The 41110-nt window shown below is 68.9% G+C and carries 36 protein-coding genes and 8 pseudogenes; 25 read left to right on the plus strand and 19 right to left on the minus strand.

Features of this window, described 5'->3' with window-relative positions; genetic code table 11:
* From AB0D14_RS39590 to AB0D14_RS39610, 5 genes and pseudogenes are all read left to right on the plus strand, one after another.
* Positions 1 to 503: pseudogene (locus AB0D14_RS39590) on the plus strand (IS5 family transposase); the annotation flags it as partial.
* 1 nt (position 504) lies between these two features.
* Entirely contained in the window at positions 505 to 630 is a 126-nt protein-coding gene (locus AB0D14_RS39595; protein ID WP_362788717.1) for a hypothetical protein, read from the plus strand.
* Between the two features lie 336 nt (positions 631 to 966).
* A pseudogene (locus tag AB0D14_RS39600) lies at positions 967 to 1122 on the plus strand (IS5/IS1182 family transposase); the annotation flags it as partial.
* A gap of 377 nt (positions 1123 to 1499) precedes the next feature.
* Positions 1500 to 2183: a DsbA family oxidoreductase gene (locus AB0D14_RS39605; protein WP_362788720.1), complete on the plus strand. Its 684-nt coding sequence runs from the start codon at positions 1500 to 1502 to the stop codon at positions 2181 to 2183.
* A complete protein-coding gene (locus AB0D14_RS39610; RefSeq protein ID WP_362788723.1) occupies positions 2180 to 2350 on the plus strand; it encodes a hypothetical protein in 171 nt (56 codons plus the stop codon). The genes AB0D14_RS39605 and AB0D14_RS39610 overlap by 4 nt, the downstream gene beginning before the upstream one ends.
* Before the next feature lie 14 nt (positions 2351 to 2364).
* On the opposite strand, the gene AB0D14_RS39615 is transcribed toward AB0D14_RS39610, so the two are convergent.
* Positions 2365 to 2718, minus strand: coding sequence for a helix-turn-helix domain-containing protein (locus AB0D14_RS39615; RefSeq protein ID WP_362788726.1), 354 nt, complete (start codon positions 2716 to 2718; stop codon positions 2365 to 2367).
* Positions 2719 to 2938: 220 nt separating this feature from the next.
* Between AB0D14_RS39615 and AB0D14_RS39620 the strand changes: the two genes are divergently transcribed.
* From AB0D14_RS39620 to AB0D14_RS39630, 3 genes and pseudogenes are all read left to right on the plus strand, one after another.
* Positions 2939 to 3574, plus strand: a complete 636-nt coding sequence (locus tag AB0D14_RS39620) for an NAD(P)H-dependent oxidoreductase (RefSeq protein WP_362788729.1) — start codon at positions 2939 to 2941, stop codon at positions 3572 to 3574.
* A gap of 64 nt (positions 3575 to 3638) precedes the next feature.
* A pseudogene (locus AB0D14_RS39625) lies at positions 3639 to 4184 on the plus strand (ISL3 family transposase); the annotation flags it as partial.
* Positions 4183 to 4344, plus strand: a pseudogene (locus AB0D14_RS39630) (transposase); the annotation flags it as partial. The pseudogenes AB0D14_RS39625 and AB0D14_RS39630, both read left to right, overlap by 2 nt.
* Positions 4345 to 4620: 276 nt before the next feature.
* On the opposite strand, the gene AB0D14_RS39635 reads toward AB0D14_RS39630, so the two are convergent.
* On the minus strand, positions 4621 to 5310 hold the full coding sequence (locus AB0D14_RS39635) for an AraC family transcriptional regulator (RefSeq protein ID WP_362788731.1): 690 nt from the start codon (positions 5308 to 5310) through the stop codon (positions 4621 to 4623).
* 94 nt (positions 5311 to 5404) lie between these two features.
* Entirely contained in the window at positions 5405 to 6532 is a 1128-nt protein-coding gene (locus tag AB0D14_RS39640; protein ID WP_362788734.1) for an ISAs1 family transposase, read from the minus strand.
* 377 nt (positions 6533 to 6909) lie between these two features.
* Between AB0D14_RS39640 and AB0D14_RS39645 the strand changes: the two genes are divergently transcribed.
* On the plus strand, positions 6910 to 7074 hold the full coding sequence (locus tag AB0D14_RS39645) for a hypothetical protein (protein WP_362788737.1): 165 nt from the start codon (positions 6910 to 6912) through the stop codon (positions 7072 to 7074).
* A gap of 358 nt (positions 7075 to 7432) precedes the next feature.
* On the opposite strand, the gene AB0D14_RS39650 is transcribed toward AB0D14_RS39645, so the two are convergent.
* Together AB0D14_RS39650 and AB0D14_RS39655 are read right to left on the minus strand one after the other, a co-directional pair.
* Positions 7433 to 8107 (minus strand): beta-glucanase, encoded by a 675-nt coding sequence (locus AB0D14_RS39650; RefSeq protein WP_362788740.1) that lies wholly within the window; start codon positions 8105 to 8107, stop codon positions 7433 to 7435.
* Between the two features lie 341 nt (positions 8108 to 8448).
* Complete coding sequence (locus AB0D14_RS39655; protein WP_362788743.1) at positions 8449 to 10719, minus strand: M4 family metallopeptidase; 2271 nt, start codon at positions 10717 to 10719, stop codon at positions 8449 to 8451.
* Between the two features lie 921 nt (positions 10720 to 11640).
* Between AB0D14_RS39655 and AB0D14_RS39660 the strand changes: the two genes are divergently transcribed.
* A complete protein-coding gene (locus AB0D14_RS39660) occupies positions 11641 to 12222 on the plus strand; it encodes a GNAT family N-acetyltransferase (RefSeq protein WP_362788746.1) in 582 nt (193 codons plus the stop codon).
* A gap of 305 nt (positions 12223 to 12527) precedes the next feature.
* Positions 12528 to 13118 carry a hypothetical protein gene (locus tag AB0D14_RS39665; protein ID WP_362788795.1) on the plus strand — a complete coding sequence of 197 codons (591 nt, stop codon included), beginning with the start codon at positions 12528 to 12530 and terminating at the stop codon, positions 13116 to 13118.
* 522 nt (positions 13119 to 13640) lie between these two features.
* Here AB0D14_RS39665 and AB0D14_RS39670 read toward each other — a convergent pair.
* A complete protein-coding gene (locus tag AB0D14_RS39670) occupies positions 13641 to 14390 on the minus strand; it encodes an SDR family oxidoreductase (RefSeq protein WP_362788750.1) in 750 nt (249 codons plus the stop codon).
* A 240-nt stretch (positions 14391 to 14630) separates the two neighbouring features.
* Here AB0D14_RS39670 and AB0D14_RS39675 point away from each other — a divergent pair, with 240 nt between their 5' ends.
* Positions 14631 to 15521, plus strand: a complete 891-nt coding sequence (locus tag AB0D14_RS39675) for a LysR family transcriptional regulator (protein WP_362788753.1) — start codon at positions 14631 to 14633, stop codon at positions 15519 to 15521.
* 164 nt (positions 15522 to 15685) lie between these two features.
* On the opposite strand, the gene AB0D14_RS39680 is transcribed toward AB0D14_RS39675, so the two are convergent.
* The gene (locus AB0D14_RS39680) at positions 15686 to 16219 is read right to left on the minus strand and encodes a WHG domain-containing protein (protein ID WP_362788798.1); all 534 of its coding nucleotides are present in this window, start codon (positions 16217 to 16219) and stop codon (positions 15686 to 15688) included.
* Between the two features lie 22 nt (positions 16220 to 16241).
* Positions 16242 to 17078, minus strand: coding sequence for an alpha/beta hydrolase (locus AB0D14_RS39685; RefSeq protein WP_362788756.1), 837 nt, complete (start codon positions 17076 to 17078; stop codon positions 16242 to 16244).
* Between the two features lie 306 nt (positions 17079 to 17384).
* Here AB0D14_RS39685 and AB0D14_RS39690 point away from each other — a divergent pair, with 306 nt between their 5' ends.
* The 5 genes from AB0D14_RS39690 to AB0D14_RS39710 all read left to right on the plus strand — a co-directional run bounded on the left by AB0D14_RS39690 (position 17385) and on the right by AB0D14_RS39710 (position 26336).
* The gene (locus AB0D14_RS39690; RefSeq protein WP_362788758.1) at positions 17385 to 18887 is read left to right on the plus strand and encodes a hypothetical protein; all 1503 of its coding nucleotides are present in this window, start codon (positions 17385 to 17387) and stop codon (positions 18885 to 18887) included.
* Positions 18888 to 19072: 185 nt separating this feature from the next.
* Positions 19073 to 20383, plus strand: a complete 1311-nt coding sequence (locus AB0D14_RS39695) for a MoxR family ATPase (RefSeq protein WP_362788761.1) — start codon at positions 19073 to 19075, stop codon at positions 20381 to 20383.
* A gap of 164 nt (positions 20384 to 20547) precedes the next feature.
* A complete protein-coding gene (locus AB0D14_RS39700) occupies positions 20548 to 21753 on the plus strand; it encodes a VWA-like domain-containing protein (protein ID WP_362788801.1) in 1206 nt (401 codons plus the stop codon).
* A gap of 427 nt (positions 21754 to 22180) precedes the next feature.
* On the plus strand, positions 22181 to 23362 hold the full coding sequence (locus tag AB0D14_RS39705) for a serine hydrolase domain-containing protein (protein ID WP_362788763.1): 1182 nt from the start codon (positions 22181 to 22183) through the stop codon (positions 23360 to 23362).
* A gap of 238 nt (positions 23363 to 23600) precedes the next feature.
* The gene (locus AB0D14_RS39710) at positions 23601 to 26336 is read left to right on the plus strand and encodes a LuxR family transcriptional regulator (RefSeq protein WP_362788766.1); all 2736 of its coding nucleotides are present in this window, start codon (positions 23601 to 23603) and stop codon (positions 26334 to 26336) included.
* A 155-nt stretch (positions 26337 to 26491) separates the two neighbouring features.
* Here the strand turns inward: AB0D14_RS39710 and AB0D14_RS39715 are convergent, their stop codons facing one another.
* Genes AB0D14_RS39715 through AB0D14_RS39725 form a run of 3 tightly spaced genes read right to left on the minus strand, consistent with a single transcriptional unit; the run spans position 26492 to position 28774 of the window.
* Positions 26492 to 27463: an alpha/beta hydrolase gene (locus tag AB0D14_RS39715; RefSeq protein ID WP_362788769.1), complete on the minus strand. Its 972-nt coding sequence runs from the start codon at positions 27461 to 27463 to the stop codon at positions 26492 to 26494.
* Complete coding sequence (locus tag AB0D14_RS39720; RefSeq protein WP_362788771.1) at positions 27463 to 27696, minus strand: acyl carrier protein; 234 nt, start codon at positions 27694 to 27696, stop codon at positions 27463 to 27465. The genes AB0D14_RS39715 and AB0D14_RS39720 overlap by 1 nt, the downstream gene beginning before the upstream one ends.
* A 37-nt stretch (positions 27697 to 27733) precedes the next feature.
* Positions 27734 to 28774 carry a beta-ketoacyl-ACP synthase III gene (locus AB0D14_RS39725; protein WP_362788774.1) on the minus strand — a complete coding sequence of 347 codons (1041 nt, stop codon included), beginning with the start codon at positions 28772 to 28774 and terminating at the stop codon, positions 27734 to 27736.
* Between the two features lie 425 nt (positions 28775 to 29199).
* On the opposite strand from AB0D14_RS39725, the gene AB0D14_RS39730 reads away from it, so the two are divergent.
* A complete protein-coding gene (locus AB0D14_RS39730) occupies positions 29200 to 30189 on the plus strand; it encodes a hypothetical protein (protein WP_362788803.1) in 990 nt (329 codons plus the stop codon).
* Between the two features lie 18 nt (positions 30190 to 30207).
* Here AB0D14_RS39730 and AB0D14_RS39735 read toward each other — a convergent pair whose 3' ends face one another.
* Positions 30208 to 31026, minus strand: a complete 819-nt coding sequence (locus AB0D14_RS39735; RefSeq protein ID WP_362788776.1) for a TetR/AcrR family transcriptional regulator — start codon at positions 31024 to 31026, stop codon at positions 30208 to 30210.
* Between the two features lie 200 nt (positions 31027 to 31226).
* Between AB0D14_RS39735 and AB0D14_RS39740 the strand changes: the two are divergent.
* Positions 31227 to 31421, plus strand: a pseudogene (locus tag AB0D14_RS39740) (DUF4158 domain-containing protein); the annotation flags it as partial.
* A gap of 241 nt (positions 31422 to 31662) precedes the next feature.
* On the opposite strand, the gene AB0D14_RS39745 reads toward AB0D14_RS39740, so the two are convergent.
* Positions 31663 to 32067 (minus strand): type II toxin-antitoxin system PemK/MazF family toxin, encoded by a 405-nt coding sequence (locus tag AB0D14_RS39745; protein ID WP_362788778.1) that lies wholly within the window; start codon positions 32065 to 32067, stop codon positions 31663 to 31665.
* A 108-nt stretch (positions 32068 to 32175) separates the two neighbouring features.
* Between AB0D14_RS39745 and AB0D14_RS39750 the strand changes: the two are divergent.
* Positions 32176 to 32349, plus strand: a pseudogene (locus AB0D14_RS39750) (IS701 family transposase); the annotation flags it as partial.
* A gap of 349 nt (positions 32350 to 32698) precedes the next feature.
* On the opposite strand, the gene AB0D14_RS39755 reads toward AB0D14_RS39750, so the two are convergent.
* Positions 32699 to 33595 carry an RNA polymerase sigma-70 factor gene (locus AB0D14_RS39755; protein ID WP_362788779.1) on the minus strand — a complete coding sequence of 299 codons (897 nt, stop codon included), beginning with the start codon at positions 33593 to 33595 and terminating at the stop codon, positions 32699 to 32701.
* A 92-nt stretch (positions 33596 to 33687) separates the two neighbouring features.
* A complete protein-coding gene (locus AB0D14_RS39760; RefSeq protein ID WP_362788781.1) occupies positions 33688 to 34686 on the minus strand; it encodes an FAD-dependent oxidoreductase in 999 nt (332 codons plus the stop codon).
* Between the two features lie 132 nt (positions 34687 to 34818).
* Here AB0D14_RS39760 and AB0D14_RS39765 point away from each other — a divergent pair.
* Both AB0D14_RS39765 and AB0D14_RS39770 read left to right on the plus strand, forming a co-directional pair.
* A pseudogene (locus AB0D14_RS39765) lies at positions 34819 to 35184 on the plus strand (SDR family NAD(P)-dependent oxidoreductase); the annotation flags it as partial.
* Between the two features lie 399 nt (positions 35185 to 35583).
* Entirely contained in the window at positions 35584 to 36378 is a 795-nt protein-coding gene (locus tag AB0D14_RS39770) for a recombinase family protein (protein ID WP_362788783.1), read from the plus strand.
* 289 nt (positions 36379 to 36667) lie between these two features.
* Here the strand turns inward: AB0D14_RS39770 and AB0D14_RS39775 are convergent, their stop codons facing one another.
* Positions 36668 to 36838, minus strand: a complete 171-nt coding sequence (locus tag AB0D14_RS39775) for a hydrophobic protein (protein WP_362788785.1) — start codon at positions 36836 to 36838, stop codon at positions 36668 to 36670.
* A gap of 150 nt (positions 36839 to 36988) precedes the next feature.
* Here AB0D14_RS39775 and AB0D14_RS39780 point away from each other — a divergent pair.
* Both AB0D14_RS39780 and AB0D14_RS39785 read left to right on the plus strand, forming a co-directional pair.
* A pseudogene (locus tag AB0D14_RS39780) lies at positions 36989 to 37174 on the plus strand (transposase family protein); the annotation flags it as partial.
* Positions 37175 to 37531: 357 nt separating this feature from the next.
* Positions 37532 to 38437, plus strand: coding sequence for a formylglycine-generating enzyme family protein (locus tag AB0D14_RS39785; RefSeq protein WP_362788806.1), 906 nt, complete (start codon positions 37532 to 37534; stop codon positions 38435 to 38437).
* A 157-nt stretch (positions 38438 to 38594) separates the two neighbouring features.
* Here AB0D14_RS39785 and AB0D14_RS39790 read toward each other — a convergent pair whose 3' ends face one another.
* From AB0D14_RS39790 to AB0D14_RS39800, 3 genes are all read right to left on the minus strand, one after another.
* The gene (locus tag AB0D14_RS39790; protein WP_362788787.1) at positions 38595 to 39212 is read right to left on the minus strand and encodes an NAD(P)-binding domain-containing protein; all 618 of its coding nucleotides are present in this window, start codon (positions 39210 to 39212) and stop codon (positions 38595 to 38597) included.
* A 113-nt stretch (positions 39213 to 39325) separates the two neighbouring features.
* Positions 39326 to 39622, minus strand: a complete 297-nt coding sequence (locus AB0D14_RS39795; protein WP_362788789.1) for a hypothetical protein — start codon at positions 39620 to 39622, stop codon at positions 39326 to 39328.
* A gap of 185 nt (positions 39623 to 39807) precedes the next feature.
* A complete protein-coding gene (locus tag AB0D14_RS39800) occupies positions 39808 to 40542 on the minus strand; it encodes an SDR family oxidoreductase (protein WP_362788791.1) in 735 nt (244 codons plus the stop codon).
* Between the two features lie 217 nt (positions 40543 to 40759).
* Between AB0D14_RS39800 and AB0D14_RS39805 the strand changes: the two genes are divergently transcribed.
* Positions 40760 to 41110 (plus strand): LysR family transcriptional regulator (locus tag AB0D14_RS39805; RefSeq protein WP_362788793.1); only part of this gene is annotated, 351 nt, incomplete at its 3' end.

Genomic DNA, 41110 nt, shown 5'->3' on the forward strand with positions numbered 1-41110 from the left:
TCCCGCTGTGCGATCGACTCGGTGAACATGCGGGCCCTGAAAAGGGGGATCTGACAGGTCCGAATCCTGTCGACAGGGGCAAGTACGGTTCGAAGGTTCACCTGATCACGGAACGGTCGGGTCTGCCCATATCCGTCGGTATCTCCGGGGCCAATCTGCACGACAGCCAGGCCCTCATCCCTCTCGTGAAGGGCATACCACCGATCCGCTCCCGTCGCGGACGACGACGGCGCAAGCCCGCCAAGCTCCACGCCGACAAGGGCTATGACTATGCCCACCTGCGGCGATGGTTACGCGAACGGGGCATCACGCACCGCATCGCCCGCAAGGGAGTCGAGTCCTCGCAACGGCTGGGCCGCCACCGCTGGACCGTCGAGCGCACCATGGCCTGGATCGCCGACTGCCGCCGCCTCCACCGACGCTACGAACGCAAAGCCGACCACTTCCTCGCCTTCACCAGCATCGCCTGCACCCTCATCTGCTGCCGCAGACTAACCAAATGAGATGACTTCTAAGCATGGCGGCCCGCACGGTGAACGCAGTCCCATGCCGGACGGGCACAGTGTGATAGCCGCACACCCGGCCGACGGGTACGACGCGGCCGACCGCATCCGCTCCTGGCGGATCTGACGGCCGGCCCCGGCGCCGGAGGAGGGGGAACGGTCGTGGCGGACCAGGGCGACCCTCAGGAGGTCGCGCGGCTGCGCTACCGGCTCTACGTCGACGCGCTGCGGGCCCGGATGCCCCAGGCGCAGTTCGACCTCCTCATGGAGGCCATCCGGCTGCGGGCCGCGCACGGCGGCGGTACAGCCCGGCTGAGCTTCGACACCGAGGAGGAGAGGGGGTTGTTCACTCCCGAGGTGCAGCAGGAGCTGCTCAACCTAATGGGCCTGCTCGGGGCGATGCAGCCCGGGCACGAGAACCGCGCCGACCACGTCGTCGCGCAGCTCGGTGACGGCGAGCACGCGGGAGCGCAACACCGTCGAACGCGCGATCAACAGGCTGAAGGCCTGGCGCGGTATCGCCACCCGATACGACAAAACGCCGGAAAGTTACCTCGCTGGCCTCCACCTGCGTGCCTCGATGACCTGGATCAAAGACCTCACCCGGACCACCCATTGATCACGACCCAATACGCACCCTAGTCGCCCAGACCGAGGGCCTGTTCCATCTCGCGGTAGTCGGTCTCGATGCACCAGCGGCTCGTCGCGGGCCTGGGCACACCAGGGACCGGCTGACGCCCCGGCAGTGTGCGAGTGGACCGGCTCCGGCAACCCACCACGAAGGCCAGCTACACCAGGTCGGACAGGGCCTTGGAGTCGGAGGCAAGCGGCCCAGCGGCCGTGGGCGCGAGGCTGCATTGCGACTTTTCGGGCTCTTCGCAGATGAGGGTGTAGTGCCTGGCGGGCGATGCTGACGCACTTCAAAGTGCCTTTTGTAAGCCCTCTCTTACGCACTCATAATGGTGTTACGCACTACCAGTGAGGTGAGGAAGGAAGATGGTTAAGCAGGTAACGCAACCCGAGGGGCCGCAGGTCGTCATCGAGGTGTGGTCTGACCTTGGCTGCCCGTGGTGCTATGTCGGAAAGCACCGGCTTCAGGCCGCGATCGCGCAGCGTCCGGACGCGGAGCGGTTCGAGATCGTCATGCGGTCGTTCGAGCTGGACCCGGGCGCGCCACAGGAGCCGGAGAAAAACGAGACGAGCTTCATCCGTGCGCACGGCGGCACCGCCGCCGAGGTCCTCCAGGCCGAGCGCCAGATGCAGGCGATCGCACGCAAGGAGGGGCTCGAGTTCTCTCTGGACCGTTTGAATGCCAACACATTCGATCTACATCGCGTGGTGCAGTACGCCAACGACCAGGGCCGCGGGTTCGAGTTCTTCTCCAGCGTCCAGGACGGCTTTTTCGCCGGCACCCTCAACCCCTATGCCCCGGACACCCTCGCAGGCGTCGCGGAAACGGTCGGGCTAGACGGGCAGCGAGTCCGCGAGATCCTCGCGAGCACCGAGTACTCCGACCGCGTGTGCGCCGACCGAGACGAGGGCCTGGAGCTGGGCGCAGTCGGCGTCCCGTTCATCGTCCTCGATCGGCGGGTGGCCGCCCCGGGCGCCCAAAAGGTCCTTGTCTACGACCAACTGCTGGAGCAGGTGGCCGGGCCCGTGCCGAGGGTGCGTGTGTCATGAGGGAAGCGAAGGGCGACCACCACCAGGTCGTGGCGGCCCCCGCCAGCGGATGGTGCGAGCCCGATACCGGGGTGTGCCACATCGACACCGTCGACGAGACCGTGAGCGCTGAGACGAACGACGAGGGGGCCGTCACCTCCGATGCGCCCGACGCCACGGAGCGATGAGCACCACCGACGGCTCAGCCTGCCGACGCGCTGGCCGATGTCTTGCCTCGCCCGACTCCGGTCAGTTCCCTGGCGGCCCGGTTGCTGGCGATCTCACTGTGGTGGGCGGCGGCCCAACCAGCCATCGCCGTCACCGCACCCAACAGGGACCGCCCCAGATCCGTCAGTTCGTACTCCACTCGCGGCGGGACCTCGGGGTACGCGGTCCGCGTAATCAGTCCATCTCGCTCGAGGTGCTTGAGGGTCTGGGTCAGCATCCGCTGCGAGATTCCCGCGATGCTCGCCTGCAAGTCGGAGTAGCGCAGCGAGCCGGTGCTCAGGGTGCTGATGACCAACACTGTCCACTTGTCACCGATGCGATCGAGCACCTCACGGATGAAAGCGCTGTCCTCTGGCCACGCCTGGCACGGACCACTGATCCGTCGCGTTGACGCCATCCCACTCGCCTCGCCTCTCATCTGGTGTGCAACCGCACTACCAGTATGTAACACCCAGTCGGCGAACCACACACCCCTTCACGACAACGACTCGCTCTGGTCGATAACTGGAACGCGCTCTCACGCCACTACTGAAAGGGAACACCCAGCCATGTCGTACCTGCTTCACATTGATTCCTCCGCGCTCGGCGAGGCCTCGGTCTCCCGCCAGGTCGCACAGTCCTTCCTGGAAGGCTGGGACGGCAAGGTTGTCCACCGCGACCTCGCCGCGGCACCCGTGCCCCATCTCACTGCTGCCGGCATCACCGCCCGCGTCACCGATCCCGCCCGTCACACCGACGAGCAGGCTGCCGCAGCCGCATTGCAGGACGAACTCATCGAGGAGTTCCTCGGCGCCAGGGCCTACCTGTTCACGGTACCGATGTACAACCTGTCGATGCCTTCGGTGTTCAAGGCCTGGCTCGACCAGATCATGGTCTTCGGTCGCACATTCAAGCCGTCCCCGGCTGCCGGACGTCCGGCGGTGCTGATCTCCTCCCGAGGTGGCAGCTACGGTCCCGGCGCGCCCAACCACGGCCTCGACTACGTCGTGCCCACCACTGAGGCGGTGCTCGGACATGAGAGTCAGCTGGGTCTCGATGTCGCCACCGTGGTCCCCGAGATGACCATGGCCCCCCACGCACCGTCCCTGGCGGAGTTTCTCCCGGTGCACGAGGCATCCATGGCCGACGCCCACGACCGTTCTCGTGAGCTCGCCGCGACGATCGCCACCGCGACCGCCGCCTGATATCCCCAACGGTCGCAGGCCACAACACCCGCGACGGCGATGAGCAGCCCTACGCCGTGACGGGATGCTCGACTGGAAGGTCGCAACCGATCCAGAACTTCACGACTTGTCTGACACCTTTACCGGTCCCGACCTGACCACGTTCGCTCGGCTCGACGCGCTCGGGCTGGAGGTCACCGGCCAGCGTCTGGAGTCCGACCGAGCAGTTCTGGCCTGCCGCGTTGGCGAGCCGGATCAATGGTGCCGCCGTTGCGGCTGCGAGGGCACACCACCAGACACCGTGACACGGCAGCTGGCTCATGAGCCCCTCGGCTGGCGGCCGACACTCCTGCTGATCACGATCCGCCGGTACCGCTGCACAGGATGCGGACACGTCTGGCGCCAAGACACCAGCCGCGCAGCCGAGCCTCGAGCGAAGCTCTCGCGGCGCGGCCTGCGGTGGGCGCTCGAAGGCATCGCGGTGCAGCAGATGACTGTCTCGCGTGTCGCCGAAGGGCCCGGGGTCGGATGGAACACCGCCAACGACGCTGTCCTGACCGAAGCCAAGCGCACCCTGATCGATGACGCCAACCGGTTCGGCGGTGTCACCGCGATCGGCGTCGACGAGCATGGCCTTCGCGGGGGAGTGTCTGATCAACGGCGGATCTGTTGATCAGACACTCCCGGCGGACGCGGTCGCGCTGTACGAGTCGCGGCCTGGAGCGACGATCAGGTCGGTCGCCGCTGATCTGGGAGTCAACCCGGAGACACTGCGGAACTGGGTCCGGGCGGCCGGAGCAAGCCGACCCCGGGGACGCCGGGCGGAGACGCCGACCGAACCGCCCACCGCGCTGGGGGGATACGGCGGGCAGTTCATCTACGTAATTCCCAGCGCGGACATCGTGCTCGTAACCAGCGAGAACACCAGCAGCGACAGCGTCAACAGCGCCGGCAAGGAGATCAACTCAAGGGCGTTCATTCGCGACTACCTGCTGCCCTCCATGACCGGACCCTGACCTCAGTGCCCCCGCTCGTGGGCACCGTCTTGTCCGGCTGAACAGGCAGGGTCAGGTACGTCGTGCGGACAGGGCCCGGTGTTGGCTGGGACGGACATCGTATTCGCGGGTGAAAGCCGCGCTCAGCGCAAAGGCGCCGGAGTATCCGACCTGCTGGGCGATGGAGTCGATGGTGTCGTCGGTGCGCTGCAGCAGGTCGGAGGCCAGGCACAGGCGCCATCCGGTGAGGCAGGAGATGAGTGGCTCGCCCAGCAGGTCGGAGAACCTGCGGGCGAACGTCGCCCGCGACACCTGTGCCTCACAGGCCAGTGTCCCGACGGTCCAGGGCCGAGCCGGTTCGTCGTGAATCGCCCTGAGAGCAGTGCCTACGACCGGATCGCGCGTGGCGCGGTACCACCGAGGCGCGGACGCTTCCGGGAGGGCGAACCAGTCGCGCAGAGTTTCGATCAGGACGAGGTCCAGAAGCCGGTCGAGCACTGCCTGTTGGCCAGGTTCGTCGCGTTCGATCTCTGATTCCAGGAGCCACAGCAGTGCCGACCGTTGCTGCCCGCGGGGGACCACAAGGACGCGCGGCAGGGAACTCAAGAGACGGTCGGCGATCCGGCCTGTTGCGGTGAAGGAGCCGGTGAGCAGTGCGTGCTCGGCTTCCAGGTGCGTGCCGCAGGTCCGGACACCCAGGTGGATGCTTTCCTCGGCGAGGACGTTGCCCGCCTCGTCGGTGCAGGTGCCTGTTTCGGTCACGATGTACAAGGGTGCGGTCTGCCTGTCAGGGTCGCTGGCAGGGCTGATTCAAAGTCCTAGCGATCACGTGGCGTTGCTGGTCAGGGTAGTCCGATCAAGTCCAGCGGACGGGTGAAGGGCGTGTAGGAGACCTCGCGCAGGCCGGCGGCGATGCTGTGGTGCCCGGCGGTGCGCAGGGTGCTGATCGCGAAGCCGGGCAGCGTGGCCATGTTCTCCGGTCCGTGCCCTGTGCGGATCTTCGAGGCGTCCTCGCCGAACGTGGTGTCTCTGACACGGCCTCGATGCCCCAGTGCGCGCGGGCGAGTTGGCCGATGGCCTGGGGAGATGCCTCACGCGCCGGCAGGTCGGTGATGGCGTAGACGGTCTCGCGGGTGATCTTGCCGGTCTTGAGGTCGGTGCGGTGCCGGTGGATCTTCGCGGCCTGCGCCACGTGCGGGAAGTCCAGCCCGAGACCGGTGACGGTGAGCGTGCGCACCGAGCGGGTCTCACGCCGCCCGTGCCCCGCCTCCCGGTCGTAGCGGCGTGCGGTCACCTCCTTCCACGGCAGCGAGCGCATCACACCGTGCAGCGTCGGCTGGTTCCGCTTAACCACGAGCACGTAGTGCGCCTTCTTCGCCTCCACCAGCCACCTGGCGTGCTCGCGGTGGGTGTGCAGGGCGTCGGCGGTCACCACAACACCGGCCAGGTCGAACGGGGCCAGCAGCTTCGGGAAGCCGGTGACCTCGGTGGTCTTGTCCGGCACCCGCAACTGGCTGACGGTGCGTCCGCCTTCCAGGACGGCGGAGAGCAGGTGGGCGGCGGGCCCGGTGTCCGTGCGCGAGCCGCGGGCTGCTTTGCCGTCCACGGCCAGGTGCCGGGTGCCTGCCGGGTCGCGTCCGAGCAGGTCGGCAAGCCCGCCGGGACATACCAGTGTCAGCAGGCGGCGGATGGTCGAACTCGACGGTGCGCGGCGCACGCCCAGCGGGCCGGCGGCGCGCACGCCGAGGCGGGCGAGTGCGTCCAGAGGTGCGTGGCGGGCCCACTGGCCCACGGCCAGATAGGAGCGAGCCCCGGCCAGCACCGCGCAGCAGGCGGTGAGCAGGACCGATACCAGCGAATGGCGCCGTCCCCGCCGATCTCGCGGATCGCGAAGAACGGCCAGCCGTTCGGCGATACCGCTTACGCCCCGCTGGGCGGCAGTGGGCGACTTGGTCAGACAGACAGTGGCAGACTGGCGGCACATCGAAGCTCCGGACGGGCAGGGCGACTTGGCAAGGTCACCCCGTCAACCGGAGCTTCGTTGTGTTCGTGACGCTCTTCCGCCGGATCGTCACACGACGGCGACCTGCACGTTTCCACGATCCCCAGGACTTTGAATCAGCCCTGACGCGCCACCGGATCGGCGGCCGCCGCACACTGCCCAGGAGTTGAGGGAACGGGAGTGCTGCCATTACGCACCGGGCAGGCGTGCTGCGACAACCCGTCGCAGTGGCCGGCACCGTGAACGCGTTGAACGCTTGCGCTCTTGTGAATCCGCCTCGCGCAGCCCTGGTAGGAGGTGACGTTCACTCAGCTCGCGTTCGACGCGGAAGACCAGCCCGTTCCAGGGCGCAGAGACCGGTGAGGCCATACAGCCGTCTCACCGACGAGGACAAACGCGCCCTGACCCCGCTCTTCTGGACCCACATCCGGCCCTGCGGCGCGATCCGGCTCAACACGGGCCACCGCCTACAGCTGTCCACCCCTGCACTGAGCACCCCGGACCCGGAGCCGACCGCCGCGTAGGATCTGGCTCCGCAACCCCCACGTCTCCCGTCTCCTTCAGGGCCTGGCCACCGGCAGTACCCGGCTCGCCCATGACGGGCTGAACCAGGAAACTCCCTGGCGAACCGTCACTCACCTGCGTGACCTGTTGATGGACAGCGGTGTCCTCCCACGAGTCGACCGGCAGCTCATGCTCTACCAGCGGTGGCTGACCGAACGGCTCGCCACCATTGAGGAACCAGAACACCGTCAGCTTCTCCGGCACTTCGCCACCTGGCACCAAATGCGGCGCCTGCGGGCAAAAGCAGAGAAGGCACCGCTGGGACGCTCCCGTAGTTGCGGACCGTGTTCGGGTTGCCGAGCGAGTCGAGGCTGCACCTCAGCCCGCCGGGGCGTCACCGCCGGACGGACGGCGCACGAGCAGGTGCTCCACGACGTACGACATCTCCTCGGTCTGCGGGTCAGGAGGCGGGTGGTAGCGCCCGGCGCACACCGAGAGGTTGACGATGAGGTAGGCGCACCAGTCCTCACCTACGCCGCGCTCGTCGGCAAAGGTCCGTGCGCCGTTCACCCACCAGACCACGGAGCGGGCGCCGAACTCCACACGCAGTTCGACGTGCTCGCCGGGACGGACGGCTTCGTCACGGTGATAGAGATGCCCGCCGCGCACATGGTTGGAGAGCTCCAGCAGGTCCGGATTCTCGGGGTGGTACTCGAACACGTCGATCTCCTGGCCGCCGTCCCGCCAGGTCCAGATGGCCGGCCAGGCCCCCAACTCGGTGGGCAGGCGCACCCGTGTCTCCAGAACGTCCCCCGTGCGCACGACGAAGCCGTCCTCGCTCCCCTCGGTGGTCAGCAGGCCCGCGCTCCACAGGCCGTCCGGCCGACGGGTGGCGCGGAAGGTTCCGTCACGGGAGTAGGCCGGGTCGGACACCAGGTGGTCGAGTTTGTCGTCGGACGGATTGACCGGGCCGCCCGCGGGATAGGCCGACGACCGGCCGACCACCCACTGACTCGTCGAGCTGAACCCGGCTGTGAAGACGACGTCGGACATGGGCCAACTCCTTGACGGTGCACGGCGGTGCACGGCGATGCACGGCGATGCACGAGGGTGGACTGCGGCGGCCTGCGGTGGCCTGCGGTGGACGACGACGGTGAAGGACAGAGGTGTTTTCGCGCTCCGTAACTCCCCAACCAGTAACCGCTCATGCCTCAGCCGGTCCTACAGCCACGCAAACAACCCGCCTGGATGAATCCGCCATCAGGTCGCAAGGATGCCGACTTCGCCCGCCGTCCGGCCCGGGATGTCGGGCCGGCCCGAGCCGGGCCCCGCACGCACCGCCCGCCCGGACCATGACACGGTCCGGGCGGGCGGTCAGGCAGACAGGCGACGCGTCAGGGAGTGATGCGCCACTGCTGGATGTAGCCCACATCGATCGACGCCACGTCCCGCACCCTCAGCTTCCAGGTGCCGTCGACGGGCTGCGCCGAGGCGTCGACGGTGAAGGTCTGGTTGACGTTGTCGGCCGAGCCCCCGCTGCGGTTCAGCAGCGCGTACACGGTCCCGTCGGGGCCCACCAGATCGACCGTCAGATCGCCGCGGTACGTGTGGACGATGTCGACGTACACCTCTGTTGTCGCCGAGGCGTTGCCCGGGCGGCCCGTGATGGTGATGGGCGACTCGACCGCGGCACCGTTGTCGGGGATGTCGACACGGGTGGCGTTGCCGTAGATGTTCGCCACCCGCCACTCGAAGGTGTCCGACACGGTCGAGCCCGTGCTGTCGGTGACCGTCACGGTCACCTCGCTGGTGCCGGTGGTGGTCGGGACTCCGGATATCAGCCCGCTGTCGCTCACGGTCAGTCCGTCGGGCAGGCCGGTGGCCTTGTAGGTCAGGGTCGCGTCCGTGTTGGTGGTGTACGCGTTGATCTGCAGGGACACGTCCTGACCGACGCCGGAGGTCTGGTCGTCGATCGGGGCGACGTTGGCTCCGATCGCGATGCGGTCGCCGACATTGATGCCCGCCCAGGCCGCGGCGACGGCGAGGTAGGTGTCGCTGTAGGCCCCGAAGAGGTCACTCGCGGCCTTCAGACTCGCGACCCTGGCGCCCGCGTAGTTGGTCGACGAGGTCATGTACGTCGTCAGCGCGCGGTACCAGATGAGGGCCGCGTTCTCGACGCCGATGCCCGCCACGGGCACGTTGTCGTAGGTCGGGCTGTCGTAGGACACTCCGTTGACGGTCTTCGCTCCGCTGCCCTCCGACAGCAGGTAGAAGAAGTGGTTCGCCGGCCCTGAGGAGTAGTGGACGTCGATGCTCCCCAGGGTGGCGTCCCAGTAGTCGCGGGAGCGGCTGTCCTTGGAGGGCTTGTCCATGTAGCGCAGCGGGGTGCCGTCGCCGTTGATGTCGATCTTCTCGCCGACCAGGTAGTCGGGAACGTCCGCCTCCAGGCCGGCGTTGAACTCCACCGCGGCGGCGAAGATGTCCGAGGTCGCCTCGTTGAGGCCGCCCGACTCCCCCGAGTACGTCAGGTTGGCGGTGGCGCTGGTGACGCCGTGGCTCATCTCATGGGCCGCCACGTCCAGCGCCGTCAGCGGCTTGGCGTTGCCCGAACCGTCCCCGTACGTCATGCAGAAGCAGGCGTCCTGCCAGAAGGCGTTGACGTAGCTGTTGCCGTAGTGAGCGCGGCTGTAGGCGGCCACGCCGTCGTTGCGGATGCCGTTGCGACCGTGAACATTCTTGTAGTAGTCCCAGGTGGCCGCCGCGCCGAAGGCGACGTCCACTCCGGCGGTCTGCCGGTTGCCCGGAGTGCCGTCGCCCCAGACATCGTTGTCATCTGTGAAGAGTGTGCCCGTGCCGGAGGTTCCCTGGTTCAGGTCGTACGTACGCTGCCCGGCACGCTCGCCGTCGACGAGTTCGTACGCCGAACCGGTCGCCGTGCTGCCCAGCGGAACCGTGCCGTTGTACTGGCCCGTGCCCGTTCCGGTGTGCACGCCCTCGTACTTGCGGGCGACCTTCCCGGTGGCGGCGTCGGTGACGACGTGCAGTTCGCTGGGTGTGCCGTCCTCCTGGAATCCTTCGACGACGGACTCCCAGGCCAGGACCGGTTTGGTCCCGGCGGCCCAGACGACGAGACGAGGCTTGCCTTCGACCTCGGACCGCTCCACATCGGACGCATCGCCGATCGCCAGCGCCTTGTCGGCGGCACGGGCCGCGGAGATCCTGGGCGTGGTGGTCGGGACCGTGATGGTGGTGCGGGCGGACTTGGTGGTGGTGCTCCGGCCGTTCTTCCGATGCAGCACGAAATCGCCGCCGAGGACCGGAAGCCCCGCGAAGGTTCGCTCGTACCGGGTGTGTGTCGTGCCGTCGGCGTCCCGGACGACGTCTTTGACGAGGAGCTTCTCCCGTGCGCCGAGGCCGAGTTCCTCAGCGGTGTCACCGGACTTGGCGGTGGCGCTCTTGATGAGCGAGGTGCGCGCGCCGGGCGACAGGGTGGGCTGGGCGGCGCCGGCCCGCGGCGTGGCGACGATCTTCGAAGGGCCTGGGTCGGCGGGTGCGGCGGATGCGGGTCCGCCTTGGACGCCGAGGGCGAGCAGCGAACTCGCGGTTGTGAGGGCCAGGGCTGCGGCGCGTCTGCGCCGACGTGCGGTGCGATGGAACCCGGACAATGTCTTCTCCTCCTGCGACGGCCGGCCCTGGGTGAGGGCCGGCGGTGAACGGGCCGACGGGGTACGGCCGGACCGCAACGGGGGTGGAGCGGGAAGAAGCGCAGCACGAGGCGGCACACACGAAGGCGCCGGAGAACTCGGCGGCGCGTGAGACGGGAGAATGTGGGGGATGTGTGAGTGGGGGGTGTGGGGGTGCGAATACACGGTGAACGTTCGACAGCAGAGTGACATCGGACGCACAGGATTGTCATGGATCTGCCAATACAACGGCTTGAATTGACCGTTGTTTGCTGCAGGTTCCTCACCGTCGGCACATGTTTTCGGCCGCTGTCACGCAACCGCCAACACGGTCTCCGCGAAAACCCACGCCAATAGTTTTGAGGCCTGGGCTGGCCGGGTGTCCGAGGGCGCCGGGCAAGCCGGTGAGCGGGTGTGTGCGGGCTGGAGTGAACGGCTGAGGCCGGAAGCGCGGCCGACGGCCATGTACTGCTCGGCGGCATGTCGTTCCAGGCAGTGGCGTCGGAGCCGTCGTCTGTACAAGCGGATGGCCGCGGAGTTGAGCGGCGCGGGTCAGGCCAAGTGCCCCGAGTGCGGGGCGACTTGGGCGGCAGGGGCGGACCGGCGTTCGAACGCCGCCTACTGCTCGCGGCGCTGCGTCACCAGGGCCTGGCGGGCCCGGAAGGAAACGTTCGGCGAACGGTCACAGTGACCGCATCGCGAACGCATCTGAATCGCACCTTCGATCAGATTTCGGCCGCTTTCTGCCATTTGTCGTGATCTAAGGATCGTCGGTCCGATGCCCCGCCTCACAACACCTTCCCCCGTCTCATCTGACCTTGTTGGGTTCGCGGGTTGGAGACAATGTCACTTGAGACAGCTGTCCTGTCTCGGAAGGGGCGGCGGCCTTGAATAATGCCGATCATGCCTTCCTTGGTCGCTCCAGCGATACCTGTCGGTGCCTTTGCCGCTTCCGATCAGCCGACTCTGCCGATCGGGAGCGGTGCGCTATTGCGTCCTTGGCGGATCGCCGATGCCGAGGCCGTGACGGAGGCGTTCCAGGACCCAGAGATCCAACGTTGGCACGTACGCACGGCTGACTCCGTGGAGGAGGCACGGGAGTGGATCGAGGGCTGGCAAAGCGGTTGGCGTAGTGAGACCGGCGGCCACTGGGCCGTGGCCGGAGCCGAAGACGACAGACTTCTGGGCAGGGTGTCGCTGAAGTCGTTGCATTTGGAGGACGGCAAGGCCGAGGTGGCCTACTGGACGATGCCGGCTGCTCGCGGTAGTGGCGTCTGTACCCGTGCGGTGACGACGCTGACGCACTGGGCCCTGGAGAAGGGCGGGTTCCACCGCCTCGAACTTGAGCACTCCACTGCCAATCAGGCTTCATGCCGCGTGGCGATCAAGGCCGGCTTCGAGGAAGAGGGCGTCCGCCGTGGGGCGGCGTTGCATGCTGACGGCTGGCACGACATGCATCTTCACGCCCATGTCCGGCATGGCTGACCGTCAGGGGGTGCATCTCAGACTGTGTTGTCACTTCAGACTGTGTTGTCGCTGATTCTCACTCGTCTCACGTGGTTTCCCTCTCTGGGATGGTTTGAGGCCGAATCAGTGGTGGGCGGTGCTCGCTCGGGGCTTTGCTCGGGATCGGTGGGATCGGTGTCCGGGATCGTGCCGGAGGGTTGGCGGTGGATGTCGGGAAACTGGGGCAGGCGGCGTTCGAGGTTGGGTACGTCGATGAGGACCGCGTTCGCCGTCGGGAGCCGTTGTCGGCCTGCTGGACGCTGAGATTCGATCGGTTGTCGCCGGTGCGTACGGTCAAGTCGTACCAAGGGCAACGGTCCGTGACTCACGACTACTGGGCGGCCACGACGGCGGGGCAGCTGTCCTGCGAGTCCCACCTGGAACGCCACCACGCGATGCTGATGGACTTCGATCCGCAGGTCGCGGCTCTGTCTCGTCAGCCGTTCCGGCTGTTCTGGCCCGGTCGGCGAGGCCGCCGCGGACACGTCCCGGACTTCTTCGCCCGGCTCGATGACGGCGGCGACCTGGTGGTGAACGTCCGCCCGGATCAAGCCGGACGACGCGGAGGCGTTCGCAGTCACCGCGCGGGCCTGCGAATTCGCTGGATGGGCCTTCCGCCGGGTGGGAGCGATCAATCCGGTGCTGCTGGCGAACGTCAAGTCGCTGGCGGGCTACCGGCACCCGCGCAACCACCGGGAACCCAGCCTCGCTGTTCGCCCAGTTCCTCCCCGGTCATACCGGACGTTCGACGGAATACCGCGGCCGCAAGGTCGAGGACGAGCCGTTGTTCTCCCTGCATCAGCTCCAGGAACTTCTGGAGCAATGGATCAGTGCGAAGTGTCAAAACAGGGCCCAGACTGTCTTCGCCCTGCTGACCGAGGACGAGCGGCATGACCCGGCATCTGCCGCCGCCCGGCTCCGGAGGCTCCCACGCACTCTTGCTCCGCTCCACCCTGAAAGCTGGGGCTCCTACATCAACCGGCTCGCGGCAGCGAACCGGATCTTCCACCTTGAACTCCACGCGCACATCAACGACACCAACCGCATCCACCCCGTGCAGTCAGCCAGGCTCCGCAGCACCGCATTCCTGACCTCCGGCTTGCATACTAATAGTTCAGAGAATCGGAATCGCTCATCACCTGGGCCGCTGTCACCCTTATAACCAGGAAAATCACCCGCCGAAGCTCCCGTAGGAGCGGACAGTTAACCTCCCCCGGGGTTCAACGCGAGTGACCGTCAGCAGTTCCCGAGCGGCCGGGTTTTCAGCCATCGAACGGCGCCAAGCCAACTGCCGTACCCGGAGTTCTCGAACTCACCGATCCTACGAATGAGCGGAGTAATCCCGAGCCAGAACCGTAGGACAAGCTCATGCCCAGTTCTGCTCCGGCCGAAGCGGGCTATACCTGAGCCATACCGCCGTCGATGCAGAGTTCTGCACCTGTCATGAAACTGCTCTCGTCCGAGGCGAGAAAAAGCGCACCATTGGCGATCTCCTCGGGAAGCCCGAGGCGGCCCATCGGGACAAGGGCACTCATGTGGGCTCGGAGGGCTACTGGATCTTGACCGAAGTACTCGGCCTGTCCGTCGATGATGAGCGTGTCGATCGGCCCCGGACTCAGCACGTTGACCCGAAGACCCCGGTCGCCGAACTCTGCCGCCCAGGTGCGCGCGTAGGAGCGCACGGCGGCCTTCGTCGCGCTGTAAGCCCCTGCCCCGGGATCCCCCTTGAATGCCGTGATCGAGCCCAGCAAAACGATCGAGGCGCCCGTTCGCAGAAGCGGCATCGCCTTCTGGACGGTGAACAGTGTGCCGCGGGCATTGAGGTCGAATGTGCGGTCGAAGTGTTCCTCGGTCACGTCCCCGAAGTTCATCCGCTCGATGCTTCCAGCGTTCGCGACGATCACATCGAGGTGCCCGCTCTCCTGACGGATGACCTCGACCAAATCGTCGAGATCACCCGGCACTGTAGCGTCCGCGGTAACCGCCGTGACATGTCCCTCAATGGAAGCCTTCGCGGATTCGAGCGCCTCCTTCCGCCGCCCCGTTATGTAGACGTGGGCGCCTTCACTTCCGAATCTCTGGGCAATCGCCAGACCAAGGCCCGCGCTCCCGCCAGTGACGAGGGCTACCTTATTCGCGAGACGCATGCTTTCTCCTTGAGTCGAGACTGTGAGTACTGGGCGCATTGCTGTGCCTCATCCTGCTTTTGGCAGCTGGCGTCGCAGGACTGGCGTTCCTGCGGGACGCGCTGCCGTCCCGCAGCTTTCCGGCCCTGGTGGCCGCGCTGGACGTGCACCACGGTAGGACCGGCCTGACATAGAGGCAAATAGTGGAAACGTATACTCTGCATTGGCATCTCCTATGTCATGTCGAAGGTTGGATTTCGAATGAACCTGCGCCAATACAAATACGCCCTGGCCGTCGCCGACGAGGGCTCCATGACAGCGGCAGCAGAACGTCTGGGGGTCACTCAGCCCTCGCTGTCGCAGCAGATCGGCAGCCTGGAGAAGCACCTCGGGGTGCAGCTGTTCACCCGCACCCCGAGCGGGGTGACGGTGACGGTGGCAGGGCGCGCTTTCCTAGCGGAGGCGGAGATCGCGACGACAGCATCCCGGCGTGCCATCATGGCCGCCCGCGCCGCCGACGGGGAACTGGCAGGCGAAATCATCATGGCTGTCCACATGGGCCTGGGAGCACGCCAGCTGCCCCCGGTACTGGGGCAGCTGCGCAATCGCCACCCGAAGCTGCAGGTGACGCTCCACGAGGAGCCCGATCCCGCGGACATGGAACGACTGGTCCGCCAGGGAACCCTCGACATGGTCCTCGTGCACCGCATCCCCGCCGGGTGCACCTTCGACACTCACATTCTGGGCGAGGAAGCCTACGTCGCCGTCCTGCCGAAGGGGCACCCGCTTCTCTCAAACAGTGCCGCCCTGCGCCTGGAAGACCTGGCGTCAGAGGGATGGATCCGGTTCCGGCGCGCCAGCCTGCTCGACGACTACCTCGCCCGCCTGCTCGCCGACGCGGGCCTCAACCCGCACACGGTGGCCCGAGCGTCACAGATCTCCACCGCGGTCCGGCTCGTGGCGCAGGGCCTGGGCGTCACTGTGGTCCCGGCCTCGGCCATCCCCGAAGGCTTCGAAGAACTGGCCTGCCCGCTGCTGCCCTCCCTGACCGAGCCCGTCCTCGTCGGCGTGCGGCGCAATCCGGGTTCGGCAGAGACGGCCATGCTCGACCATCTCAACCAGCAGAACTGGTGCGGTACAGGCCTCCTCTGACAGCCCACAACTGTCTGAGCGTTCACTTTCCACGTCGCACCAACACGGAACGACCTCGGGCCCCGAAGCCATTCACGATGCCGCCCTGCCTCTCAGGACGGACCGGTGCTGCAGAATCCCCCGCGCATACTCGCCTCGCCACTGGTGATCGTCGACGGCGACACTCAAGTGGCGCGCAGGCCTCGGTCGACGAAGGCGATCAGCCACTCGAAGCTCTCGTCGATGTCGGCGCTCCACTGGAAGCCGTTGGCCGACTGCAACGTGGCGAAGCCGTGGAAGAGACTGCGGAGCATGCGCAGGGCGTGGTCCACGTCGGACTCCGCGATCTCGTAGCCACGCAGGACCGCCGTGAACCCGCCGAGCAGCCGGTGACCGGCGGCGGCCAGCGGATCGTCCGGGTCGGTCGGTTCCAAGCCGATCGTCGCGGCGTACCGGCCGGGGTGCTCCAGGACGAAGGTACGGAAGGCACGCGCCGCCGCCGCCAGGGCATCGCGGCCCGCGTACCCCTGGACCGCGCCGCCCACGGCATCGGCGGCCTGACTCAACGCCAGGGCCGCGATGCGCCGGTTGAGGTCTTCCTGGTTACTCACGTGCTTGTACAAGGACGGGGTACGCACGCCCAGCCGCTCGGCCAGCAGACCCATGGTCAGGTTGGCGAGGCCCACCTCGTCGGCGAGGGCGGCACCGGCCGCGACCACGGCCGCCGGGTCCAGGCCGGCCCTAGGCACGAGCGGCTTCGGGTCGGAGGAAGGCGAGCACGAGCGAGACCACCTGGTCGGGGAACTGGTCGTGCGGGTAGTGCCCGGCGCCCTCGATCGTCTCAAGGCGACCGAGGCCGGACGGGAGGGCATCGACGATCGCCGAACCCTCGGCACGCGGGTCGGCCCAGTCCGGGTCGAGCGTGCCCATCACGACCAGGACCGGGCAGCGGACGTTGCCGAGCTGCGCGCCGGCGTCGGTCGGGGCGCTGCGGCCCATACCCTGCATGGCCTTCATCCGGCCCGGCTCACGCATCAGGGAGTCGATGCGGCCGAGCCGCTCGGCCCAGTCGGCCGGCTTCGCGCCGGGGTAGGCCGCGTCGAGGTACGAACGCCAGAGCGACAGGCTGCCGAACGCGGCCGAGCCGAGCAGCCGCAGCATGCCCTGCCGGAAGCGCTTCACCCGGAGGTCGCCGAGGTGGATCGACTGCTTGCGGGTGAACGGCGCCAACTCGACGACCGCGGTGATCAGCGAGGGCTCCTGCGCCGCGGCGATGGTGGCGGCACCACCGGAGACCGAGTGGCCGACGAGCACGGCCGGACCGCCCAGGTGACGGATCAGGGCGAGCAGATCGCCGGCTATGACGGTGCGGCTCCAGGCCGCCCAGTCGACGCTGGACTCACCGCAGCCGCGCAGGTCGACGGCGGCGGCCCGAAAGCCCGCCGCCACCAGCGGCGGGATCACCGCACGGTACGCGTCGCGACTGTCGCCCATGCCGTGGGCGAGAACGATCAGCGGGCCGGACCCCGCCACCTCATAGGCGATCGTGCCGCCGTCAGCCGCAAGGTACTCGGTCATGACATCTCCAAAGGGTTTGGCTAACCTTCTTAGCTAAGAGCTGATGTCATTAGCCATACTTGTCAATGTCTCCTCGGCTCGCCGTCCGGCGCCATGGCCCATCGCTGGGGCACGGCGCCGTGCCCCAGCGCCGTGGCTCGGTGCAACACCGAGGGACTGCTCCATCCCGCTGCCCTCGGTCGAGGCCGATCGCCGATCGGCCGACAAAGGGGAATGACAGATCATCATCGGCGTGGTTACGATGCGGGAGATGAAAAACTTCTCCTTTTTCGGAACGGGGGAATCTTTCGCACAAGGTGAGTGCTGATGGCACATCACTTCGCGAACGAGATTCCGGCCCACCTGTTGATGTGGCGGCGTGTGCGTGAGTACGCCGTGCCACCATCCATGATCGAGAGAGCGACCGCACGACATGCGGTCGGTGACTGGGCGGGCGCCTGCGCCGCCGCCCATATCTACGTCGATCTCGATCTCCACGCCGTGCGCCATGGCCACGGCACCGATATCGCCACCCGCCTCCGTGACGATCTGCGTCAGCTGGCGCCTGATCTGCTCCGCTGGCACATGCCCCGGATCGCCCCCGACGGACGGCTCCGCCCCGGACTCACCGTCTCGCTGGCCCGCTACCTGAGGTGCGGCGACCCGCCGCTGCACCTGGTGGTACGGACACCGCCGGCCTGGGCGGACGCCGGCCAGCACATGTCCCTGACTCTGTGGGAGGGGTCGGGGAACGGCGTCCCCGGGCAGCACCCGCATCCGCACCCGCATCCCGACCGGCGCTTCCGGCTCGACCTGCACCGGCATCTCTGGGACGCCGGGCGGAGCAGCGACCTGGCGCCCCGGTGCGGTGTGAGGGGAGCACAGTCTCTGGCGCCGTCCGATCAAGCCCTCATCACCGGCCGACCAGTCCTGCCGGACGGGCCTGATCAGCTCGCCGGCCACGATTCCCCGTGGGCGGTGGGGAATTGGGCCGCCGAGGCGGAGTTGCTGTTGCGGGCCGAGGGGCTCCCCCGCGGGGCCTTCACCGTGCGGCTCGGTGCACGCAGGCGCGCCGTACTCGAACTCGTCGCCCCTGACGACAGTCATGTTCCGACGTTCCGGTCGCTGTGCGAGGACGATCTGCCGCCGCAGGAGATCGCGGCGCTTCCGGTGCTACCGGAGGCGGCGGCCCGGGTCCTGCCGGATCTGGACCTGCTGCGTGCGGGGCTCGTCTCGGCCGAGGGGCTGCATCCGCTCGTCGCCGCGGCACTGGTGGCGCCCGGGTCTGCACCGGTGGACGGTCCCGCCCCCGGGCCCGGCGATCCGCACCACGTGGAGTGCCGGGGCGAAACCCACCGGATCGCACTGCGGGACGGGGTGCTGACCGCGGTCGATCACGATCCCGCCCAACTGCGGCGGGAAGAGCTGCTCGTGGCACTCGGCGGGCCGGCGCTGCCGTGTCTGCGGGCGATCGACGCGGTGCACCGCGATCCGGAGGCGCTGCCCGCGGTACGGGAGCGGCTCGGCCACGGTGATGTCGCCGGGGCGCTGGCTGTGGTCGAAGGGCTGCTCGGTCCTGGTGCGGTCCTGCGCGACGGGCCACTCCGCAAGGAACTGGAGTCGGCCACGGCCCGCCGCCTCGACCACGGGCTCTTCCGCTCGGGGCTGGGCGCCGTACATCCCAGTGCCGGTGCCGCAGGGAGCGAGAACGTCTCGGACGGGGGGCGAGCGAAGGAGGGGCATCGTCCCCGGCTCGACCGTCGAACGCCGTTGCCGGTGCGCCGCAAGCTGAGCAGCCGTTCCCGGCCCCGCACCAGTCTGGCCTCTTGACCGGCGGCCCCGCCGAAGTCTCTTTCTCGTACCGCGCGTTCCCGTTCTCGTATCGCGCGTTCCCGACCGCCCGACCGCCCGTCCGCCCGACCGCCCGACCGCCGGGCCGATGACATCCGAACCGGCTTGCCCGATCCCCCATACCACTCCCCTTTCCACTCACACTCACACTCCAGGTGATGCCCATGACCACCAGCACCCTCCTGCCCGCCCCCGCCGCCGTCCCTGCCGGTGGCTCGCCCGTGCCCGTCCACGCATCGGGAACGGGCAACCACCTCGCCCTCGCCGACAGTCTCCTGACCCTCCTGCGGACGACCACCACCGAGCCGCGCCCCGACGAGCAGCTCGAAGCGCTCACCCTGGCCGTGGCAGCGGACCTGCCTGTGCTGCTCTGGGGCGAGCCGGGTATCGGCAAGACCGCGGCACTGACACAGCTCGCCGCCTCTCTCGACCTGCCGCTGACTACCGTGATCGCCAGCGTCCATGAGCCGTCCGACTTCTCCGGCCTGCCCATCGTGGGTGAGGACCCGGCGGTGCAGGGGGTGCCGATGGCGCCGCCGCAGTGGGCCGTGGACATCGTTCGAGCCGGACGCGGTCTGCTCTTCCTCGACGAGCTCTCCACCGCCACCCCGGCCGTTCAGGCCGCACTGCTCCGGGTCGTCCTGGAGCGACGGGTCGGTACGCTGCAACTGCCGCCGGGCGTACGGATCGTGGCCGCCGCCAATCCACGCGCTTCGGCAGCGGACGGATGGGAGCTGAGCCCACCGCTGGCCAACCGGTTCGTGCATCTGTACTGGGTGCACGACCAGGAGGTGGTGGTGCGCGGGCTCGGTGGCGTATGGCCGCGGGCGGAGCTGCCCCGGCTGGTGCCGGAGCGGCTGCCGGAGGCGGTGGCCTTCTCCAGGCGCGCGGTCTGCGGCTTCCTGGCCGCCCGGCCGACGCTGATCCACCGGCTGCCGAGCACCGAGACGCGGCGCGGCGGTGCCTGGCCCTCGCCGCGGAGCTGGGATGCCGCGCTGACGCTGTTGGCCTTCGGCACGGCGGCCGGGGTCTCCCGCGAGGTGTTGGCCCTCCTCGTACGGGGTGCGGTGGGTGACGGACCGGGGCTCGAACTCCTCGCCTATCTGGACCGGATGGACCTGCCGGACCCGGAGTCACTGCTGGCCGATCCGGCCGCCGCCGAGCTGCCGGAGCGGGGCGACCTGCGGCAGGCGGCGCTGGAGGCGGTGGTGGCCGCCGTCGGAGCGCGGCCGGAACGGGAGCGGTGGGAGGCGGGCTGGGCCGTGCTGGTCCGGGCCCTGGAGACCGGCACCGCGGACCTGGTGGTCGCGCCCGCGACGGCGCTGGCCGCGCTGCGGCGCGATGACTGGGAGGTGCCGGAGACGATGGAGCGGCTGGCAGGGGTGGTCGGCCTCGCCCGGCAGGCGGACCGGTCGGTGGGGCGGGTCGCCGCGGCGGCCGCTTCCGCCGGGCGTGCGGGAGGGGCGCGCCGATGACAGGGGCCACGAAGCGCCCGGCACCGCACGCACTGCCCCATCCACTGCCACGTCCGATGCCTCGGCCCGCGCCGCCGCGCCCGGTGCGAGCCACCTTGCCCGAGACGCCACCCGGCTCCGCTGGGCCGGCCGTGCGGGCCGGGCGGGCCGGACTCCCGCTGGACATGGAGAAGTTGCTGACCGCCAGGCTGCACGCGGTGAAGGTACGCCCCTACCTCGCCGGCGCGCTCTTCGCACTGCATGTGGTGGAGGACCGGTCGGTGCCGACGATGGCGGTGGACGCGCACTGGCGTTGCTATGTCTCCCCCGGGTTCGTGGCGCGCACGCCGGTGGAGGAGCTGGCGGGCGTCTGGGTGCACGAGGTCTCCCATCTGCTCCGGGACCACCATGGGCGAGGCGAGCGGTACGCGCGTCAGCACGAGGAGCACGGGCCGGGCGAGCGATTGCGGCGGAACATCGCCGCGGACTTCGAGATCAACGACGACATCTACGGTGACGGCCTGCCCCAGCCTGCCGGAGCGGTGCTGCCGTCACTGTTGCGGCTGCCCGAAGGGCTGCTGATGGAGGAGTACCTGCGGACGGCGTCGATGTCCGGACTCACCACGGATCTGGCCTGGCTGGACTGCGGCAGTGGTGCCGACGGACAGGACCGGCCGTGGGAGCTGGGTGCCGACGGGGCGCACGGGCTGAGCCGACAGCAGCGGGACGCGGTCCGCTTCCGGGTCGCGGAGGGGATCAAGGGCTGGCCGGGCGACGCTCCGGAGGGGTGGCGTCGATGGGCGGACGAGGCGTTCCATCCGCCGCAGCAGTGGCGGCAGTTGCTGGGGGCGGCGGTCCGCTCGGCGGCGGGTGCGCCGGGCGCGGGCGAGAACCACAGCTACCGACGCCCCTCCCGGCGCTCGGCCAGTGTCCCTGGGGTGGTGCTACCGAGCCTGCGCCGTACGCCGCCACGGGTCTGTGTCGTGATCGACACTTCCGGATCGGTGAGCGACGCCGAACTGGGCGGCGCGCTGCTGGAGGTGGCGGCGATCTCGCGAGCGGTGGGCGGGCAGCGCGACCTGGTCTCGGTGATCTCCTGCGACGCGGCGGCCGGGGTCGCCGTCCCGCTCTGCCGTGCCGAGAACATCGAGTTGGTCGGCGGTGGGGGCACGGATCTGCGCTCCGGTTTCGCTCGGGCGCTCCGCTCCCGGCCGCGTCCCGACGTGATCGTCGCCCTGACGGACGGTCAGACGCCGTGGCCCTCCGCGCCACCACCCTGCCGTACCGTTGTCGGTCTCTTCCCCCGTCCTGCCCACACCGTAGACGAGAACGACTCCGACTACGTCCCGGACACTCCGCCGACCTGGGCGCGTGTCGTCACCATCAGTTGAGAGGGCGCGGCGGGGCGGGGCGGTCTCGCCACCTGCGCCGAACGGCCCACACTGCCGGGCCGCACCGGTGGGGATCGTCGAGCCCTCCGTCGGGAAACCCGGAAACACCGAAAGACTTCGGTGGAATCGTGCGACGGAGGCGCGAACAGACCAACCGATCAGACACGTGACATGTCAGACGCGTGACATGCGCGGCTCCGGCTCGGAGTGATCAGAACTGGCCAACCAGGGGGGACGCCAAGGAGACTGCCCTGCTTACAAAGGTGCCACTCAACAACGGTTCTCTCGACGACCGTTGCAGGGTGACGGCCGACGGGAGTGGTCCTCAACAAGGGCTGGAAGCCGCTCTACCAGCCTCTGTGCGGGCAACCTCCGCCCCGACTGTCCGGTCCCTCTCGTTGATCGTCATCGACGAGAGGGATCACGCATGACAACCCGCACGATGAAGTTCGGTGTGGCGGGCACGGTGGCCGCGGCGTGCCTGACGGCTGCGTCGCTCACGGCTCCCGCCGTGGCAGACCCTGTTGGCGCCCCTGCCCCTGCCCACGCCGTTGAGAAGGACCGCCATCGGTCGACCCAGCAGGCCATGGACGCCGCCGTCAAGGAGGGCGTGCCCGGAGTGACCGGGCAGGCGATCGACAGGCACGGGACCTGGAGCGGCACTTCGGGCGTCGGAAACCTGAAGACTCAGCAGCCGCGCGGCGCCCAGGACCGCTACCGCGTCGCCAGCACCACCAAGACCTTCGTGTCGACTGTTCTGCTCCAGTTGGAGGCGGAAGGGGAGATCGGGCTCGACGACACCGTCGAGCAGTGGCTGCCTGGCGTCGTCCGCGGCCACGGCCATGACGGCAACAAGATCACCGTACGCCGGCTCCTCAACCACACCAGCGGTATCTACAACTGGACCCTGGACCCGGAGATCCGTCGGACGGTGTTCAGCAAGGAGTTCCTCAGACACCGCTACGCCACCTGGACCCCAGAACAGCAGGTGCGGATCGCCATGCGCCACCAGCCGGACTTTGCGCCCGGCAAGGGCTGGAACTACGCCGACACCAACTACATCCTGGCCGGAATGATCATCGAGAAGGTCACCGGCCATACGTACGGGGACGAGATCCGGCAGCGCATCATCAAACCACTCGGCCTGCACGGCACCAGCGTGCCCGGCACCGACCCGCGTCTGCCGCAGCCGAGCAGCCGGTCCTACTCGAAGTTCCAGAACCCGGAAGCGAAGAAGACGTACGACGTCACCGAGTACAACCCCTCTGTCGCGGGCGCGGCAGGCGAGATGATTTCCAACTCGGCGGATCTGAACCGCTTCTTCATGGCACTGCTGCGTGGCGAGCTGCTGCCGAAGAAGCAACTGGACGAGATGACGACGACCACCCCGATGGACGATCAACACCCCGATGTGCGTTACGGCCTCGGCCTCCGGCAGTTCAAGACGAGCTGCGGCACGGAGGTCTGGGCGCACGGCGGTGACTTTCACGGCACGGTCGCGGTAGCGGTGACGACCCGCGACGGCAACCACGCACTGGCGTTCAACTTCAACGGCGACTGGGCGGGCGACTTCGCACCGGTCATCGACGCCGAGTTCTGCGGCAAGTGACCCCGTGAAGCCATCCCGATGTACGTGCCGGCACTGGCGAGCCCCCGTCACAACTGCTGAGGCGGCGGTCGGGCGGCCATCGCATGGAGAAGGGCCGGAGTGCCGGTTGGCCCGCTCCACGAGGTGTTCCTAAGCTGACCTGACGTCAGACGCAACGTGCATCGTGCTGAGTGGGGCCGAGCGCTGCCGGGACGCCCCTCAGGGGGTTCGCGTGTCTTGTCCTGCCGGAGAAGGAGCCATGGTGCGGGATCGGGTGGGCCGTTGGCCGATGGTGGGACGTGGGCCCGAGTTGGATGCCTTCACCGCGGCGTTGGTGGACCGGGAATGCCGGGGGTTCGTGGTGGGCGGGCCGGCCGGGGTGGGTAAGTCCCGGCTGGCTGAGGAGTGCCTGGACCGGGCCGCCAAGGCGGGGTTCCGGGTGGGGCGGGCCACGGCGAGCGCCGCGGCGGGTGCGGTGCCGCTGGGCGCGATCGCGCATCTGCTGCCCGCCGGGGTGGACCTGTCCGACCCGGTGGCCGGGTTCGCCGCCGTCGCCGGGCAGTTGGCCGCCGGGCCGGGGCGGCGGCGGTGGGTGCTGCTGGTCGATGACATGCATCTGCTGGACTCGGCCTCGGCGGTGCTGCTGCGGCAGTTGATGGACACCGGCGCGATCCTGCTGATCGGCACCGTCCGCACCGTCCGAACCGGTGAGCCGTACGGTGAGACCGTCGCGGCGCTGCAGAGCGGGGACGCGGTGTACCGGGTCGACCTGACCGTGCTGAGCCCGGAGCAGATCGAGACGCTGGTACAGGCCGTTCTCGGGGGACCGGTCGCCCGGCGTGCTCTGCACGAGCTGTCGGCCACCAGCGGTGGCAACGTGCTGTACCTGCGCGAACTGGTCCTTGGTGCCCTGAACTCCGGGAATCTGGCCGGGGACACGGAGATCTGGCAGTTACGCGAGGGCTGGCTGCCGGGCACCACGCGCCTGACCGAAGTGATCGGCGCCCGCCTCGCCGCCGCCGACGCCGCCGGACGCCCCGTCCTGGAGCTGCTGGCACTGTGCGAGCCGCTGCCCCTGGCCGATGCCGAAGCCCTCGCCCCGCCGCAGGTGATCGCAGCCCTGGAACAGACCGGGCTGATCTGCGTCACCCAGGACCGGCGGCGCACCACTGTCTCCCTGGCCCACCCCCTGTACGGCGAGGTGTTGCGCGCGGGGCTGCCTGTCCTGCGCCGCCGGACCCTGCTGCTGGACCAGGCGGCACGCGCGGAGTCTTTCGGCGCCCGCCGCCGCGGGGACCTGCTGCGCATCGCGACCTGGCGGCTGGCCGCCACCGGCACCGCCGACCCCGCTCTCCTCATGCAGGCCGCCGTCCTGGCCCGCCACGCCCACGACTACCCCCAGACCATTGCCCTCCTTCAGGCCCTGCCCGAACAGCACCACACCATCGCCACCGGCTTGAGGCTCGGCGAGGCCTTCCTGGAGACGGGCCACTGGGATGAGGCCGAGGCGGCACTCGCCCGGGCCGACGCCCTTGCCATCGGCGAGCAGGAGAAACTCGCGGTCGCGCTGGTCCGTACGACGAACCTGCTGTGGAGCAACGTCCCCGTCACCGCGGCACTCTCGGTCAACAACGCTGCCCTGGACCGGATCACCAGCCCAACGGGCCGCCGCCAGCTCAAAATCAATGAAGGTTTCCTACGGATCGCCGCCGGCCGGCCCACACAGGGGCTGGCTTTGCTGGAGGACCTGGAAACCGAGGTCAGCGGTGTCCTCGACATCAACACCTGGCTGCGAGGCGCATGGATGAAACCCGCCGGGCTGGCACTGGTGGGCCGCACCAGCGAGGCCGCGGCCTGGGCGGAGCGCGCCCACGCCGTCCACCGGCAGGTGGAGGAGCGTGCCCTTGCCTCCCATCCCGCCTTCCATCGCATTCCGCTCGTTCTCGCTCTTACCGAAGCCGGTCTCCCGGCCGAAGCACGCCGGGAGGGCGAGCGCGCCTACGTCGAACTCACTGCCACCGGTTCTGGTGTGCGGGTCTGGCTGGCAGTTCTCCTCGGCCGCATGGAGTGGCTGGCCGGCCGCCCCGCCACAGCCCGCCGCTGGTGGGCGGAGGCCGCCGCGCTGGCCCGCCCCATCCACCACGCCATGGCCCTGCGCCCGGCGCTCGGCGGCCTCACCGCATGTGCTGCCGTACTCGGAGACCTGGACGCGGCCGAGGCATCGCTTGCCGAGCACCACGCCCTGCCACCGCTGGCACCGGGCCTGCTGTCCGCCGGGGAGGAACGCCTGGGTGAAGCGTGGTTGCTGGCCGCCCGCGGACACCTGAGCGAGGCCCGGTCCGTGCTCACCGCCGCGGCCCGCGCCGCCCGCTCGACCGGCCACCTCACCGGCGAGGCGCTGCTGCTGACCGATGTCGCCCGTCTCGGCGGAGCGAAGGAGGTCACAGACCGGCTGACCGAGCTCTCGCAGAGATGCGACGGGGCGCTCGCCCCGGCCCGGGCCCAACTGGCGGCGGCGCTGGCCGCCGGCGACCCCGACCGACTCCTCCGGGCCGCCGACGCTTGCCAGGCCATCGGCGCGGATCTGCTCGCCGCCGAGGCGGCCACCGCAGCAGCGGCCGCCCAGCGCCAGACACACCAGACCCGCCGTGCCTCCGCGGCCGCCCACCGGGCCGCCGCGGCCCGCGCCCGCTGCGAGGGCGCCCGCACACCGCTGCTGACCACCGGCCAGGCCGCGGCTCCGCTCACCGCCCGCGAACGCGAGATAGCCCTGCTCGCCGCGGTCGGCAACGCCAGCAAGGACATCGCGCAGGTGCTGACCCTGTCGGTGCGCACCGTCGACAACCACCTCCACCACGCCTATACCAAACTCGGCGTCACCACCCGGCGCGAGCTGGCCCAGATCCTCAGGGCACCATCGACACCATCGGGACCGTCGCCATCGCCATCGCCATCGCCCGACGCACGTCCGGATCACCGGTACCGCTTGTCGTAGACCTCGCTGAGCCTTGGTGGACCTGGTGCCCGGCTCCGCCCGGCACGGCGGACCGGTGTTGCCCCCACACAGGCCGGGATCGTCCGATCGGCTATCGGCTTACCTCCTGCGTGCCTTGCTTTCTTGCGAAATGTTCCTTGTCACGACTGCAGCCTCTACCAGCGACGCCCGAAGTGTTCCGGTGCCGTCGTGTAATGGAGGTCGTCGAGCGGGAGGTCGGTGAGGAAGCGCAGGACCAGATCGGCGTATTCGGCTTCCCGTTCGAGGTGCACCATGTGGTCGGCGTCGCGAACGAGGAGGAAGGTCGAACCGGCGATGGCGGCTGCCACGGCCCGGTTCTCGTTCGGCGTGCTGACGTCGTCGTGCTCACCGGTGAACACCAGTGCGCGCACAGCGCCGATGCTCGCGGACGGAAGCGCATCCGAGTGGAGAAGGCGCTGGTGGCAGACGGCGTGGCGGCGGGCCTCGGCCGGGGTGATGCGAGTGAACTGCCGGTGCAGCAGCCGTGCCACGGTGGGTGCCTGCGAGATCTGGTCCTGGAGGGTGGTGTTGAGCAGCGTGGCGACGGCGCGGTCCGCGATCTCGTGCGAGCCGGAGTCCGACAGCGTCCCTTCGATGTCGTCCGCGAGAGCGGCGCGGGCACGCCACACCCGCTCGCAGTCGGACACCAGGCGCGGGTTCATCCGGTGCGTGGCGCCTGTCAGGACGAGCCGCGCGACCCGCCCGGGCCCGCGCAGGGCGGCGCGGTAGGCGATCGGCACGCCGTACGAGGCGCCCAGGAGGTTGATCCGGTCGAAACCGAGCCGGTCGGCGACCAGCAGGGCGGCCTCGGCGAGCGCGTCGAAGCCCTGCTCGGCGGGCAGGTCGTCAGCTGTTCCGACACCGGGAAGGTCGACGAACACCAGAGGCATGTGGGCGCTGAGCCTGCGCTCGAGCCGGGGCCAGGCGTACATGTCCTGCAGGGCGCCACCGAGCAGGAGGAGGGGTTCGGTGGCCGGCGGGCGGTCGGAGGTGATGACGCGGCAGGTGTAGTGCAGGCCGCGCCATTCCAGAGGCACGAGCTCCTCCCTCGCCTGCTCGGGCTCGTTCCACTCGGGCGGATCCCATACGGCGGGGCCGGTCGGCATCACCGGTTCCCGGCGGCCCGGCTCGCGATGAGTTCGGCCAGGGCGTTGACGGTGCGGGCCCCGGAGAGTTCGTCCTCGGTGAGGAACAGGCCCATGCGGTCCTCCAGTTGCATGGACAGTACGGTCACGGCCATGGAGTCGATACCGGCGTCGGCGAGGGTCGCGTCCGCGGTGATGGGCGTGGAGGGCAGTCCCGCCTGTGTCGTGAGGATGTCCTTGAGTTCTTCCAGCACGTGCCTTGTTTCCTTACGTTCCTGGGCTGGTGGATCTCTACAGCGCCGCGGTGATGCCCGGCGGCCATACGAGGGTGGTGGCGGCCCAGGCGAGCCCGCTGCCGAAGGCGACAACGAGCACACGGTGCCCAGGTTTCAGTTGACCCTCGTCAGCGGCGTGGGCGAGCAGCAGCGGGACGGAGGCCGCCGCGGTGTTACCGACCTGGGCGATGTTGGAAGGCGTGCGCTCGGGCGGGATGCCGAGTGCGTCGGCGACGGAGGCTCCGATGCGCCCGTTGGCCTGGTGGACGATCAGTCGGTCGATCTCGTCGAGCGTCCACCCCGCCGCCTGTACCGCGTCCCGGGCGGCCTGGCTCATGCGGCGGACGGCGTGCCGGAAGACCTCGTTTCCCCGCATGTGAACGAAGAAGTCGCCCGCCGGGGCGGTCCCCCGCCGGGCGCGCTCCCGGGCTCCGCCGGCCGGGATGACGATGGCGCCGGCGAGCGAGCCGTCGCTGCCCCAGACGAAGGGGCCGAGGCAACCGTCCTGTCCCCTGAGTCCGGCTTCCAGGACCACGGCTCCCGCGCCGTCACCGAAGAGAGGCGCCGTGGAGCGGTCGTCGGAGTCGATGATGGCCGACATCGTCTCGGCGCCCACGACCAGGACCTTCCGGGCACTGCCCGCACTGATGAGCCCGGCGGCGACGGCCGACGCGTGCACGAACCCCGCACATCCCGCGGTGACATCGAAGGCGATCGTGTCGCGCAGTCCGAGTCGGTGAGCCACCGCGGGCGCGGTGGCCGGGCAGTGGTGGTCCGGGGTGGTCGTGGCCAGGACCAGGGCGTCGACGTCCGCCACGTCCGCCGACCGCATCGCCCGCCGCGCGGCTTCCAGTGCCAGCTCCCCCGTGGACACCGCCGCGTCGGCGCGGCGACGCTCCTGGATGCCGATTCTCTCGCGGATCCATGCGTCACTGCTGTCCAGCCGGGAGCACAGCTCGTCGTTGGTCACGCGACGGGGAGGAAGATAAGAACCCACACCCGTCACCACGGCGGCCGGCCCCGGCGTTTCGCTGAGTTCCGCGCTCGAAACGTTCATTGACTGAGCGTACTTGAGTGAAGTCGGAGAGTTACGGTACGCCTCACGCCCCCCAGCGACACCAGATTCGCGCTGGCGTGCGGAGCTTCACCCCTCGGCAGTCCGGCGAATGCCCCCGGGGCACTCAAACCATCATGAACAGGATCATATAGGCTGCGTACGCTGCCCTTTGCAGCCTTGTCCTTCCCCAGGAGAGTCTCCCAGTGACTGTAGTGACCACACAGCCCGAACCGGCCGTCCCTTCCGTCGACCAGGTGCCCGGACAGGCAACTGCAGAAACCGGGGAGTTCTGGGTCGAGCCCGCAACGGCCGCCGATGAAGCCTCAACGGCCGCCGCGCACGACGAAGTTCCGGCGGATGAGCCGGACGAGGACGGAACGCAGGACCCGACGCAGGACGAGGCGCACGACGAGGCGCTCGCCGATGTGCACACCGATGTCGCGCAGGACGCCCGGGACTTCGGGGCGTATGTGCGGGCCGGCGGCTGGACGTTCGCGCTGAAGGTGGCACGCAGCGTGCGGCCCGGCGGGGAGATGGCGGGGGAAACGCCGAAGGTGTCCGCGAAGGGCTTCGCCGAGCTGGCCGGGTGCTCGCCCGAGCGGGTCATGCGCTACTACAAGGCGTGGGACAAGGCGGCCGACGACGGGCTTGTCCCGCTCTTCGAGTCGCTGACCCCGGGCCAGGACGTGGAGCTGCCGGACTCCGATGTCTGGCACTCGTACTACATCTCCCGTTCCAGCGCCGCCTCCGACCGCGGCACGGCGATCAGCGCGGCGGCCGAGGCCGAGGGCATCCGTCCGACGAAGGCGCTGGAGGTCGCCGAGAACCCCACCGCACTGCGGGCCGCGATCCTCGCCGACCCCGCCACGGCGCAGGCGGCCCGGGCCGCGCTCCTCGACCGGCTCCAGGAGGACCCGGCGCTGCAGACGGAACTGGCTCGTGACATCGCCCGTACCGACGATCTGAAGAAGGCGGTCGCCTCCGAGACACAGGCGGCCGGCCGCATCGGCTATGTGCGCCAGATCGTGGAGAACGGCCAGGTCAAAACCCCTGCCGGGCAGACCATCGACGCCCCCGCCGAACTGCGCGCCGAAGCCGAGCGCCACCTCTCCCTCATCGACGAGCTGGACGAGGGCGAGGAGACCGGCGAGTGGGCCTCCGACGCGTACGACTCCGTGAGAGACATCGTCGCCCAGACCATCCAGGCCAACCCCGAACTCCGCCTCCAGGAACGCCGCACGAAGTTCTACAGCAGCCTGCAGAAGGCGACCAAGGTCTTCGAGGAGCTGACCTTCGACGACGTCGACGACCTCGACACCATGTACGAGGACGACATGGTGCAGCGCCTGGAGGAACTCCAGGAGGCCATCACCACCTGCATCACCGCCCTGCGCAAGGCGGCACCGGGCGAGTGAGAAGGGAGAGGGGGGCACTCACTCGTCTGCGGGTCCGTTGCCCCCCTTGCCCGGTTCGGCGACCGGGTCGATGACCGGTTCGATGACTGCACCGGCAACTGGTCCGGTGTGGAGAATCCGGCGGTGGATGTCCTCGATCAGATTCCGCATCGACATGCGGAAGATCTCGGCCTGGTGGTCACCGAGGAAAGTGGTGTGCCCGAACACCTCCAGGACGACCATGCCATGCATGTGCCCCCACGCGCCCATGAAGAGAGCGATGGCGGGAGGCGGTAGCTCTCGCCTGCCGGTGGGTGGCAACCGGTCCGCACACGCCAGGAACGAAGGCGAGAGACCAGGGGTGTCGGCGGCTGCGAGTTGCGCCTCGGTGAACTCGCCGTACATCTCCCGCTCGAAGATCGCGGCCATCCGGCGCATCGCCTGCGTGGTCGGGCCATCGGCGGGGGCCTCGTAGTACCGCAGCGGCGTGCCGTAGAGAAGCTGGAACCGCTCGGGGTTGGCGATGGCCCAGCGGCGGTATCCCTCGGTTGCGATGACCAGGCGTTCCACGGGCGAGTCGTCCGCGGCGGCGTCTTCGACGGCGGTCCGTACCGCTTCGGCCATCGCGTCGTACGCCTTGGCTATGAGCGCCGTGACAAGCTCGTCCCGGCTCGGAAAGTAGTGGTAGAGCCCCTGCACGGTCATTCCCAGGCTCCGGGCGACCGCGCGCAGGGACAGGGCCGCAGGTCCGTGTTCGGCGATCTGGCGCTCAGCGGCGTCCAAGATCTCCTGGGTGGCTGCCGCCCGACGCCGCTGGCGCAGGGAGAGCGGGGCAGTTGCTTGTTCCTCGACGGGCATACGGCGACCGTACGCCGGAGGCTCCCCTGTGCGGCAGGCAGTTGCGGACTGTCAGAAGAATCCAGCCCTGCCAATCTTCTTCCGTCTCACGCACGTCGCTCACGCACGTCATCCTGGCGACGACACGCGCGCCGTTCCTCGCATCGGACGCGTCGGCCTGCCGGGACGAAGAATCCCCGCAGGCCGACGGGTTGGCTCCCCGCCCGGAGCTGGAGCGGTTCTTCTTCCTCGACGATGACGACCGTGATCTGATCGCGTTGCGTCGTACGGACGCGCACCGGCTGGGGATGGCGGTGCGGATCCGCACCGTTCGCTACGTCGGCCGGTTCCTCGGCGAGGACCCGCTCGCGGTGCCGTGGGAGGCCGTGGAGTACTTGGCCGGGCAGCTCGGCATTCGCGGATGCCTCGTGCGTGAAGCGGTGCGCGTGGACATGCTGGCGAGCCTGTCCCTGACCGAGGACGCGGGCGAGCACCCGGCCAGCGGCCCCGGCCAGGGCCTGCGCCCCTTCCGCGACCCGGACGCCTTCGAGGACGACGCGGACGAGGACTGACGACCGGCGCCGATGCCCTGGCCGTCGGGCATCTGGCTACTCCAGCCACAGATCGTGATCTCGATGGTGAGTGGCGCCTCTCCGCCTACCCGAGTTCACCGAGACGGAGGGCGTCCCTTATCTCGCGGAGCTTCGCGGTTGTCGCCGGGGTCCGTTCCTTCGCCTGTTCGCCGAGACGGAGGGCGTCCTCAATCGCGCTGAGCTTCGCGGAGGACAGGACGCCCGCCCGCTCGATCAGGTCGTCCCGGGACACGGTGGTCAGCCACGTGCAGGGGGTAAAGCCCGGGCGCGGGAACGCGAACCGCAGCACGCCTTCAAACGGCAGGCCTTCCACGGCGCCGACTTGCACTTCGACGCCCAGACCGCTGATGTCGACGCCCGCAGGAGTGACGACCTGCATCGCCCGGATCCTGGACGCGTCGTATGCCGCCAGCAGTACGACCGGCCGCCGCTCGTCGAACTCCACCCACCAGACTTCGCCACGCTGCACGTGTCCTCCTGACTCAGGACGGCAGGCGGAACTGCGCGACCCTGACGCGTTGTGGAGACGGGTTCGGCCACCGTTGATCATCGGTGCGTGAAGACAAACGATCATGCGGTGGCCGCAGGTCACAGCGTAGACCCTGCCCGGTGGCAAGAGGCGTTCGAGGGCCGGATCGCAGGCCGGTTCACGCGGGTTGAACCCCGCCTGCGGGCGCGGCGGTTGTTACTCGGCCTGCTGTCGGACCTGCCGCGCAAGAACTGCTGGACCATCACCGAGTGGGCCGGGGAGACCGGGCCGGTGCCGGCGTCGCTCGGGTCAGGGGGTCAGGACGGTCTTGCCGGCCAGCTCTCCGGCGTCGACGCGGGCGACTAGGTCGGCGAGCTTGGCCCGCACCTGGCACCGGCCGGTCTGCCTCCTCGTAGACGAGGACGTCGCTGCCGCCGTAGGAGTGGTAACGCACTGCCTTCATGATTCCTCCCGTTGGCTCGCTTGCATGGCCCATCGGTATCTCCCTGGCGGGTCAGCTGGTGAAGGGCTCGTGGCCGAAGCGGCCCCACGCCACGAAGGCGGCCAGGGCGAGGAAGGCCAGGTTGGGGCTTGGAAGGATTGACGTCCGCGGGTCGGGGACCGTTGGTGTTCAGCGCAGGGTGAGCGGGGTCGCTGATGTGACGTGGGACAGTTTCTCCGGGTTACGGACGTAGTAGAGGCCGGTGATGCGGGCGTCCTGGACACGGATCGCCATGACGCCGTCGATCTCGCCGTCCAGGCGGACGAGGAGTGCCGGGTTGCCGTTGACCACGGTCGGTTCGGCGGTGAGCGTGTCTTCGAACTTGCCGATGCCGCCGGCGAACATACGGGCCACCTGTTCAGCGCCCGCGACCGGCCGCAGCGCGGCGTGTTTGATGCCGCCGCCGTCGCTCATCAGGACGACCTCAGGGGCGAGCACCTCAAGGAGTGCCTGCGGGTCCCCGGTTTCGATTGCGCGGCGGAACGACTCCAGGACCGCCTGGCCCTCGTTCGAGGAGACCACCCGGCGGGGGCGGCGGGCGTCGACGTGCTGGCGGGCGCGGTGGGCGATCTGGCGGACTGCCGCGGGGCTCTTGTCGACGGCCTCGGCGATCTCGTCGTAGCCGATGTCGAAGGCTTCGCGCAGAACGAAGACGGCGCGTTCCATCGGCGATAGCGTCTCGAGGACGAGCATGAGCGCCATCGACACGCTCTCGGCGAGCTCGATGTCCTGGGCCACGTCCGGCGTGGTGAGCAGAGGCTCGGGTAGCCAGGAGCCGACGTACGCCTCCCTGCGGCGCTTCACGGTGCGCAGCCGGTTGAGCGCCTGGCGGGTGGTGATCCGGACCAGGTAGGCGCGCTGGTCGTTCACCTGTCCCAGGTCGGCCTTGACCCAGCGCAGCCAGGTTTCCTGGAGGACGTCTTCGGCGTCGGCGGCCGATCCGAACATTTCGTAGGCGACGGTGAACAGCAGGTTGCGGTGGGCGATGAACGTCTCGGTCGCCGGGTCGGTGGCGTCGTCGCTCATCTCTCGCCCCCTCTCCTCGTCCTTCGCGGTCGGCCCTGGCGGCCGACCGCGTTCGCATGCGTCCACAGCAAGATCCTCGCAGCAGGCACCGGTCAGGCTGCCCGGTCGGCGGCCGCCGGTGCCTCGGCGCGGTGGGCGCGCAGCTGCTGCTGGCGCTTGGCGACACCTCCCGGCATGCGGTGCAGCCTGAACGAACCGGGCTTGTGCGCCTCTCCGGCCAGGTGCTTGGGGATGCCCTTGCAGACCACTTCCTTGATCCTGGCACCCAGCCCGTCGTCGATGTGCAGCCACACCGCGACGTCGGACCTGTTGGCGAACTGGTAGATGCCCGCGCTTCGGCCCAGGCTGATGCACTGGGCGTACAGCGACTGATGGAGGTTCTCCGGCTGCTCACCCGCGAGTCGGCTGAGCACGGTATCAGCGGCCCGCGCGCCCAGCGGCACCGCGTTCAGACAGCTCATCCGCAGCGGCAGGTCCGATGGTGCCGCCGAGTCCCCGGCCGCAAGGATGCGCGCGTCATCCACGCTCGTCAGCGTCTCGTCCGTGAGCAGGCGCCCCACCGCGTCGGTGCTCAGCCCGCTGCGGACGGCCAGATCCGGAACGCCGAAGCCGACAGTCCAGACGGTGACCTCGCTCGGCAGCTCACGGCCGTCGGCGAGCCGCACGGCTTCGCGGGTCACCGCCGTCACCATCGCGTCAGAGCCGTCGATGAGCGTCACACCGAGCCTGGCCAGCCGCTTCGCAACCGAGCGCCGGCCCCGGGTGTGCAGGTAGGGGCCGAGCACACCTCCGCAGACCAGGGTCACTGCGCGGCCGGCCTCCGCCAGCTCGGCGGCGGTCTCGATGCCGGTGGGGCCGGCACCGACCACTGTCACGGGGGCCGTCTCGGGCGTGGCGTCGAGGGCCGGGCGCAGCCGCTGTGCCTCCTCCAGGGTGGCGATCGGGTAGGCGAACTCGGCCGCCCCTGGCACGCTCGGTTCGGCGCTGCCGCTGCCCGCCGCGTAGATCAGGTAGTCATAGCCGAGCGTTCCGTCGGCCGTCAGTGTCACGCTGCGCTCGGCCACGTCGATCCTGATGACGGTGTCGACCACATGCGTGTTCCCAGTTATAACGCCTCCTCCGATTCCAGGTGTTCGGCCTCAAGACACCGCGCCATCGGTCGCTGTGACAGGACGTGAGCCAGATCACCCAAGGTCCGTCGACGATCGGCCGGTTGACGATCGACCGTGAAGAACTTCCTCCCTCTCCTGCTCAACTCGGACAAGCCGGATGTGGTGACGATGGTCTCCGCCTGCGGAACGGCTGGACATCACCGCTCGGACGCACACGACGCCTTCTATGCAGCCAAGAACGCACAGGCCGGGTTCACCGAGATCCTCTCCAAGCGCCTACGGCCCCAGGGGATTCGAGTGATATCGCTCTACCCGCCCGACTTCGACAACACCGACCCGCTCTCCGAGGAGTGGAAGTCCACGCCACGGGAGGCCAAGGATGACCTCACCGCGCAGTCGCTTGTGGAGTGCATCTTCTTTGCAGTCGCCCAGCCCCGTGACTGCTTCATCAAAGCATTCCACTTCGAACAGCTCTGAGCGCTCGCATACTCAAGCAAGGCTGACGCCCGCTCCGAGGCCGCACACCAGGGGGTCCGGAGCGGAGGCATTCGGACAGTTCCAATACCCGACGTCACCATTGCACCTGACCGTCGAGGAAGCTCGCCGCACCCTGGAGGAAGTCGGCTGGTTCACCGGGCAGCATACGAACCCGGTCGGAGGCGAGTCCGGCACGCGCTCGGAACGCCAACTCTCTCTCATAAACGCGACGACGACCCTTTGCCCGAGCAAGATCAAACTGGTCCGCGCGGAACCTGCGAAGCACTGGTTCGGTTCGCAGAACCCGTTCTCACTCAAAGGTGGGGTCGGGGTACTTCTGAGAATCGTTTGCAACAGCATCCACGGTTATGACGGCCCTTCAAGAGTCTTCTGCGAGCGATGCTGCCGACGTCGAGCGTCACCCCTGCCCGCTCTGCAAGGCGGAGCCCGGCTCGCCGTGCCGCTCGCGTTCCGGCGCCGTGGGCCGGCACCTACCACACCGGCCGCTTCACCAAGGTGCCCCGGCTCGCCAAGCTCCTGCGCGTGCCGACGCCCGCCGACCGCGGGCCCGGTCAGCCGTGGCGGCCCGGCACCCCGGTCCCGCTCGCCCTCGCGCCGGACACCCCGACCGCCGACATCCGCATCGGGTACGCCCGCTGCTCGACGCTCACCCAGGAACTCCAGTCGCAGCTCGACGCGCTCGCCAAGCACGGCATCCCGCGCGACCGCGACAAGGTGTTCTCCGAGAAGATCAGCACCCGGGCCCGCGTGCGGCCCCAGTTCGAGGCCGCGCTCGCGCTGGCCCGCCAGATCAAGGCCCACGCCCCGCACTGCCGGGTCGTCTTCACCGTGTACGAGATGAAGCGCCTGGGCCGCGACGCCGCCGAACTCACCGCGCTCGCCGACCACCTCACTGTCCCTGGCACCAGCCGACAACCCGTTCCAGCCTGTCATCGTGCGCGGTCTCGTCATCGAGTGGCTCGAAGGGGACGCGGCCTGGACGATCATCGACCAGGTGGCCACCAAGTACACAGGACAGCCGTACTCGCGAGACCAAAAGCGTGTCGTCGCAGTCATCGAGATCGAGCGGCAAACGGTGAGGGTCGCGTGAGCGGTGGCGACGGGAGTGGCGGCGACGAGGGTGGCGTGCGGCGGGACGGGCGGCGCGGACGTGTCTGTGGACGTATTCGATGAGGCTGTTCCACACTGCCACGCTACTTCGGGAAGGTGTGCCCGCTATCCACTGCCCGAGTTCCCGAAGATAAGCTCCGCACGGCGCCGAAAAGCGACCGAAGCCGGTCGCACTGGAGACACAGGTTCCCTGCTGAACGCCGCCCACTCCGGCCGCATGGATACCCTTTCCCCTCCCCGCAAATACGCCCCTATTGGTCAGAGGTGGAATTCCCTGCACCCGCGCACCGCAACGGCATGCCGAAGGGCCCCGTCGACGATGGTCTACGGAGCCCTTCAGGCCGGGTGTTGTTTACCAGCGGTACCAGCGACCCTTGCGGCCGCCGTGCCCCGCGGGCCGGATCACGAAGCCCAGCAGCCAGACCACCAGGACGGCTATGGCGATCCACCACAGGGCCTTGAGAGCGAAACCGGCGCCGAAAAGGATCAGCGCGAGAAGCAGAACGAGAAGTACAGCAACCATTATTATCAACCTCCGCACAATCAAGTGCCCCTAAGCACCCCCCTCATGCCTTCGAATTGTGAGCGCATATTTCTGCGATTCCCGGGAATTCGGGGCTCCCGCCATGGGTGATCCGCAACGCGGCGCGACGGCAGGCGACATTGAGTCCCTCTGGTCCTCGCCCACCTGAGCTGCGGCGACACCTACGCCCAACTCGCCGCCGGGTTCGGCATCGGAATCGCGACGGTCTACCGCTACATCCGCGAGGCGACAGAGATCCTGGCCGCGCTCGCGCCGAGCCTGGCCGAGGCCATGCGGACTGCGAGCCGACTGGCCTTCGTGATCCTCGACGGCACTGCGCCCGACGAACAGCCTGGCCTCTACCGGTGTGGGGCGTTCGCTCGTCGCCCGGTTCCCCGCACCCGCGGTTGCGGCCGGGTTCCCCCGCCGGTCCCGTCCTTCTCGTGGAACCCCTGAAGGAAGCACTCGCGCGTCCATCGGCCGATCTGGTGCGGCTCACCCTCATCGACGGAGTGGTCCGCCCCATGCGGACATGACGCGCGGCCCGGGTGACGTAGCCTCGCACAAAGATCACTTCTTGAGGGAGGTCCGGTGAACGAGGCGGAGCCCGGGAGCTGCTGCGCGCCCTCGGCCGACCGGGGTGCGGCGGGACTCTCCCTGGGGCCGACTGTCCGCGCGCACGTCGACCACACGGTGGGCGAGGTACCGGACCGGGATCGGGATCTGGATCGGGACACAAGCGTGCTGCTGGACGGCGGTTCCTTTTTGATGGGAACCCGGGACATGGACGGCTTCCCCGACGACGGTGAGGGTCCGGTGCGCGAAGTCGTCCTCTCGCCCTTCCGGATCGACCCCTGTGCGGTGACCAACGACCGGTTCGCCCGGTTCGCCGAGGCGACCGGCCACGTCACCGAGGCGGAGCGGTTCGGCTGGTCCTTCGTCTTCGCCGGTTTCCTGCCCGCGGCCCTGCGCCGCGACGCCGCCCGGCCGCCGCAGACACCCTGGTGGTGCGGGGTCGAGGGCGCGACCTGGCGGACTCCGGAGGGACCCGACAGTTCGGTGGCCGACCGCGGCGACCACCCCGTGGTGCACCTGACCTGGAACGATGCTGCCGCCTACTGCCACTGGGCCGGGGCGCGGCTGCCCACCGAGGCCGAGTGGGAGTACGCCGCGCGGGGCGGTCTGGTGCAGCGCCGCTACCCCTGGGGGGACGAACTGACGCCGGCCGGCGAGCACCGCTGCAACATCTGGCAGGGCCGCTTCCCGACCAAGAACACGGCCGGGGACGGCTATCGGGGCACGGCACCGGTGGACGCGTTCGAGCCCAACGACTACGGGCTGCACAACATGTCCGGGAACGTGTGGGAGTGGTGCGCGGACCGGTGGGGCACGCGGCACTCCGGCCGCCCGCAGACCGATCCGAAGGGCCCGCGGGCCGATCCGAAGGATCCGTCGCAGGGCTTGTCCCGGGTGATGCGGGGCGGCTCCTATCTCTGCCACAGCTCTTACTGCAACCGCTACCGCGTCGCCGCCCGTACGTCCAACACTCCCGACAGCAGCGCCGGCAACCTCGGCTTCCGCTGCGCGTGGGAGGCCTGAGCGGCCCGTCGCCACGCGGGCGCGGCCCCCTGCTCCGCGCGGGCTCGCCTTTCGGGGCCACGTGGACGTCAGGAACAGTTGGGCCGTCTCACGGTGTGGGGAGTCTCAGGGCGTTCGCTGTTCTGCGGACTCGGGGCGGCGCCGGTCAAGAGAATCTTCAGAGGACCTCGGCGCCCAAGGCGATGTCGAAGCCGGCGCCGTTGCGTGCCAGGCCCACCAGGAGGATGCCGGCCCATTCAAGGACGTAGGCCATCTCGAGCCCTCCTGCGTCGAGGGCCCGCATGTCCAAGCTCTCCAGAAACGCCGCGACACGTGCCTTCGCCTCGGCGCTGTCGCCGGCGAAGAACACGTCCAGGGGCTTGTCTTCCGCAAGGACGCCGCGGAAGACCGAATTGAATGCCTTCACGACGTGTGCACCCTCGGGGGCGCCAGCGGCGATCTGCTGGGACACCGAGTTGCCCGCGGTGGTCACGAGTCCACTTACGTCGGCGTTGAACGGGTTGGTGATGTCGACGAGGATCTTGCCGGCCAGCGCATCGCCGTAGTGCGCGACCACTTCGACCGCGCCGGTGTACAGGACGGCCACGATGACGATGTCACCCGCCGGCCTTGCGCCGAACGTGCCGACGGTGGCTCCGTTGCCGATCTGGTCGGCGAGCGCCTGAGCCTTGGCGGTGTCGCGGCTCATGAGCTCGACGGTGTGGCCGTGTTTCGCCGCCCGGGTGCCGATGGCGGTGGCCATGTTGCCCGAGCCGATGATGCTGATGGTGGTCATGACGTGTGTTCCCTTGTTGTGTATGGATCAGTTGTTGTGTATCGATCAGTTGGTCGTGGGGGTCCTGCCGGCGTGCTGGGCCGGGGTGTCGAAGGTTCGCCGACGCCCAGGTGTCAGATCGGCCCGCTGACGACCTGGTCGACGAGCTCGGGCTGGCCGGCCTCGTGGTGGAGCCGGGTGCCGCCGCGGATCAGGACACCGCAGATGACGGCACCCGCCCAGAAGGCGCCCGCGGCCCACCAACAGCTGACGGTGAACCCGTGCACGGTGGCGCTGACGACGGCGGTGCTGCCGTGGTGGGTCGGGTAGTGGTTGGTGGCGGCGGCGACGATGACCCGCGTGGTCAGATGCTGCACCAGCACGCTTTGGGTCAGCGTGGCGACCACGGCGACCGCCACCATCATCGGCACGAACGCGATGCCGGGTCTTGATCGGCGAGTAGCCCAGCACGCCGAGCACGCGCAGCGGGACGAGCGGGTGACGGTCGGCCTTCTGGAGCACGACGAAGCCGATCAGCAGGAGACCGCCGGGCCGGCGCCCGGCCTGCGCGGCGCGGCGCGGCGCGGCGCGGCGCTGACGACCACCAGCGACGCGCTCAGATCACTGTGGTGCCGCCGTCGACAACCAACTCCATGCCATTGACGTAGCTCGAGTCGTCCGAGGCGAGGAACAACGCGACCGACGCGACCTCTTCAGGGCGGCCCATCTCTCGCCGCGGGATCACGGATTCGAACTGGGCCTTCATCTGTTCGTCCATCACCTCTTCCAGAATCGGCGTGGCGACCTGGCCGGGGGTCAGCACGTTCACCCGAATCCTCCTGTCCCTCAACTCGGACACCCACACTCGTGCGTAGGCGGGCAGCACGGCCTTGCTGGCTGCGTACACACTCCAATCGGGGTAGCCCCGGAGCGACGCGTTCGACCCGGTCATGAAGATCGAGCCTCCATCGTTGAACAGCGGCAGCGCCTTCTGGACCGTGAACAGCGTGCCGCGCGCGTTCAGCGAGAAGGCGGCATCGAACTGCTCCTCGGTGATCTCGCCGAGCCTGCCCTGCTCGCCCGTCCCAGCACTTGCCCACAACACGTCGACCGCGCCCTTTTCCTGCTTGACCGTCTCGAACAAACGGTCCAGATCATCGAGGTCGGTCGAATCTCCCTGCACGCCGGTCACGTTCCGGCCGATCAGCTTGACGGCCTCGTCCAGCGCGTCCTTCCGCCGGCCTGAGATGAAGACGTGAGCTCCTTCATCAGCGAACAACTTCGCACCGGCCAGCGCCATTCCACTTGTCGCGCCTGTGATCACCGCGACCTTGCCATCGAGCTTTCCCATGACCACTCCATTCACATGCCGTGCCGATGTCATGTACACCGATCTGGCAATTTCCGATGTCGAATTTTTATGTCGGACTCTTGTACCGGATTCTTGTTCCGAATTCGCTTCGGCCCCCATTGGGTACCTATTCAGGGTGTCATTGGCCTGAATGGGCGTCCAATACTTCTTTAAGCAGTGGTGATACCCTGGAGGCATCACCGGACCGGGAGGCGCCATGGATCTGGACCTGCGCAAACTGCGTTACTTCGCCGCCGTGGCCGACCGGTTGCACTTCGGCCGCGCCGCCGATGAGCTGCATATCGCGCAGCCGGTGCTCAGCCGGCAGATCCGCGCGCTCGAGAAGGATCTGGGCGCCTCGCTGTTCACCAGGGATCGCCACGGCGTAGCGCTGACCGGCGCGGGCCGCCAACTGCTGGCCGACGCCGGTCCGCTGCTCGCCTCCGCGCACGCGGTCCGCCGCCGGGTGTCCGTGGCCGCCCTCGGCAGCCGGCGGCTGACGGTCGGTTTCCGGGCCGGCATCCCGGTCATCCCGGCGGCGCGGGCGTTCGAGGCCCGGCACCCGGAC

Source organism: Streptomyces sp. NPDC048484 (genome assembly GCF_040651415.1).
GTDB lineage: Bacteria > Actinomycetota > Actinomycetes > Streptomycetales > Streptomycetaceae > Streptomyces.

Bases quoted from the DNA above. Each gene is read 5' to 3' on its own strand.
- AB0D14_RS39735 (WP_362788776.1), bottom strand. From the start codon at position 31,026: ATGCCCGTCGAGGAACAAGCAACTGCCCCGCTCTCCCTGCGCCAGCGG.
- AB0D14_RS39660 (WP_362788746.1), top strand. From the start codon at position 11,641: ATGCCTTCCTTGGTCGCTCCAGCGATACCTGTCGGTGCCTTTGCCGCT.
- AB0D14_RS39675 (WP_362788753.1), top strand. From the start codon at position 14,631: ATGAACCTGCGCCAATACAAATACGCCCTGGCCGTCGCCGACGAGGGC.
- AB0D14_RS39595 (WP_362788717.1), top strand. From the start codon at position 505: ATGACTTCTAAGCATGGCGGCCCGCACGGTGAACGCAGTCCCATGCCG.
- AB0D14_RS39695 (WP_362788761.1), top strand. From the start codon at position 19,073: ATGACCACCAGCACCCTCCTGCCCGCCCCCGCCGCCGTCCCTGCCGGT.
- AB0D14_RS39800 (WP_362788791.1), bottom strand. From the start codon at position 40,542: ATGGGAAAGCTCGATGGCAAGGTCGCGGTGATCACAGGCGCGACAAGT.
- AB0D14_RS39700 (WP_362788801.1), top strand. From the start codon at position 20,548: ATGGAGAAGTTGCTGACCGCCAGGCTGCACGCGGTGAAGGTACGCCCC.
- AB0D14_RS39770 (WP_362788783.1), top strand. From the start codon at position 35,584: ATGCTGCCGACGTCGAGCGTCACCCCTGCCCGCTCTGCAAGGCGGAGC.
- AB0D14_RS39790 (WP_362788787.1), bottom strand. From the start codon at position 39,212: ATGACCACCATCAGCATCATCGGCTCGGGCAACATGGCCACCGCCATC.
- AB0D14_RS39775 (WP_362788785.1), bottom strand. From the start codon at position 36,838: ATGGTTGCTGTACTTCTCGTTCTGCTTCTCGCGCTGATCCTTTTCGGC.
- AB0D14_RS39710 (WP_362788766.1), top strand. From the start codon at position 23,601: ATGGTGCGGGATCGGGTGGGCCGTTGGCCGATGGTGGGACGTGGGCCC.
- AB0D14_RS39620 (WP_362788729.1), top strand. From the start codon at position 2,939: ATGTCGTACCTGCTTCACATTGATTCCTCCGCGCTCGGCGAGGCCTCG.
- AB0D14_RS39650 (WP_362788740.1), bottom strand. From the start codon at position 8,107: ATGTCCGACGTCGTCTTCACAGCCGGGTTCAGCTCGACGAGTCAGTGG.
- AB0D14_RS39705 (WP_362788763.1), top strand. From the start codon at position 22,181: ATGACAACCCGCACGATGAAGTTCGGTGTGGCGGGCACGGTGGCCGCG.
- AB0D14_RS39605 (WP_362788720.1), top strand. From the start codon at position 1,500: ATGGTTAAGCAGGTAACGCAACCCGAGGGGCCGCAGGTCGTCATCGAG.
- AB0D14_RS39690 (WP_362788758.1), top strand. From the start codon at position 17,385: ATGGCACATCACTTCGCGAACGAGATTCCGGCCCACCTGTTGATGTGG.
- AB0D14_RS39685 (WP_362788756.1), bottom strand. From the start codon at position 17,078: ATGACCGAGTACCTTGCGGCTGACGGCGGCACGATCGCCTATGAGGTG.
- AB0D14_RS39755 (WP_362788779.1), bottom strand. From the start codon at position 33,595: ATGAGCGACGACGCCACCGACCCGGCGACCGAGACGTTCATCGCCCAC.
- AB0D14_RS39640 (WP_362788734.1), bottom strand. From the start codon at position 6,532: ATGTGCCGCCAGTCTGCCACTGTCTGTCTGACCAAGTCGCCCACTGCC.
- AB0D14_RS39715 (WP_362788769.1), bottom strand. From the start codon at position 27,463: ATGCCGACCGGCCCCGCCGTATGGGATCCGCCCGAGTGGAACGAGCCC.
- AB0D14_RS39610 (WP_362788723.1), top strand. From the start codon at position 2,180: ATGAGGGAAGCGAAGGGCGACCACCACCAGGTCGTGGCGGCCCCCGCC.
- AB0D14_RS39670 (WP_362788750.1), bottom strand. From the start codon at position 14,390: ATGCGTCTCGCGAATAAGGTAGCCCTCGTCACTGGCGGGAGCGCGGGC.
- AB0D14_RS39725 (WP_362788774.1), bottom strand. From the start codon at position 28,774: ATGAACGTTTCGAGCGCGGAACTCAGCGAAACGCCGGGGCCGGCCGCC.